Origin of the sequence: Mesorhizobium sp. M0243, assembly GCF_040321775.1 — a bacterium.
Lineage (GTDB): Bacteria > Pseudomonadota > Alphaproteobacteria > Rhizobiales > Rhizobiaceae > Mesorhizobium.
In genome coordinates this window covers 402,184-443,248 of record NZ_JAMYSF010000001.1, presented here as the reverse complement: position 1 = coordinate 443,248, position 41,065 = coordinate 402,184, and the positions used below count along the sequence as shown (strand labels likewise).

At 57.8% G+C, this 41,065-nt stretch carries 34 protein-coding genes and 9 pseudogenes (1 of these 43 cut by a window edge); 15 read left to right on the top strand and 28 right to left on the bottom strand.

What is annotated here, in order from left to right; all coding sequences use genetic code 11:
• Positions 1-219 (top strand): annotated as a pseudogene (locus NKJ11_RS02040) (hypothetical protein); the annotation flags it as partial.
• 58 nt (positions 220-277) lie between these two features.
• On the opposite strand, the pseudogene NKJ11_RS02035 reads toward NKJ11_RS02040, so the two are convergent.
• Positions 278-551, bottom strand: a pseudogene (locus NKJ11_RS02035) (transposase); the annotation flags it as partial.
• A gap of 849 nt (positions 552-1,400) precedes the next feature.
• On the opposite strand from NKJ11_RS02035, the gene NKJ11_RS33810 reads away from it, so the two are divergent.
• The 10 genes and pseudogenes from NKJ11_RS33810 to NKJ11_RS33805 form a co-directional block, all read left to right on the top strand.
• Positions 1,401-1,796, top strand: a complete 396-nt coding sequence (locus NKJ11_RS33810) for a hypothetical protein (protein ID WP_502895864.1) — start codon at positions 1,401-1,403, stop codon at positions 1,794-1,796.
• A 173-nt stretch (positions 1,797-1,969) separates the two neighbouring features.
• Positions 1,970-3,100, top strand: a complete 1,131-nt coding sequence (locus NKJ11_RS02025) for a quaternary amine ABC transporter ATP-binding protein (RefSeq protein WP_352792606.1) — start codon at positions 1,970-1,972, stop codon at positions 3,098-3,100.
• Position 3,101: 1 nt separating this feature from the next.
• On the top strand, positions 3,102-4,613 hold the full coding sequence (locus NKJ11_RS02020; RefSeq protein WP_352792605.1) for an ABC transporter permease: 1,512 nt from the start codon (positions 3,102-3,104) through the stop codon (positions 4,611-4,613).
• The gene (locus NKJ11_RS02015; RefSeq protein WP_352792604.1) at positions 4,610-5,575 is read left to right on the top strand and encodes a glycine betaine ABC transporter substrate-binding protein; all 966 of its coding nucleotides are present in this window, start codon (positions 4,610-4,612) and stop codon (positions 5,573-5,575) included. The genes NKJ11_RS02020 and NKJ11_RS02015 overlap by 4 nt, the downstream gene beginning before the upstream one ends.
• 29 nt (positions 5,576-5,604) lie before the next feature.
• On the top strand, positions 5,605-6,786 hold the full coding sequence (locus NKJ11_RS02010; RefSeq protein WP_352792603.1) for a M24 family metallopeptidase: 1,182 nt from the start codon (positions 5,605-5,607) through the stop codon (positions 6,784-6,786).
• A 63-nt stretch (positions 6,787-6,849) separates the two neighbouring features.
• On the top strand, positions 6,850-8,061 hold the full coding sequence (locus NKJ11_RS02005; RefSeq protein ID WP_352792602.1) for a M20 family metallopeptidase: 1,212 nt from the start codon (positions 6,850-6,852) through the stop codon (positions 8,059-8,061).
• Positions 8,062-8,101: 40 nt separating this feature from the next.
• A complete protein-coding gene (locus tag NKJ11_RS02000; RefSeq protein ID WP_352792600.1) occupies positions 8,102-8,572 on the top strand; it encodes an Lrp/AsnC family transcriptional regulator in 471 nt (156 codons plus the stop codon).
• 142 nt (positions 8,573-8,714) lie between these two features.
• Positions 8,715-9,473 (top strand): maleate cis-trans isomerase family protein, encoded by a 759-nt coding sequence (locus NKJ11_RS01995; RefSeq protein ID WP_352792599.1) that lies wholly within the window; start codon positions 8,715-8,717, stop codon positions 9,471-9,473.
• A gap of 267 nt (positions 9,474-9,740) precedes the next feature.
• Positions 9,741-10,484, top strand: a complete 744-nt coding sequence (locus NKJ11_RS01990; RefSeq protein WP_352792598.1) for a carbamoyltransferase C-terminal domain-containing protein — start codon at positions 9,741-9,743, stop codon at positions 10,482-10,484.
• Positions 10,485-10,490: 6 nt separating this feature from the next.
• A pseudogene (locus NKJ11_RS33805) lies at positions 10,491-10,811 on the top strand (hypothetical protein); the annotation flags it as partial.
• A 123-nt stretch (positions 10,812-10,934) separates the two neighbouring features.
• Here NKJ11_RS33805 and NKJ11_RS01985 read toward each other — a convergent pair.
• A pseudogene (locus tag NKJ11_RS01985) lies at positions 10,935-11,029 on the bottom strand (IS5/IS1182 family transposase); the annotation flags it as partial.
• A 220-nt stretch (positions 11,030-11,249) separates the two neighbouring features.
• Between NKJ11_RS01985 and NKJ11_RS01980 the strand changes: the two are divergent.
• Positions 11,250-13,724, top strand: a complete 2,475-nt coding sequence (locus NKJ11_RS01980; RefSeq protein WP_352792597.1) for a GcvT family protein — start codon at positions 11,250-11,252, stop codon at positions 13,722-13,724.
• 283 nt (positions 13,725-14,007) lie between these two features.
• On the opposite strand, the gene NKJ11_RS01975 is transcribed toward NKJ11_RS01980, so the two are convergent.
• The 3 genes from NKJ11_RS01975 to ectB are packed head-to-tail and all read right to left on the bottom strand — an operon-like array spanning position 14,008 to position 16,506.
• The gene (locus tag NKJ11_RS01975) at positions 14,008-14,706 is read right to left on the bottom strand and encodes a hypothetical protein (protein ID WP_352792596.1); all 699 of its coding nucleotides are present in this window, start codon (positions 14,704-14,706) and stop codon (positions 14,008-14,010) included.
• A gap of 40 nt (positions 14,707-14,746) precedes the next feature.
• Positions 14,747-15,169: an SET domain-containing protein-lysine N-methyltransferase gene (locus tag NKJ11_RS01970; protein ID WP_352792595.1), complete on the bottom strand. Its 423-nt coding sequence runs from the start codon at positions 15,167-15,169 to the stop codon at positions 14,747-14,749.
• Entirely contained in the window at positions 15,169-16,506 is a 1,338-nt protein-coding gene (gene ectB, locus NKJ11_RS01965; RefSeq protein WP_352792593.1) for a diaminobutyrate--2-oxoglutarate transaminase, read from the bottom strand. Before ectB ends, NKJ11_RS01970 begins: the two co-directional genes overlap by 1 nt.
• 457 nt (positions 16,507-16,963) lie before the next feature.
• Between ectB and NKJ11_RS01960 the strand changes: the two are divergent.
• Both NKJ11_RS01960 and NKJ11_RS01955 read left to right on the top strand, forming a co-directional pair.
• Positions 16,964-17,455 (top strand): annotated as a pseudogene (locus NKJ11_RS01960) (Lrp/AsnC family transcriptional regulator).
• Between the two features lie 134 nt (positions 17,456-17,589).
• Positions 17,590-18,029: pseudogene (locus NKJ11_RS01955) on the top strand (aldehyde dehydrogenase family protein); the annotation flags it as partial.
• 387 nt (positions 18,030-18,416) lie between these two features.
• Here NKJ11_RS01955 and NKJ11_RS01950 read toward each other — a convergent pair.
• The 4 genes from NKJ11_RS01950 to tnpA all read right to left on the bottom strand — a co-directional run bounded on the left by NKJ11_RS01950 (position 18,417) and on the right by tnpA (position 21,623).
• Positions 18,417-18,869, bottom strand: coding sequence for an Lrp/AsnC family transcriptional regulator (locus tag NKJ11_RS01950; RefSeq protein ID WP_352792592.1), 453 nt, complete (start codon positions 18,867-18,869; stop codon positions 18,417-18,419).
• Positions 18,870-19,233: 364 nt separating this feature from the next.
• Entirely contained in the window at positions 19,234-20,799 is a 1,566-nt protein-coding gene (tnpC, locus tag NKJ11_RS01945) for an IS66 family transposase (protein ID WP_352792619.1), read from the bottom strand.
• Positions 20,800-20,862: 63 nt separating this feature from the next.
• Positions 20,863-21,216 carry an IS66 family insertion sequence element accessory protein TnpB gene (gene tnpB / locus NKJ11_RS01940; RefSeq protein WP_352792591.1) on the bottom strand — a complete coding sequence of 118 codons (354 nt, stop codon included), beginning with the start codon at positions 21,214-21,216 and terminating at the stop codon, positions 20,863-20,865.
• Entirely contained in the window at positions 21,213-21,623 is a 411-nt protein-coding gene (tnpA, locus tag NKJ11_RS01935; RefSeq protein ID WP_352792590.1) for an IS66-like element accessory protein TnpA, read from the bottom strand. The genes tnpB and tnpA overlap by 4 nt, the downstream gene beginning before the upstream one ends.
• A 254-nt stretch (positions 21,624-21,877) precedes the next feature.
• Between tnpA and NKJ11_RS01930 the strand changes: the two are divergent.
• A pseudogene (locus tag NKJ11_RS01930) lies at positions 21,878-22,021 on the top strand (IS6 family transposase); the annotation flags it as partial.
• A gap of 18 nt (positions 22,022-22,039) precedes the next feature.
• On the opposite strand, the gene NKJ11_RS01925 reads toward NKJ11_RS01930, so the two are convergent.
• From NKJ11_RS01925 to NKJ11_RS01835, 19 genes and pseudogenes are all read right to left on the bottom strand, one after another.
• Entirely contained in the window at positions 22,040-23,140 is a 1,101-nt protein-coding gene (locus NKJ11_RS01925; RefSeq protein ID WP_352792588.1) for a D-alanine--D-alanine ligase family protein, read from the bottom strand.
• Between the two features lie 112 nt (positions 23,141-23,252).
• Entirely contained in the window at positions 23,253-23,990 is a 738-nt protein-coding gene (locus tag NKJ11_RS01920) for a class I SAM-dependent DNA methyltransferase (protein ID WP_352792587.1), read from the bottom strand.
• Between the two features lie 779 nt (positions 23,991-24,769).
• A complete protein-coding gene (locus tag NKJ11_RS01915; protein WP_352792585.1) occupies positions 24,770-25,783 on the bottom strand; it encodes a proline racemase family protein in 1,014 nt (337 codons plus the stop codon).
• 58 nt (positions 25,784-25,841) lie between these two features.
• Positions 25,842-26,813, bottom strand: a complete 972-nt coding sequence (locus NKJ11_RS01910; protein ID WP_352792584.1) for a D-2-hydroxyacid dehydrogenase — start codon at positions 26,811-26,813, stop codon at positions 25,842-25,844.
• A gap of 81 nt (positions 26,814-26,894) precedes the next feature.
• Positions 26,895-27,737 (bottom strand): class II aldolase/adducin family protein, encoded by an 843-nt coding sequence (locus NKJ11_RS01905; RefSeq protein ID WP_352792583.1) that lies wholly within the window; start codon positions 27,735-27,737, stop codon positions 26,895-26,897.
• 27 nt (positions 27,738-27,764) lie between these two features.
• Positions 27,765-28,550: an ABC transporter ATP-binding protein gene (locus NKJ11_RS01900; RefSeq protein WP_352792618.1), complete on the bottom strand. Its 786-nt coding sequence runs from the start codon at positions 28,548-28,550 to the stop codon at positions 27,765-27,767.
• A gap of 91 nt (positions 28,551-28,641) precedes the next feature.
• Positions 28,642-29,643: a CobW family GTP-binding protein gene (locus NKJ11_RS01895; RefSeq protein ID WP_352792582.1), complete on the bottom strand. Its 1,002-nt coding sequence runs from the start codon at positions 29,641-29,643 to the stop codon at positions 28,642-28,644.
• Position 29,644: 1 nt separating this feature from the next.
• On the bottom strand, positions 29,645-31,267 hold the full coding sequence (locus tag NKJ11_RS01890; protein WP_352792581.1) for an amidohydrolase: 1,623 nt from the start codon (positions 31,265-31,267) through the stop codon (positions 29,645-29,647).
• Positions 31,268-31,531: 264 nt separating this feature from the next.
• Positions 31,532-32,359, bottom strand: coding sequence for an ABC transporter ATP-binding protein (locus tag NKJ11_RS01885; RefSeq protein ID WP_352792580.1), 828 nt, complete (start codon positions 32,357-32,359; stop codon positions 31,532-31,534).
• Between the two features lie 2 nt (positions 32,360-32,361).
• Entirely contained in the window at positions 32,362-33,285 is a 924-nt protein-coding gene (locus NKJ11_RS01880) for an ABC transporter permease (protein ID WP_352792579.1), read from the bottom strand.
• Positions 33,282-34,307, bottom strand: a complete 1,026-nt coding sequence (locus NKJ11_RS01875; protein ID WP_352792617.1) for an ABC transporter permease — start codon at positions 34,305-34,307, stop codon at positions 33,282-33,284. The genes NKJ11_RS01880 and NKJ11_RS01875 overlap by 4 nt, the downstream gene beginning before the upstream one ends.
• 50 nt (positions 34,308-34,357) lie before the next feature.
• On the bottom strand, positions 34,358-35,932 hold the full coding sequence (locus tag NKJ11_RS01870; RefSeq protein WP_352792578.1) for an ABC transporter substrate-binding protein: 1,575 nt from the start codon (positions 35,930-35,932) through the stop codon (positions 34,358-34,360).
• 400 nt (positions 35,933-36,332) lie between these two features.
• Positions 36,333-37,241: a LysR family transcriptional regulator gene (locus NKJ11_RS01865; RefSeq protein ID WP_352792576.1), complete on the bottom strand. Its 909-nt coding sequence runs from the start codon at positions 37,239-37,241 to the stop codon at positions 36,333-36,335.
• A gap of 132 nt (positions 37,242-37,373) precedes the next feature.
• Positions 37,374-39,341 (bottom strand): annotated as a pseudogene (locus NKJ11_RS01860) (GcvT family protein); the annotation flags it as partial.
• Between the two features lie 11 nt (positions 39,342-39,352).
• On the bottom strand, positions 39,353-39,676 hold the full coding sequence (locus NKJ11_RS01855; RefSeq protein WP_352792575.1) for an exopolysaccharide production repressor protein: 324 nt from the start codon (positions 39,674-39,676) through the stop codon (positions 39,353-39,355).
• 28 nt (positions 39,677-39,704) lie between these two features.
• Positions 39,705-40,022 (bottom strand): ferredoxin III, nif-specific, encoded by a 318-nt coding sequence (fdxB, locus tag NKJ11_RS01850; RefSeq protein ID WP_352792574.1) that lies wholly within the window; start codon positions 40,020-40,022, stop codon positions 39,705-39,707.
• Entirely contained in the window at positions 40,019-40,207 is a 189-nt protein-coding gene (locus NKJ11_RS01845; protein ID WP_352792573.1) for a CCE_0567 family metalloprotein, read from the bottom strand. Before NKJ11_RS01845 ends, fdxB begins: the two co-directional genes overlap by 4 nt.
• A gap of 38 nt (positions 40,208-40,245) precedes the next feature.
• Positions 40,246-40,711, bottom strand: a pseudogene (locus NKJ11_RS01840) (NifX-associated nitrogen fixation protein).
• A gap of 336 nt (positions 40,712-41,047) precedes the next feature.
• Positions 41,048-41,065: the 3' portion of a TlpA disulfide reductase family protein gene (locus NKJ11_RS01835; protein ID WP_352792572.1), read on the bottom strand. It continues 1,152 nt past the right edge of the window; 18 of the gene's 1,170 nt are visible here — the last part of the coding sequence; its start codon lies off the right edge, out of view; its stop codon occupies positions 41,048-41,050.

Here is a 41,065-nt window from a genome sequence, read left to right as displayed (position 1 = left end):
GGACGACAACATCCCAACTATGGCGCAATGCGACGCCGGGAGCAGGAGCCATCCACACCATCAATCGAGAATGCCTTCTCCAAGCTGAAGTCGATTCTCAGGAAAGCCGCCGCACGCAACATCCCCGAGCTTTGGGACGCAATCCGCGACGCCTTGCCACGCTTCACCGCCGAGGAGTGCTCAAACTACTTCTGCGCCGCAGGATACGAGCCTGAGTGATCAGATTCTGCTCTAGTCGTAAGCGGGCAGCAGCATTCTTACGTTAAGTGCCAACCACAAGCGCCTTCTCGGCCATGCGATCGCGGTTCGAGGAAACCCGAGGAAGCAGCGTCCCTTCCTGAGCTTCGGAATGCACAGTTCGACTATGCCGCCGCGGTAGCCGTTGCGCTGGGCGAGCCGCAGCGGATTCTTCTCGCCATAGGCGGCGCCGGTGGCCGCGCCCACCTCCATTCCATCAGCCGCTCGGCGGCAAAGCTGATCATCTCCCGCAGCAGATCGGCATCCGGGGTCTTCTTCACGAGCGAGCGCAGATTCATCATGTCGTCGGTCATCAGTGGTCCTCCGAAATGGGTAGGCGTCAACAACCAAATCCTTGTCGGAAAGCGCCGAGGGCCTTTTATTCGCCCCTGAAATCCGACTTGGGGTGAAGGTACCATTGTCACGATTTGCATTCGCAAAGGTTCTGTAAATTTATCTGAAGGATCGATCGTAACGTGTTGCTTGTCGGCGGTTTGGCAGGGAGCGTCTCGATGTATTTCTGGGGTTGCGATTTTCAAGGGACGTTCGCCCAGCGTGCCATGAAGATCACCTTGGGCAAGGGAAAAAAGTTCGTTGTCGCGATCGAGCGACAGCGCCAACATAGTGCCCCGCCCCGGCGGTTGGTTCAGTTCGGGGAGTGTTCAAACACAATTTTATAAAACATTAATTCCCGTCGTTTCGGCGAACGATATCCTCCAGTGCGCTGAAGTATCGGATTTCGGGTACGTGGCTACGCGTGGTCAAGGCCGTCCCTGAACGCCAAGAAGCTGCGCGACGTCGAGCTCAAGGCAGGTCATCGGCCGGCGCGCGGACAAAAAGGACCGGCGCTTGCCTACAATATCAAGAGCCACCGGGAAGAAGAGCGCCGCTGGGTGGAGCAGGCCGAAACCGCCTTGCCCGCTTTGTCTCCGGCTGGAACCCACGAGATCCGAAGAGGGTGCGCAGGGGCGCCGCAAATGAGGAGCGACTGTAGAGGCTGCGCGGCAGGGCTCTCACCTCGGATCCTGCTCTGCACCATTGCGCTGCGCGTCTTCTCGTCGGGCTTGATTTGGCTACGAGATACATGGACGAACTCCCAGCCCGGTCCGCCCCGCTTGGAACTGCCCCAGGTGCTTTGGCCTGTGCGATCGCCGGTGGATGCGATGACCAACCCGCTCGAACCGGCCGAGCTTTTTGATCTCGATGTGGCTGAGTTCGCCTGGATGGGCATGCTCATAGCGGCATATCGGCGGCAGTGGATCCGAGGCCTTGAGCTTGATCAGGCCGAGGCGCTTGAGAACACGACCGACCGTTGCGGGAGAGACGCCAACCTCCTTGGCAATATACTTGCCGGGATCCCGGCGCAGGGATTCGATGCGAGCGATGACCTGCGGCGGCGTCGGACGGCGCAGGTGCCGTGGTCGCGAGCTGCGATCCTGAAACGGCCACGCCCTCAGCTCGATGCCGTGCAACCCGCTTGCGCACCGTATGCGGACAAACGCCTCCCACTCGTGAGGCGGCCTGCGCGTCTGTCGCACAGCGCCACGCCCCTGAACTGACCTTCAGGGCCCAATGGGCGACAAAGACGTTCCGCGAAAGCGGCTTGTGGCGACATAATCCGCCAGGTAGCCCGGAAATTGCGCGGCTTCGCCGCGTAACTTCCATGAAATACGCGGAGGAACGCACATAGCGCTCAATATACTGATACCCAATAAGGGGAACAAAGTCGACTATGAACAAATTCGCTGATGCTACGCTCAGCAGATCAGCCTCCTCGACATTCGATCAAGGGGTGCGACCGGCCGGTAACAACCCGATCGTCGATGAGCGCGACGAGGTTGTATCCTGCTCCCATGTCTGGAAGATTTTCGGGACCCGCACTCGGGAAGCAATGGCGGCCATCGTTAATGAAGATTTGGGCAAGGACGAGGTTCTTGCCCGCTTCGGATGTGTGGTGGCGGTCAAAGACGTAAGCTTTTCGATCAGGAAGGGCGAAATCCTCGCAATCATGGGTCTTTCGGGCAGTGGCAAGTCGACCCTTGTCCGCCACGTGAACCGACTCATCGATGCGACTAGCGGGGTCATCCGCCTTAATGGCGTTGACATTTCCAAGGTTACGAACGCCCAGCTTCGGTCGATCCGGTCGAAACAGGTTGGTATGGTTTTCCAGGACTTTGCCCTTCTTCCACACTGGACAGTGAGGGACAACGTCGCCTTCGGCCTCGAGCTGCAGGGCGTCCCTAAACTTGAGCGCTGGGCCAAGGCACAGGCCGCCATCGAGATGATGGATCTCAAAGGTTGGGAAGATCGGGTTCCGTCGGAGCTTTCCGGTGGCATGCGGCAGCGCGTGGGCATCGCGCGGGCGCTAGCTGCCGACCCGTCCGTCTTGCTGATGGATGAGCCCTTTGGGGCACTTGACCCCCTGATCCGACGGGATCTGCAGGACCAGTTCCTCGCGCTCTCTCGGGACCTTGGCAAAACAACTCTATTCATCACACATGACCTCGAAGAGGCCTTTCATCTGGGCGATCGAATCGCAATTATGAAGGACGGTGCGATCGTCCAAATTGGTTCTGCGGCAGACATCATCAGCTCGCCAGCTGGTGCGTATGTCGCAGAATTTGTTCGCGGCATCTCCCGCGTTCCTATCCTAACCGCGCGCCACGTGATGACGCCGGCAGGCCCTGACGACCTGCCCTTAGAAGCAAATACCCCGGTCGCCACTCCTGATACCCCTCTTGCGGAGCTGATCGCCACAGGCGCTCGGACCCGGTCAGACATCATGATTTTGGATCAATCAGGGCGTGCGGTCGGCAAAGTGACAATTGAAACGATGCTGACGTCGATGAAGGAGGTCCGCTGACATGACAAGGTCATACACGGACCAGGACTGGTCAAGTTCAATAGATGAGTTCACGGGACCTAACAGTATCTATTACCAGGGAAAATTCAGCAATATATTCAAAGGCGGCCGGGCCGGCCTCCGTCCCAATCTTGCCGCTGGCTTAGTTGGCCCATTGTGGGCTGCCTCGCGCGGTCTGTTTGGAGCGTTTCTCCTTAGCGGGCTAGTCGAGATCGCCCTGGTAATCGGCATCGTGTTTCTAAGCACCGGCGGTCTCACGGACGAAAACGTCGCGCGCGCCGTTTCGCTCGAAAAACTGGCCGAAGCGCGCCTCGCCCAGGCGAACGAAGAACGTCAAAAGGGCAACGAAGCCTCGGCCGACCAGATGCTGGAGTTGTCAAAATCGCTTGGTCAGTCGGCGGCAAAGGAAAGAGCCGCTGCGATTGAGAGCGCCCGGGCCGCAACGAAGCTGATCGCGCTGACTGCGGCTGCCCTGCTTGGTTTGAGGGCGATCCTTGCGGTTGCAGGCGATTGGCTCTATTCGCGCCAGTACATGCGCTGGCGGCGCCACCGGGTGACGCCGTCAGGGCGGAGTTACCAGCGTGTCATTGCCTGCGCGTTGCTACTCGCCATCATCTATGTCGTCGCCCTTTTCGGCGCCAGCGCTCCACAACTCGCCAGCATGCTGGCCATCCAGTCGAAAACCTCCGATATCGCCGGCACCACGGCGACTGTGCTTGATCAGTTCTTTTCCTCGCTAACGCAATCGGGGCGGACGGTCTTCGACGCGATCACGGGCAGCATCTCGACATTGGTCGCGTTTGCGGAGAGCCTGCTCCAAGGCCTTCCGTGGATTTGTACGGTCCTGGTTGCGGTCTTTGCCGCATGGTTGCTTGCGGGCTCTGGGACCGCAGCGTTCACCGCAGCAGGGTTGATCTACCTGGCAGTCTTCGGGTTTTGGCAGAAAGGCATGGTCACGATCGCGCTTTTGGGAACGGCCGCGTTGTTGGCGCTCAGCATTGGCATTCCCTTGGGGATCCTTTGCGGGAAAAGCCCCAGGGCCTACCGCATATTCCGGCCCATCCTCGATCTGATGCAGACGATGCCTGCGTTCATCTATCTGGTGCCGATCATCGCGTTCTTCGGCATCGGCAAAACGCCAGGTGTGTTGGCCACGATAATATTCGGCATGCCGCCCGTAGCGCGCCTCACGGCGCTGGGTCTCCAGCAGATACCGCTAAGCACCCGGGAGGCGGCGATCGCGTTCGGTGCGACCCCCTGGCAGAGTCTTTTGAAGGTCGAGCTGCCCCTCGCCATGCCCTCCATCATGGCAGGCGTCAACCAGACGATCCTGATGTGCCTGTCGATGGTGGTGATTGCTTCGCTCATCGGGGCCGGCGGCCTGGGTGAGGATGTTCTGCAGGCACTGCAGTACGCGTCCGTCGGACAAGGTTTCTTGGTGGGGGCGGCAGTGCTGATCTGCGCCATCATCCTGGATCGGCTCATACAGGGAAAAAGGAGTACAAACCAATGAAGATCAAGCTTCCAATACTCGCAATCGCCGTCGCAATGGGGTTTGCCGCACCAGCTTCGGCACAGGAGAAAATCAAGATCGGATCCTCCAACTGGCCGTCCCTTCAGGCGATGTCGAGTGTACTGGAGGAAATCTCGGCGAAATACTTCGGCGCATCCGCCGAAGTGGTCAACAGTACACTGCCTATCATCTTGGCCTCGATGGACAAAGGTGAGATCGACATCTTGCCAGAAGTCTGGTCGCCAAACCATGACAGCCTGATTAATGCGTACGTCAAGGAAAAGCAGACTGTCAAACTGGGCAGTTTGACTTTCCAGACGCTTTCCGGGATGTGCACCACCCGGCACACGCAGGAAAAATTCGGCGTCAAGTCGATCTATGATCTGTCACGTCCCGAGATCGCCGACGTTTTCAAAACGGCCGCAGGCGGCAAACCGAAACTTTGGGTCGGCCCTGCGGGCTGGAGCTCTTCAAAGACCGAGCTCATCCGTGCCCGAGACTACGGATATGCCGACCTGTTTGAACTGACAACCGTCGAGGAAAGCCTTGCGGTTGTAGACCTGGACCAGGCGATACGAGCTGACACGCCTTGGGTAGGCATCTGCTACACCCCCCACCCGACCTTCTCCCGTAAGGAAGTGGTGATGCTCGACGAACCGCCGCATGACCCGGCGAAGTGGAAGGTTGTACAGCCCGACCAGAACCCGAACTGGCTTGCGATGTCATCGGTCACGACCGCCTGGGCTCCGATCTCAATCAACATCGCCTACGCCAAGGAACTGGAAGCAAAGGATCCGAAACTGGTCGCACTTCTCAACAACATCACGGTTGATCCGGCTGAAATCGCCCAATGGATTGATGCGGTTGGCACCAAGAAAATTGATCCCGACACCTTCGCGAAGGACTGGGTTGCAAAGAACGACGCGAAAATTCTCGGCTGGATGGCCGGCAAGTCCAAATAAGTATCAGATTCAAAAAGTAGAGAAACCACATGTCATATGTAATCCCGTTTGAAGCGGAAGAGTATGAGGCGCGCCTTCGCAAGGTCAAGAAGCGGATGGAAGGCGCGGGAATAGACCTTTTGCTCTGTACAGACCCGGCGAACATTAATTACCTGACGGGTCTTGATGCGCTTTCATTCTACGTGCCGCAGGTCCTCCTGGTGCACAAGGACGAAGATGCGCCGTTTTGGCTGGGGCGCCTGATGGACACGTCGGCGCTCAAGATCACCACCCGCCTCCCCGCGGAAAACCTGCTGCCTTACCCAGAAACGATGCTACACCAGCAGCACGTCCATCCGTTCCAGGCACTTTGTGAGCATATCCAGTCGCGGGGATGGGACAACCAGACGATCGGCGTTGAAATGGACGTCGACTACTACACCGCTCGTTGTCACCAGACCATTTTGGCGGGCTTGCCCAACGCCAAGATCGTCGACAACCGTCGTCTTGTGAATTGGGTTCGCTTGGCCAAGTCACCTGCGGAGCTCGGTTACATGCGAGAGGCGGGCAAACTCACCACCGTTGCCATGCAGGAGGCTATCGACAACCTGCTTGCTGGAAAAAAGAGCTATGAGGTGGCAGCCGACATCCTGCGCACGTCAGTCATGGGCACTGACGGGCTCTACGGTGACTCGCCCGCGGCGTTTCCCTTTGTGATGGTGGGTGAGAATGCCCATGCCTGCCATCTCTATTGGACCGACCGGGAGATGCCAGAGAACGAAATGGTGGTTCTCGAATTGGCGGGTGTCCGGAAACGTTACCACAGCCCACTTGCCCGCACGGTCCTGCTGGGTAAACCGTGTGAGGAACAGCGTCGACTTGCCGATGTCATCATCGAAGGTGTGGATCGTGCGCTTGAGGCTGCCAAGCCAGGTGCTACATGCGGAGAGGTCGAGAATATCTGGCAGAATGTCCTGCAAAAAAACAATCTGTCAAAAGAAAGCCGCGTTGGCTATCCGGTCGGCATCGCCTATCCGCCGGATTGGGGCGAGAAGACGGCCAACCTCCAAGATGGCGACAAGACTGTCCTGGAAGCAGGAATGTGCTTCCACTTCCAGTCGGGCCTTTGGCTTGAAAAGCAGGGCATCGCGCTTTCGGAGACCTTTGCGGTCACAGAAAGCGGCGGTGAACGCCTAGCCCGCGTTCCACATCGCCTTTACTCCCGAAATTAAAGGCGATGGCCGCACCGTCGTTACTCACCGCGGTGCGGCACCTTTTCCAAACATGAGATTTGCATGGTTTCTCAACCGACAGCAGAACGTCTCGGCTCGGGGCTCCACAGCGCCGAGCGGGACGCCATCATCGAACTTCGCCAAGCGATGCATCGAGAGCCGGAACTCTCCAACTGTGAGTGGAAAACGCAAGCTCGAATTCGAGAGATCCTTGAGCGCCACGGACTGGACGGGGCCATACCTTTCCACGAAACCGGCCTTTATGTGGATATTCTTGGCCAGGCGAACGGTGTGTCCCGCTCAATTGCCGTTCGGGGCGACATAGACGGCTTGCCTATCCAGGAAACGCGCGACGACGTCCCTTTCCGGTCACAGATTCCAGGGGTCATGCACGCATGCGGCCATGACATCCACGCCTCGGTGGCGCTTGGAACAGCATTGGCTTTGCACCGCCAGCGGAACCGTTTTTCCGGCAGGGTCCGAGTGTTCTTCCACCCGGCCGAGGAAGCGGAGCCGGTCGGGGGACGCTCGATCTTGAGCCAAAATCTGCTCGACGGTTTCGACCACGCGATTGGGATCCATATAAACCCTAACCTCCCCATCGGCGTCTTCAACGCCCTCCCCGGCGCAGTGAGCAAGTCAGCGGATCAGTTTGCGATCACATTCATCGGCGAGATGGCGCACGGGGCCATGCCGCATAAGGGCGTCGATGCCATTGCCATCGCCGCGGCGTTTATCTGTGAAGTTCAGAAGGTTGTGTCACGCGAGTTCCCAGCCCGGGATGCGACAGTCATCACGATCGGCAAGATAAGGGGCGGCGAAGCGGCGAACATCATCTGCCCAGAGGTAACTATTGAAGGCACGATCCGGACGCGGACGCGCGAGCGAAGGCAAATGATCAACACACGGGTGGCAGAGCTCGCACACGGTCTGGCTGCACTTCACCACGGCCGAGCCCGCGTCGACCAGATCATTGGAGAGCCTGCCGTGGTCAACGATCCCGGACTCGTCGTGCGTTTTCAAAAAATCGTTGTCAAGGCGGAGGGCGAGGCAGCGCTGTCGACTGACCAGCAGGAAGAGGGCAGCGATGATTTTGGCTATTATTCGGAGAAAGTGCCTTCGATTTACTTCTGGTTCGGAAGCCGGGAGCCTGGCAACGAGTCGTTTCTGCACACACCGACCTTTGGCGCATCGGACGACCTTCTGGCTCCAACCACAGACGCGGTGGTGCGTCTTTGTTTGGACGTACTAGCGGACGATCCCGCCACCGGTTAAAAGTCGCGAGGAGCACTTTCCGCTCCGTCAGGGGCATCTTTTGAGTACTGAAGACATCGACGATTACGACAGAAAAATCCTCGCGATCATCCAGCTGGACGCGGAGCTTCCAGCGTCGACGATCGCCGAAGAGGTGAACCTGTCCGCCTCCGCGGTTCAGCGTCGCATCAAGCGCTTGAAGGACTTGGGGGTAATAGTCGCCACGGTTGCCGTGGTCGACGGCAAGAAAGTCGGTCGGCCGCTAGTATTCCTGGCCGCGATCGAGGTTGAACGAGAACGCAAGGATTTGCTCGGCCAGCTTAAGAAATGGCTGCTGGGGGAGACCTATGTGCAGCAGGCATTCTACACCACAGGAGCATCTGACCTGACCGTGGTTATCACGGCGAAAGATGTCGAGGAGTACGACCACATCAGCCAGATGATGGTCGAGATGAACCCGAATATCAAACGCATCAACACAAGTGTCTGTCTGCAGCTCTACAAACGCGGAAACGTAATCCCTACAGACTAACCGGAAGGCCGCCCACGCTTGTGCGCTGCGACAATGCAGTTTGACCGCGAATCGATCCCCTGAAACGCCGTCTGCCTGCACGGTGCTAGCCGTAGAATGGTTCCGGGACGCCCGCCGCGGATTGCTCGGACAGAGGTTTGAAATGGACGCTCAGACATCTACGATCGTGTTTTCGCCGAAAACTGCCCCGGCGGCGGTAAGCGCCCGGATCGGCTTCATCCTTTTGAATTCCGACGAAGTCGGGGAAGGCGCCTTCCAGCTGCTGATGCCTGAAGATGTCGCTGTCTACACAACCAGAACAGCCTACAGCCATGCGGGTGGCGGGTTCACAACGCCAACGTCGTTTACAGAAATCGCTAATACGCTTCCTCCCAGCGACCGTTTCGACGTGTTGGCTTTCAGCTGCACCAGCGGGACGGTCGCGCTCGGCATACCGACGCTGCTGCGTGAGCTCGAGCAGGCCTGTCCAGGTGTAAAATATACGTCTCCTGGAATCGCGATGATTGAAGCACTGAAGCACGTCAACGCAAAACGTATAGCTTTGCTCACCCCATACGGATTTGACTTCCACCAGAAGTTCTTACCCTTCCTGGCTGGAGCCGGCATCCACCTCGCGGCAGATGGCGTCTTCGACTGCAAGACCGATGTCGAGATTTGCGAGCTGGACGTCGAGGAGATCCTCAGTGCCGCCAAGGTTCTTGTTAAACAATCAGCTGCTGGTGCACTATTCTTGTCATGCACGGCGATGCCAGTCGTTCCTCACCTTGCACGCTTTGAGCAGGAACTTGGTATTCCGGTAATGTCCAGCACCCAGGCTATGGCTTGGCACGCCCTCGGACTCGCCGGTTATGCGGCCCCAATTGGCGGCTTCGGCCAGCTACTTGACGCGAGGCGGGGCTGAAACGAGCGAGTGCCTGCCGAATAGATTCGACTGGCGACGAGGTGCACGGGCGCAGGTCAACCGCGTGCTTCCAAGCGAGCAGTACCCGTTGTGTAAGGGGGAATCTGCGGAATTCGCCGTACCACAATATTGGCGTAACCCATCAGAAGTTCACCAACCTCGCCAGGCGATTTTCGGACGCCATATTCGATGAGTTCCACACTTTCGCGAAGAGGAACCTGACAAAGGGCTTCCCGCTGCTGATTTCCGGCGGGTGCGGACTAAATTGTGAGTGGAACCGCCGATCGCTCGAAACAAACCTTTTCCGATGTTTTCATTCCGCCATGTACAAATGATACAGGCTCGGCGATTGGAACCGCAGTCGACGCTATGCGGCATTTCACAGGCAATGCTAAGATCAAATGGAACGTGTATTCAGGCCAGCCTTTCACGCTTGACGAAATTGACGGCACCGGGATCGAGGTCCATCCACTCGACTACAACCAAGTGGCTTCAGCGTTGCTCGGTGACAAGGTGATCGGTTGGGTACAGGGGAATTGTGAAATCGGACCACGGGCGCTCGGCAATCGGTCAATTCTCGCGGCGCCTTTTTCAAAGGCAACCCATGAGCGCTTAAACCGCATCAAGAATCGGAAGAGTTTCCGCCCGATCGCGCCGGTTTGCCTGGAAGAGGACGTCGCGCTCCACTTCGACTTGGCACGCCCGTCGCCCTACATCCTTCTTTTCCAGAAGGTTCTCGATAGCCGGTTGGAGGCCGTCACGCATGTCGACGGCACAGCGCGGGCCCAAACAGTTTCGCGGGAGCAGAACCCGCCCCTCTTCCAACTGCTTACCTCGTTCAAGGCGAAAAGCGGAGTCGGCGTTCTCTGCAACACATCGCTGAACTTTAATGGCACCGGCTTCATCAACCGTGCAAGCGACTTGCTGACTTATGCCCGTGCCGCAGGTCTTGACGGATTTGTTATCAACGATGCTTTTTATCTCCTCAAGACGGCACCCCTTGCGGCGTAGATCCGGCAGACCCGCATCGGCATCAGGGCCGAGCAACTCGACGCCTGGCGGACTATACCAATGCGCTGCAGGCAAGGCTGACGCCGCTGCGGCCCGATAGTGGCTCATGTAGTCCCGGCGCGGCCAGCCAAGACCGCAACGCCAACCACTCACCCCGCGACACCTTCGCCTTCCAGGAAAAGCTAGACTAGTCTAAGTCTAGCTGACGACATGACCAGACGCGCGGCGTCGGCCGGGAAGCTGAAGGAAGCCATCGCTGCGCTGCGCGCCAGACTGACGCCCGAACAGCTCGAAATCCGCGCTTCGGCGGATCGGCCTCATGGCCCCCACACCTTGGGGCAAAACGCCGTAATGCACCCGGTCAGCCAAAATCCGACACCATCTGTTGGGTCTGTCCAAGTCGGCGACCCGGAGCGGTTCGGCTTGGCTCGTCCTGCAGAATACATGCCAGTTCAGCCCACCTTTTGTTCGCCCGATGCGACGGGGAACATCCCCTTTTTGAGCAGGCTCGCCGCGGTGCGGTGGGCCTTCAGATGCGTCGCGTCAGGCTCCGCCGGTTGTTCGACGAGTATCGCCGCCACGCATGGCGTCAGCTTAAGGTTCCAGAGCGACTGACGGCCGCAAACAATTCCACTTCGTCGCGGCCAAAACCTTAACTCAGCGAGAAATACGCGGAATGTACGCGTGGCGACCCGGCTATTTTTGCCGCGGTACATGCAGAAGGCGCGCGAATTGTAGCGGCTCTTCATTCAATCGTAGGGTTCCATGACACATTTCCCATTCTTGCGCCCCCGCGCTTCGGCAGCCCGTCACCATGAGATAGTTATTTTGGGAGGCGGCATAGCGGGCACCAGCGTTGCGTATCATCTCGCAAAGCTGGGCAAGAAAGATGTCGCGATCTTGGAGCGGAACACGCTGACTTCAGGCACAACTTGGCATGCGGCCGGGCTAATCATGCAAACACGCGGCACGCATTCGCTGACCGAAATTGCAAAATACAATGCTGAGCTGTATGATGCCCTTGAGGCCGAAACAGGCCAGGCTACGGGGCTCAAACGCAACGGCACGCTCGGCGTGGCCCGGACCAAGGAGCGCCTTCACGAAACGGCCCGCAACGCGTCGGTCGCTAAGAGCTTTGGCCTTGAAGCTCACATGATCTCCCCGGCGGAGGCGAAAGCGCTTTATCCTGCAATCGACGCTTCGATCATCAAGGGCGCAGTGTTCATCCCCCGGGATGGGCAGACAAACCCGATCGACACCTGCATGGCGCTCGCGGCGGGCGCCAAGCAGAATGGGGTCCGGATTTTCGAGAACCAAGGGGTAAAGGACCTTTGGCGGACGCCGGAAGGTCTCTACCAGCTCCAGACCGACCATGGGGTCATCGAAGCGGAAACCTTGGTGCTGGCCTGTGGTCTCTGGACTCGGGACCTGGCGGCGCGGTTGGGCGCACGCGTGCCACTTTACGCGGCCGAGCACTTCTACGTGGTCACCGAACCTATGGACTTCATCCGGCCGACGCTTCCAGTCCTGCGTGATACCGATGGTCACGTGTACCTAAAGGAAGATGCAGGCAAGCTCCTGATCGGCGCCTTCGAGCCTTGGGGCAAGCCTGTCGAGATGGAACGCCTGCCCAAGGACACCGCCTTCATCGAACTTTGGGAGGATTGGGATCATTTCGAGCTGCCTATGACCAAGGCCATCGAAATCGTTCCTGAGCTCGCCAATGCCGGAATCGCGAAGTTTTTCAATGGACCGGAGAGCTTTACGCCTGACCTGTTGTTCATGATCGGCGAGGTGCCCGGACTGAAAAACCTCTACGTTTCGGCCGGCTACAACTCTGAAGGTATCGAGTATGGTGCCGGGGCTGGCAGGGCTCTGGCAGAATGGATCGTTGCCAAATCACCGCAGATGGACATCAGCTTCGTTGATGTGGCCAGGTTCCATCCGTTCCAGATCAACAAACGCTACCTGCACGATCGCACAGCCGAGGTGCTCGGCCTTCACTATAAGATGCATTGGCCCAGTCATCAGCCTACAACTTCTCGCGGCGTGCGAAAGAGCCCGCTCCATGATCGGTTGGCGAAGCTTGGCGCAAGTTTCGGCGAGGGCATGGGGTGGGAGCGTCCAATGTGGTTTGCTGGAGAAGGCCAGCCCACGGAGAATGTCTATTCGTATGAGGAACCCAATTGGTTCAAGCACACCGCTGAAGAATGCCGTGCGGCGCGTACGGATGCGGTGCTATTGGACCAGAGTTCTTTCGGCAAGCACCTTGTCCAGGGCCAAGACGCCTGCCGCTTTCTCCAATGGCTCTGCGCCGGCAATGTCGACGTACCAGTCGGCAAGCTCGTCTATACGCATATGCTCAACAAGAAGGGTGGCATCGAAACCGATGTCACCGTCAATCGACTTTCGGAAACCGAATACCTCATCATATCGTCGGCCACCGTCCACCCACGCGACACCGCCTGGATTCGTAAGCATATCACCAGCGACTGGAACGTGACGCTGACGGACGTTACCTCGGCCTACGCGGTGCTGTCGCTGCAGGGACCAAAATCCCGCGAGATCCTCTCCAAAGTCACCGAGACTGACCTTTCAAATGAAGCGTTTCCATTTGCCACCAGTCAGGAGATCGACGTCGGCTACGCGCGAGTTATCGCCAACCGGCTGACTTATGTCGGAGAACTGGGCTGGGAGCTCCATATCCCCACAGAGATGGCACAGCACGTTTTTGACATCTTGTGGGAGGCTGGTGCTGAGTGCGGGCTACGTCCGGCTGGCTACCACGCCCTGGAGCATCTCCGCTCCGAACGAGCATACCGAGAGTATGAGCTTGACCTAACCCCGGTTGACACACTGCTTGAGGCCGGACTTGGCTTTACGATTGACTGGTCCAAGCCCTGCGGTTTTCAGGGCAGGGATGCCATGGAGGCCCAGAAGGCGGCCGGCACGCCGCGAAAGCGGCTGCTGTCGTTCAAGCTGCGGGAACCAAAGCCCCTGCTCTTTCGCGAAGAGCTGATCCGCTACAATGGTAGCATTGTCGGCTACATCTCCTCTGGGGTACGGAGCTTTACCTTGGGGACATCGATAGGACTTGGCTACGTCAACCACGCTGATGGCGTCAGTCGGGAGTGGATCGACTCGGGAAGCTGGCAGATCGAAATTGCCGGCGAGCTGTTCGACGCCGACGCATCCCTGCAGGCTTTCTTCGATCCCAAAGGCCTCAGGACGAAGATCTAAACCAGCAGGCTGCAAGGCTCGAACTTACTCGGCCGTATCCCAGCCCCGTTCCTCCGCACTCATCGCGCTTCGCCCGAATTAACGCGCCGGGTGAACCACATCCGATAATCCGATTTTCAAAGCCAAGTATTTCGAAGTAATGTCCAGCTTTTTTCGTGGATGCTCATTATTGCGCCCAAGGCCGGCCGAAATCGCTCGCTCTTTGATGCCCGCGATTATCACGAACGACAGATTAGCGTGACCGCGGCCAGCACTCGCGTTTTTGAAGAATCAGAGAAGGTTCTCAGCGCGTGCGCAATGAGAAAGTACCGGAAAATGTCTTCAACAGTTCGTCTCGAGTTAGCCAAATTAGCCAGTCATCATGGCTTATCCCTAGGGCAGGCAAGCGCAGGATGGACCCGTATTCTCGATGCTGATATCCGTAGCGATCCGCGACACCTTTTTCGATGATCCAGCCGCCAACTAGCGCGTAAATCACATCTGGGGACCATTTGGCCCATGCTAGCCCCAATGCAAGGCGACCAACAAAGCTCGTGAGGTCGCGGCCTCGAAAGTCCTCCCGCAACCACATGTCGCCATGATATGCCACCAGCCCCTTTATGGTGTCAGCCGTCGGCGCGGAGCAACTGCATGAGGAACTGGGCCCGGCTTTGAGGTCAGGGTTGTCAAAGCAGCCTTTGAGCGATCTAAGGTGCTCAGCAAGGCTGGTGTGGGATATATCGTCCAGACGCATTGCTTGCACATGCGCTATACTTCCTTTCCGATCCCGACCGACGATCCAAAATGCCTTTCCAGGTGAGAGAGCAGAACAGTCGGGACGGAAGTGTGGAGTGGTCGGCGACTTTCCGGGAAGTCTGCTGGTGATTCGGACATACTCGTCAAAATTGTCGCCGGTCGCAATCCGAAGGCCGGACTTGCACGCCAGGTCGTCTAGTGCCCAGATGCATTTTGATAGTTCCAGTATCGTAAAGTTATCGTTCATATCTTGTCCGCCAGCTCAGCAGCGTTAAAAGACAATACGGTTATTCTATGAAGGTGATGGTACTTGGATAATCCTCGATATTAGCATATCTGTGTGTTATCTCTTCGCCAACTTGTATATCCTTTAGCGCTACGATGCTTGCCCACGCACCCGTGTCGTCGTCGAACCATAATATTTGTGAATTTGGGCTTGACGAATGATTTACTATCGAAATTAGCCCGAAAACAACATACCCGGAGCGTTGATTTTCAACAGGGTTATTATCTATCGGCCGAACAAAGTAGTACTCGAAGAGTCCAGTGCGCTCTAAGAGTTTTTCATCTGAGCCGAGAAATCCCCACGTAGGAGCTATTTCAATTAAATCGCCGACTTTGAATGGAATATTGGCAAATACGCCGCGCCCCTTTTGATGAACATTCCTTACGTATACGTGGTTTCTCCGGTCACTGGTTGCTCCTGTCATCACGCTTTTCCTTCTCTGTACTGCTCATCCTGAGGTGCCGTGTTCACCGGGTTGCCGATCACGCTTTCAACAGCGTCTTCGAGGATGTCGAGGCCTTGGCTAAGCTGATCCTCGCCAATGACAAGAGGTGGCAGACACTTCACGACCTCGTCTTTGGGGCCGGCAGTCTCGACGATTAGGCCCCTCTGGAAGGCGGTTCTGACGACCTGCTTGGCGACCTCGCCAGACTTGAGATCGATGCCCCGCATCATGCCACGACCCTTGGCTGACACTCGGCTTGGGTCGTATTTGTGCGCGATCTGCTCAAGGCGGCTTTCCAGAAGATTGCCTTTCTCCTCGACGGACGCTGCAAAGCTGTCTGTCCGCCAGAAGTGCTCCAGGGCTGCCCGGGCGGTGACGAAAGCGTGGCAATTGCCGCGGAATGTTCCGTTGTGCTCTCCCGGTTCCCACTTGTCGAGTTGTCGATCAATTAGAACGAGGGCCATCGGCAGGCCATAGCCAGATATCGATTTGGCCATTGTGACGATGTCCGGGCGGAGACCGGCTGCTTCGAAGCTGAAGAACGCATCAGTCCGGCCAATACCCGCCTGAATGTCGTCTACGATCAGCAGAGCTCCGTGTTTGCGCGCAATGGCCGCCACCTTCCGCAGCCAGTTCGTACCGGCGACATTCAGGCCGCCTTCGCCCTGAACTGTCTCGACAATCACCGCCGCCGGCGCGTCCACGCCGCTGGAGGGATCCGAGAGCAGGCGATCAAGGTAGTCTGCGGTGTCTACAGCGGGTCCAAGATAGCCGTCATAGGGTAGCCGCGTGACGCCGCCGAGCAGCTGACCGGCGGCCGCGCGGTGGTATCGATTGCCGGTGCAGGAAAGAGCGCCAAGGCTCACACCATGAAAGCCGTTGGTGAAGGCTATGATGTTGGGCCGCCCGGTGATCTTGCGCGCCAGCTTGAGCGCAGCCTCAACCGCGTTGGCGCCGGTTGGACCAGGAAACTGAACGACGTGGTCTAATTGCCGCGGCTTGAGGATCGTCTCGTGGAATTCTCGCAGAAAAGATTCCTTGGCTTCGTTATACAGATCGAGGCCATGGGTGATACCGTCACTCGCAATGTAGTCTGCGAGCGCGGACTTCAGCTCCGGGGGATTGTGTCCATAGTTTAAACTTGAGCAACCCATAAGAAAGTCGAGATAGGCTGTCCCATCTCGCGCAAACAGCTGAGCCCCTCGCGCCCTCGCGAAAACTACGGGAAAGCTGCGTGCGTAGCTGCGAACTTCAGACTCGAGATGGTTGAGGATCGCGAATTCCTCCTCGCAATCCGGTTTAATTTGGTCAGTCATCGTTGCCTCCCTATTTGGGTATTTAGGTAGGCAGACCGGCGGGAATGCCTGCAAATGGGGTTCGTGGTCGAACCAGGGAGCTTGCCGGATTGGCGCACCAAGTCCTGAGCCACAGCTGCGAAGAACACCTTGACGAACACCAGTGCCGCCGCGCGTCGCGTTTCACAAAGAGGACGTCTCAAGAGTCATGCCAATTGCCGCCTAGGGGGCGTTAGAAATATTTTCTGAGTTCTGTTCAATGATTTGACCGGGAGTGCAGCAGGCAACCAGGCCGAAAACAATGTGTCGCAGATCCGACAACCACGACAGTAGGTGTGGTGGCTAGCCATTTTCTCAGGAACGGCGACGGGGTCTAACACGGGACCGGGAGCGGATCATATTAAGATCGGCGCTGACGGCGGAGCATGCTACAGGCCGGAAATTGAACTGACATAAGTGCGTCAAATGGATGCGTAGCATGGCGTTCCTAAGACTCGATCCGATCGACCTTAAAATCCTCGACGGCATCCAGCGTGACGGACGTATCACCAAGCTGGCGCTGGCCGAGCAGGTCGGCCTGTCGCCGACGCCTTGTTGGATGCGGCTGCGCAGGTTGGAGAAGGCCGCCATCGTCTCGGGCTATCACGCCAGGATCGCCATGCGTGTCGCGGCACCCGTCGCCACCGTGCTGATGGAGGTGACGTCTGGCCAGCCAACGCCAGGCTGATTTCGACCGCTTCGAACGCGTCATCCGCGACATCCCCGAGATCATCGCCTGCTGGTCGGTCGGCGGCGGCGTCGACTATGTGCTGAAGGTGATGGCGTGTGACATCTATGCCTATCAGCGGCTTGTCGATAGCTTGCTCGAGCGCGAGATCGGCATCGATCGTTACTTCACCTACATGTTACCAAGACGGTCAAGGATGAGACCGTCTTGCCCTTGGCCGACTTGCTGCCCGCGCAATCGTAACGAGCCGTAGAGATATCCTCCTGCCGCGCCGAACAATAAGAGACTCTCTCTAAGGGCAGGCCTCCAAAACAGCCTCTCTGTCTGCCGATGGCGAATAGTCTTACCGCATCAGTCCGACCCGGGGGGCTACAACTATGCCCGCGCACTTTGCCCGCACGATCCGCCATGACGCGCTCGACCGCCTCTCCGACCGTCGGCTGCTGCGCGAGCTCGCCTATGTCGACGGCCAGTGGACGGCAAGCGAGGCCGCCGAAAGTTTTGAAGTCACCGATCCGGCCAGCGGCGCTGCTGTCGCCTTCGTCGCGGCGCTTGATGCGGGACAGACAACAAAGGCGATCGATGCCGCCGCGCGCGCCTTTCCGGCCTGGCGGGCTGCCTTGCCACAGGAGCGCGCAAAAATCCTGCGAAAATGGTTCGAGCTGATCATCGCCGCGAAAGACGACCTCGCTCTGCTGATGACTTTGGAGCAAGGCAAGCCGCTGAAGGAGTCGCTGGGCGAGATCGACTACGCCGCCTCCTTCATCGGGTGCGGCGCGAGCCGCTGGGTGTCGTCGGTGTCGTGACACCCTGGAATGTTCATTGCGCCTTCGAAGCGTCTGGCAACCCTGACGATCCGGAATACCGATTCTGGGTCAATCTGTTTCTGAAACTTTCAAAAAAGGATCATGTCGGGTGGGCTTAGTCTACGGACGACCCTGTCGGACCGAGGCGTGTGACATTCAGACTCTTTCTCAGACAGCTACGGGTGATTTGATGATGATCCCGCCATCGGGGGTCGGCGCAAGTGGCGGCACGAAAAACGCTCAACAGTCGCAGCGCGGGCGTGCGGATCGTCCGTTCTCCGGATTCGGCATCGCGAGCCTTCAAAACCTCATCGCCATCCATCGTGACGAAAACGAAGAGGTCCATCCGCGTCGGGGTGCTTCAAAAGGCGGCCCAGTTCAGCGCAACCAGCCGACAACTACACAGCAATCCGAGGCTCCATTTTGACACAATCAAGCGTTATCATGCTCTTAAATTTTCGCACGTTGGGGTCGGCAAAGAGCTTTGTCCTGGCGAAGACGTCAAAGACCTCAAGGTTCTCGACCGTTAATATTAAGACGAAATCGGCATCACCCGTCACCATATAGCACTGGTTAACCTCCCTGGCCGCCCGCATCGAGCGCTTGAAGTGATCAGCAAAGTTGGGACGTTTGCGGTCAAGCTCTACTGTCACGACAACGGTAAGCGATCTGCGAAGAGCCTTAGAATCAACGAGCGAGATATCCGCAACGATAACGCCGGTCGACCGCAGCTTGTTCACTCGCCGCATGCATGAGACGGCCGAGGAATCGACAAGTTTCGCGAGTTCGGCAACGGAGAGCCGTCTATTCTTCTGTAGCATCGTAAGGATTCTCCGATCTAGATCGTCCATCGCCGTAGCCGTTTGAGCGCTCAGTTCAAACTCTGCTGTTGTGGTCACACAATGAGCACTTGAACCACGCAAATCAGGAATGGAAGCAAACCCCACACCTGACGCGATGTGCTCCTTCCCATCCGGCTCGCTTGTTTATAAGGCCGGTAGACAGCTTCGCATTGAACGGTTCAAATCTGGTGCCAATTAGGATTGATCGAGCCGGAGAAGTGTGTAGTCGTGTCATTTCCCCTCTTTACCGAGGCGAGAAAGGGCGTTTGGCAAGTAAAACCGTGTGGTGGAGTCGACAAACTCGACAGGAATGTTCGTATTCGTAGCTTGCCATCGGACATCTCAGGATAACTGTAAGCGCCTGGCCGATCACCTATGGGTTTGGGCTTGATGTTTTCCGGAATCGCCAGGGCATGAGTTCCTCGATCTGGCTCTGTGGATGGCCATTGATGATGGCCTCGAGGGTTTCGGCGAGGTAGGCAACGGGATTGACGTCGTTGAGCCTGCAGGTGGCCACGACGGATGAGAGCAGTGCCCAGTTTTCGGCCCCGACCTCATGGCCAGCAAAGAGAGCATTTTTTCTGGTCAAGCATACGGGCCGGATGGCGTTTTCGACCGGGTTGGTGTCGAGCTCGAGCCGGCCGTCGCCGAGGAAACGGGTGAGCCCTTCCCAATGGGCAAGACCATAGCGGATGTCTTCGGCCAGCTTTGAGCCCGAGGAGATCATCGACAATTGCTTTTCAAACCACGGCTTCAAGGCGGCGATGATCGGGGTGGAGTACTGCTGTCGGGCGGCGAGCCGAGCTTGTGGCGTCATGCCGCGCACCGTCGCCTCGACGGCGTAGAGCGTAGCGATCTGGCGCACGGCGGCTTCGGCGATCGGGGACTTGGTGTTGCGCGCCAGCTTCACAAAACGTCGGCGCAGGTGGCTCCAGCAATGGACGAGCAGCCATGGTCCTTGTGGCCGCTCCAGGCGTGTCAGCCGGTCATAGCCCTCATAGGCGTCAACCTGCAGGAATTGTCCGCCGAAGCCTTGAAGGAAGCGTTCGGCATGCTCGCCGCCGCGTCCCGGCGCATAGTGGAACAGCACGATGGGCGGGCCTTGGCCACCATGGCCGCGGTCATCGGAAGCGATTGCCCAGAAGAAGCCCTTCTTGACCTTGCCGCGTCCGGGATCGAGTACCGGCGCGGTGGTCTCGTCCATGAACAGGCGCTCGGCCGCAGCCAGATGCCCGCGCATGTGGTCGGCTATGGGCTTGAGATGGAAGCAGGCCCGGCCTGCCCAGTTGCCCAGTGTCGCCCGATCCAGCTGGATGCCCTGGCGGGCGTAGATCTCGGCCTGCCGGTAGAACGGCAAATGATCACCGAACTTGGCGACGATGACCTGGGCGATCAGCGCCTCGGTCGGCAGGCCACCAGGCACGATATGCTCGGGCGCATGCGCCTGCACGACGGCGCCCGAGCAGCGCCGGCAAGCGTATTTCGGGCGGCGCGTGACCAGCACGCGCAGTTGCGCCGGGATTGCGTCGAGCCGCTCGCTGACATCCTCGCCGATCCTGGCCATCTCGCCGCAGCCGCACGGACACAGCGTGCTCCTGGGCTCGATGATCCGCTCCCCCCGCGGCAGATGGGCAGGCAAGTGGCCACGATTGCGCTGGCGCGAACCGGACGAGCCGTCCGAACGCCCCCGGATGACCCGCTGCGCCTTTTCCTGCGCGGCATCGAGCACGCCCTGCGCGATCTCCACGTCTTCGAGCGGCAGGTGGTATTGATCGGGATGCAGCTTCTCGGACTTGGCGCCGAACTTCTCGTGGTTGAGCTGGCTGACGACGCTCTCCAGGCGGCGGCGCGCCTCCTCGGACTCTGCCAAAGCTGCCTGCGCCTCGGCGAGGAGCGCCTTCAAACGCTCGTTCTCTTCCTGGAGAACCGTCAGATTCATGCTCAACCACATGATCTCCGATAACGCCATTGGAGACAAGGCACCTGAGTCACTGTGCCACACTCATCCGGCCAGCTGCGGACGCCGTTCCCGCTCGGGGCGAACCAGTCTCCAATCCAGCCCTTCGAACAAGGCCGCGAACATCGCCGGCGGCATGCGCATCACGCCGTCGCGAACCTGCGGCCAGACGAACTTCGAGCCCTCGAGCCGCTTGTGAACGAGCACAAGGCCGGTGCGATCCCACACCAAAATCTTGATCCTGTCAGCCCTTTTGGCCCGGAACACGAAGGCTGCCCCACAGAACGGGTCGAGGCCTAGCATCTCCTGCACAGCCAATGCCAATCCGTCCATGCCGCGCCGGAAGTCAACCGGCCGGGTCGCCACGTAGATCTTCAGATCGTTGCCCGGTGCAATCATCGCGAGGCCCGAACCGCTCGGATCACCTGCGACAGCTGTTCGAGGTCAACCGCCGTTCGGATCACCATGTCGTCGATCACGATCTCCACCTTCGCCGGCGTCGATTTCGATGGCCTCATCCTCCGCTGAGGCACCGATGAGTCGTCCACCATCAACTGCGCGAACATCGGCGCCATGCTTTCGGGCAGTGCCAGTTGTCCCTGACGAAGGCGACGCCGCCAATCGTAGACCTGCCAGCGGGTCGCACCATGCTTGCGTGCGACCGCCGCCACCTGCACCCCCGGCATCAGGCTCTCGGCCGCAATCCGGGCTCTCTCAGCCTCCGAGCGAACCCGCCGTCCCGTCGGACCGTCCACCTCGAGCCGGCCTGCGTAGCCAGCTGTTGGGACGTCCAAATCGACGTCCATTTTGCCGTCTGCTCCCACGTAGGCCCTCCGTCTCTCGCGATCGGGAGGATTCTTCGCACATTCACCTCATGCCCCGCACGAGGGGAGCGGCGTGGCGCTTACGGATAACTACGTGCGTATTCCGGTGATGTCGAACGGCTATTCCAATCTGAAGCCGGAAAGAACGACTGAAGCTGCTTGCTTAGGCGACCGTTTTGAGCCTCCTGTGCAGCCTCTCAAGCCCGCACGCGATTGCGCACGGCTTCGCGTCCGCGCGGGGCAGTGCCGTCGACCACACGACCATTCACTGCTGGACCGTCCGCTACGCACCGCCACTGCTGGAACGTTTCAACCGACGCAAACGGAGCAAAAACGGGAGATGGCATATCGACGAGATTCCATCAAAGGTCCGTGGCAAGCGGTAGAGAGTAGATAGGTCAGAGGGACTCATAGTTGACGTAGTGGTCCCTCTTCACCAAGGGCGCAGAGTTGGCCGCGATCCATGGTATCAGCTCGATGACCGTCATGCCATAGTGATCCAGCATTTTTACGAAAGAACTACCTTCGCCAAGCGATGGTATATAGTTGCACTCTAGGAACCAGATCTGTGAGTCATGCGCAACCCTGAAATCAAATCTGAGCATATTATAGGAAGCAATAGACGCGGCAATTAATTGTGCTGCAGACTGCAAGCACTTTGAGACATCCTCGTCTAAGTCAATCACAGATTTCTTTGAAAGGTTGCCGGCATATTTCTGGTCACGACTACAAAAATTTCTCGCTGCGTCAATTCTCACGACAGGAAGCGGTATCACTTCGGACGACCGAATGATACACCCACAGGTGTACTCGTCGCCAGGAATGAACTCCTGTATCAATGCAGAATTGTCGTGAGTAAATATCGCACGCAGAAGAGCATCAATCTCGGCCTCATATCTTGCAGGCTCATGAAAAAGTTCAGCGAACAGCGATGAGCCAAGTGAATTTGGCTTTACAACAAGTGGACCCTGTATTGACGACGCTAAGTTAGGCCAATCGCCGACGTTGCGGGCCGTGATCAGCGCAGTATTGGGTATTTTCACATCACCATTCGGAAATAATGAAGAAACGAATGATGACATAGCGTACTTATTCATCGTCAGCGATGCCACGTGCGGGTCGCCAAATGTGCCACTTAACCCTAAAAGCGCCGCAAGCGTCTGCGCTCCGCCGTCTTCGCCAAACTGCCCGTGCAACAAATTCACAACATATTCACCGCGAGATATAACGCTACCAAAAGTCTCGAGCAAAGTGCGTCCAGAAAGGGTGCTACTATCGGACATACAGGCTTGGAGATCTCCAAGCGTGAAGCCACTATGGAAAGGAATTCCACGAACCAGGCCGTCCTTTCGGCTCACATGATACAAGTTTCTGACGGAGAACGGCCGTTCGGTGTGGTGCAGAGCTAGGTAGCAGGAGATGATGTTAGTTAACGATATAACCGACCCATCATACTCCGTCGAAATCCCCCCGAAAAGAAATGAAACTTCAAGCGGCATCTTCGTGTTCCCTTCCAGTTAATAAAGCTTGGCGATACAGTAAGGCTGCAGCTTCTTCGGACATCGGAGTTTCGGAGATCACTCATAAGATCGGGCGACGAAAGGTCCCGGACTATAGGCTGGTTCGGCGGTAAACCGAGACATGACGTTTGGACCCTTCGGTGAACGCACCTCTCTCCCAATCTCCCCAACGTTCCGCGAGCTCCAGCCCTACGCACTCGGCCATGGTGTCGAGTTCGTGAGGGTAAACGTAACGAGCGCGATATGGTAAACGGGTGATCGATGTGCCAGAAAACCAGAGGAGGCTTGAAACCAAGGTCTGGTTCAGTGGATCGTGGATGTGCGCATTGAGAATCGTGTTCTCACGATCCACGAACACCGTAGTAGTTTTCTGGCCATTCACGAAACCTTCCAAGGCCGGCACATCGAATTCTATCACCAGAATTCCCTGGTCCTCTAGTGCCTCTGCGGCAGATCGGAGGCAAGCCAATTGAGCTTCGCGCGTGAAGAGAAGCTGGAACGTATTATAGACACAATACACCAGATTGTAGCGTTGTTCTGATCTGAACCCGGCGATGTTCCCCTTCCAAGCCTTAATCATCTCATTGCGCTTGGCGAGAAGTTCCAACATGTTGTCCGAGTTGTCGATGCCTTCGACTTTGACGCCGCGCTGACTCAACGGCACGGCCACGCGTCCTTCGCCAATACCAAGCTCAAGCGCGCTCCCGCCGTTAGAATAGTCGTGAAGAAAGGTCACGGTCTGGTCTACCTCTGCGATTCTACCATGTATGAGGGCAAATTTCTCATAGTTGGACGCCCAATGCTCGTCATAGATAAAGTCGCTATCCATGTTCGATCCCCTTTCTCTATTGCTAGTTAATTTCATATTTTTACTTCGGTGCGTAGACTTGGGTTCGAGTGGCGTGTCAATCGACTGGCTCCCAGCGAATCGGCCGAAGCTTTGGCGGCAGCGCGCGCCATACAGATTTGCATCAGACCGGCAACGGTGCCGGATTGCCGCCGCAGGCCGGAGGCCATCGGCCGACTCGAAAGTGCCAGTTTGCAAACTGGGGGCCGGATTAAAGCTGGCCCAGCGGACATGTAGTTCAAATCCTCGGAACTGCGGCTTCCTTCGTTTCATCAATCACGATATCGGTAACTCTCGTTACGAGGTAATCGCGAAAGTCGTACCAACTGCGCAGGAAAACGCTTCAGGAAAATACCTTACATGTTTTTCAACGACTTAAATCGTGATATGGGGAAACCAAGTCGAGCGGCCCCGGGTCGCTCACGGGACAAACCCGACAGGAGTGTCGGGTGCCCGACGTCTTAGCTAAGAGCTAAGAGGTCTAGTCGAATAGCTCAGCCATTCAGCATTCGCCCTCACAGATCGTGCGGGCGACTTTCCCGCCCGTCCGGTCTGTGAGGGGTGGGGATGGCAACGTGCCCGACTACATGGCAGTCGCGGACGGCTGCCCAGAACCCGGCTAAGGCGGTCACCTCGGCGAGGCTGGCAGATCGCCGAAGAAGTCAGCTCGCCGGCGTTGTGGCATCGTCGGGTTCAATATTAGATGTGCGGCCACGATGAACGTGACCGCTCCTTGGAAATCCTAAGAGCACGTTGCCGCGTTACGCAAGCATAAAGCCGGCTCCCAATGGATCGTCTGGATCGACGACGAACTCGCTGAACCCGGTTAGAAATGGTCGACAACTGATTTCCGGTACGACCGCGGGTAGTGCGCCTACTTTCGTTGTTGCGAGGATACGGGCATCGAAGAAAGTCCGGATAGAGCTTTCGTGTCTGAAGCGCTCTTGAATTCCGAGTCTCCCCTTCGCGTGCTCCACTGCCATGCGCGCACAGGTGCCGGTGCCGCAAGGCGATCTGTCAGCTTGTGCCTGGCCCAGGATGACGATGTTACGGGCATCCGTTTCAGGGCCTGATGCCGGGGCCGTCAACATCGCGAGGTCAATCCCGTTAATATGGGGCTGCTCAGGGTGCTGGAATTGGAACTGCTGCCGCGCCGCCGCGCGCAGTGCCACACCGGCCTTAATCAGGTCCGTGGTGTGTTCCGGGTCTATTGACTGGAAGCCCAGGTCACCCGCCTCAGCGATTACAAAAATATTGCCGCCATAGCCGAAGTCGGCACGGACTCGACCGTACTCCGGAACCTCTACGTACTGATCCACCGCAAACACGAAAGAGGCAACGTCGATGAGGGAAACCGCCTCCAAATCCCCGATATCGTTGGTTGTGACCGAACCAACAACGAGCCCGGCCGGCGTGTCGATCCTGACCTCCGTCTTGCGTCCTGTTCGAGGAACCTGCCCGGTCTCCACCAGCATCCCGCAAAGCCCCAGCGATGCGTGTCCGCACATATTGTAGAATTGGCCGCCGTCCATGTAGACCACGCCCGCATGCGATGTCGGATTCACGGGGGGTAAGACAACGCCGCCGAACATGTCTCGGTGGCCCCGGGGTTCGTTCATAGTCACCCGCCGGATCCAGTCAAAGTCATTGATTATGCTGCGCATGCGCTCAGCCATGGTTTCTCCTGGGATCCTTGGAAATCCCGAAACAACGAATCGGCTTGGCTCGCCCGCGGTATGGGAGTCGACGATCGACAATCTGTGGGTGAATTTCATGATTTTCTGCTCCGTTGGGCGTCCGATGGTTAAGGCAACGCGTAGTCTGGCAGGCGTATCAGCCGCTACGGGCCGCCTTGTCGACCACGTTCTCTAGTGGCCTTCCTTTGACCCACCTCTCCAGGTTCTCCACGAAACTGGCGACCGTTAGATCTTCACATCCGTAGAGATCGGCCGAGATGTGCGGTGATACAAACACCTGATCCATGCACCAAAATGGGTGATCCTTCGGGAGCGGCTCCGTGGTGAACACGTCCAGCGCCGCGTTGCCAACGTGGCCGGTTTCCAGCGCCTTGACCAAGGCAGGTTCCTCCACCAGGCCGCCACGGCCGACGTTGATCAAACATGCCCCCCGTTTCATCTGGCTAAAACGGGTCTCATTCATAATGCGGCTGGTCTCGGTCGTAAGTGGCAAAGACAGCACAACCGTATCCGCGACAGGGAGAAGGTCTTTCAACTCTTCGACCGCGTGAACCCTGCCAAACACTGGGTCATCTTCGACTGCCCGCCGCCCCACCGGAACGACCTTCACCCCATTGAGTCGAAGCAAGGTGAACACCTCGCGGCCGATCCCGCCAGGGCCAATTAGCACCGCCGTGTGGCCCCGGAGACTTGCCGTCTGTCGCCGGTTCCACTCCTTAACCCGCTGAAATTCTATCGTCTTTCGAAAATCCTTGGCGATCATGAGCATGATGCCGAGGACGTACTCAGCGACTGGATACTCGAATATCCCGCGCGTATTTGTGACAATGATCTCCGACTTCACGACATCCGGCGTAACCACGCTGTCGACGCCAAGGCCGCCGACATGGATCCACTTCAGGCACGGTGGGAGAGGCGAAAAGCGATCGATCGGGATCGAGTTATCCCAAAGGAAGATCGCGCCGGCGTCTCGCAGCTCGTTCTTGGCGTACTCTGTATCGCTTGTGATACAGACCGTTGCCACCTTGCCGCTCTCTCGCAGAGATGGCGGCGGCGCGCCGGTGTCGTCTGCGTAGACGACAACGACCTTTTTCTTGGGCACTTGCATCCCTTGAAGTCCTGCTGCGGCAAAGAGGAAAACCCGTCTGAGGCACGAAGACGATTGATAAGGCTATAAAGCGGGCACTTCTCAGCCAGCGTAATCCGACCGCTGCGCGCTCAAGACCCGCTTGACCGCTTCGAAATACAGGTCCGCATCGGCCCGAAATTCGGCCTTAGCCGATTGCAGAATGCTCCGCGTTTTCTCCAAGACGGCTTGGGAGATCAATCGGCGCTTTCCTGCAGCCATTGCGATCAGTTGGGTCGTCGCCGCGCGTTCCAGAAAATAAAGGCGATGATAAGCCTCGCTGACAGACTCGCCGGTGGAAACGACGCCATGATTGGCAAGGAAAAGGATATGCTTGTCTCCAAGCACATCGGCCATCCGCTCGCCTTCGTCCTGCTTGTCCGCGAAGCCTTGATAATCATAATCGTAGGCGATCATGTCATGCAGGATCATAGCATTCTGGCTTGACGGTTCGAGGCGCATGTCTTCCAGCTGGGTCAGCGCCGTCGCATAGGGCATGTGGGTATGGAGCACACATGCTCTGCCACGCCGATGCATGGGAGCATGGATGCAGACGGCCGAGAGGTTGGCGACCCCGTCGCCCCTGAGGACTTGACCTTTAAGGGAAACCTCAATCAAGTTTGAAGCCTTCACTTCTGACCAATGCAGCCCATATCCATTGAGATAAAACCGATCCGGGTGGCCCGGCACCGAAAGCGTGAAGTGATTGTCGATGCTCTCGACAAACCCGTCGTTGACCGCCTCTCGGTGCGCTGCCGCAAGGTCAACACGGGCGTTCATCTGTTGGTCGTTTTGGAAGTTAGAAGGTCTTTCGATTGTCTGTGACATTTTTGGCTTGCCTTTGTTGTGGTAGACCGGAGACCAGATCACCAAATCTGTACCGAGTTCAAAAAGTGGTTGCCGCAAGCCCCCTGCCCTGCGTTGCTGGCGCGCTTAGCGCATTTTTAGGACCTTCGCCCCGGGGCCGTTGTCCGCGATGGGCTCGGCCTCTTCAAGTTCGACGTTGAGCCTTCGAAGCTCCGCCGTATGGGGATGGAAGACGTTGCCGGCTCGCAGGGCTTGAGTGGTGACGGTCTCAACAATCTCGCCGTTTTGCATAACGCCGATCGATTGACACAGGTGCGCGACCACAGCGAGGTTATGGCCAACCGTGATGTACGTTAGACTTCGTGCCTGGCGTAAGTCGCTGATCAAGTTCAGCACCTCGGCCTGTACTGACACATCCAGAGCCGAAGTAGGCTCATCCAGCAGCAAGACTTCCGGTTCCGAAATCAGAGCACGCGCGATCGCCACCCGTTGCCTTTGCCCCCCGGAAAGCTGGTGTGGATAGCGGAAGCGTACCGCTGAGGGCAGCAGAACCTCATCGAGCGCCCGACGCATGCGAGTCTCGACATTGTCGAGGCCATGTACGAGAAGGGGTTCGCTCAGAATCCGGTCGATAGTCTGTCGAGGATGGAGCGACCCATAGGGGTCCTGGAACACCATCTGGACCCGGCGGAAAAAGTCCTTGCTGCGTTTGGGCATCTGGTTTTCGCCCGCAATGCGGAGACGGCCGGTCCAGTTCGGGTTGAGGCCTGCCACGGCGCGTAGCACCGTCGACTTACCCGAGCCGCTCTCGCCGACCAGCCCAAAGCTGGATCCCTCCTCCACTTTGAACGAAGCGGATTTGACCGCTTCGACTCGGCCGAAGCGCACCGCCAGTCCATCGGCCTCGATCATCAGGCGCGCCATCTCATTCCCTTTCGATCTCCGTCGCGAGTCTCTCCGTGGTCGATCGCCGTTGAGCGCCTATGCACGGAGACGTTACCCATCAAGCTGTCACCGCCCTGTGGCCCTCACGAGCGTATTCCACGACCGGTTCCGTCACGCCTGCAAACAGGAGGTCCAATTCGGTCGGTTCCAACATTCCTGCGCGTCCAATCATCACAACCGCGCTCTCGCGACGATCACCCGAATACGGCTGCACGTCTAAGCTTGCGCGCCTACCAACCAGCTGAAGGATTGCACGTTCTTCAGGGCACCCGGCAAAGTACACAATTCCCTTAGCCCGCATTATGCCCGCGGACAGGGATTCGATCGCCGCCCGGAATGCTGCCTCGGACACCGGCTGGTTGGAGGACCAGGACCAGAAAGAAAACTGACTTACATCATGCCGATGCGGCTTCTTCAAAGCCGCTACCACGGCCGCATCCTGCGGGAGATCATGCTCGAAGGCGGGCTCAAGAAGAATGGACCAGGGAATTTCGGCGTTGAGGGTGCGGACGATCCTCATCGCCGGTAGAGCCCGCCACAGCATTTGCTCGATGCCGTCCAGGACCGTGACACTGACCAGGTCGCATTTGTTCAAGAAGAGAATGTCGGAAGCCGCCGCCTGATCGATGGCGATTTCCGTCGATTCGTAGTCCAGGTCTAGAAACTCGGCTGCATCAACCAGGCAAAAGATTCTGTCGATAACAAAGCGATCCTTGACGGGAGACATCTGGAACGCTGATGCGACAGAAGATGGCAGCGAAATGCCGCTGGTTTCGACGATAATCCTGTCGAGGAATGGCGAATTCTCAATAAGTTTCAGTGCAGAGGCGATCAGGTCGTCCTGGATCGTACAGCATACACACCCATTGGTGAGTGCTATTCGATCGGGTTGGGTGTTCTCGATCAGCGCCGCGTCGATATTGATCGACGCAAAATCATTGACCAAAACGCCAATCTTCTGATCGCTGTCGGTCAGTACACGATTCAGTAGTGTGGTTTTCCCCGCGCCAAGAAAGCCGGAGATGATAGTCACGGGAACTGGCAAGACCTGCGTAGACATTCTACAACTCACTCCATACGGAGCGGCCTCCAAGGTACGTTCCAAGGATTTTGGCATTTAAAAGATCGTCGGGGTCTCGGGTGAGGATGTTGCCGTCTAGGATCACGAAGTCAGCATATTTGCCGGCCGCCAAACTGCCGATCTTGTCTTCCATCCTCAATTGATAGGCAGCATCAAGCGTGATGGCACAGATTGCCTCGTCAATAGTCATCCTCTGGTCGGGCCCCAGGACGCGCCCCGAGCTACTCTTCCGCGTGGTGGCCAGATAAAGGCAAAGGAGGGCGTTCGGCCAAGTCATGGGCGAATCGCAGTGATGCGACACTCGCATACCCTTTTGAAGGGCTTCCCCTGACGGGGCAAAGCGGGCGGCCCGATCAGGCCCCAGCAGGTTATCGTGCAGCGCATCGCCCCAATAGTAGATATAGGGAAGGAAGAAGCTGCAGGACACGCCAAGTTTAACCGCTCGCTCGATTTGATCGGAACGCATGATCCCGCAATGCTCCAAGCGGAACGGCTTCGCTGCCTGCGGGAAAGTCGCTAAGACTTCTTCGAAGACATTGAGCACAGCGTCGATAGTCAGATCGCCATGGGCGTGCACAGCGATCTGCCAACCGTCGAGAGCGTAGCTGGACATCATGCGCAAAAGCTCATCATGGGTATAATTCATATGCCCGACGTTATCTTCGGGAAGGCCCATATTCGTGCGTGTCATTTTGGTGTTGAGGTAAGGTCTGCTGACCCAGACGTTCCCCACCAGGACAGAGCCGTCAGCCTGAATTTTCAGGCCTCTGATGTTCCAAAGGTCGTCTCCATTGTCCGGTCTGACGGACATCTTTAGATCCGGAGCTTCGTGTTCGTAGCCGAACACTCGAATAGGCTGCTCCTGCCCGCGCAAAACCCGTTCGAAATAGGGGGTCTGATGAGGGGCCACGAAGATTTCAGAGCTGGTCGTATATCCGGCGCGAGCGAACATATTCAGCCACTCGGTCATAACCTTCTTGTTTCGAGTATCATCACACGTGTCGAAAAACTGAAGGCTGATTGCCCATATGGCTAGTTCTTCAAACTTCCATAACGCTCCCGTTTCGTCACGATGAACCTGTCCTCCCATTGGAGGGACGTAATTGCCGTCTATGCCAAAGGCGGCAAGAGCGGCAGTATTCAAATACCCTGCGTGAGTGTTGGATGTCTGGACCACGATCGGGTTCGTGGTCGAGATGTCATCAAGCTCTTGGACGGATGGCTCGCGCATGCCGACGTGCAGCTGAGGATCGAGTCCGAGGAACCATAGGATTTCTCCCGGCTTCGCCTTGGCAGCCCTACGCTTCATCTTGGCAATTGCCGCCTCATAGGTGGGTGTATGAACGGCTCGAATGTCGATTACAGGGTCTCCCCATGCAATTCCGCTCATGAGCGGGTGAGCATGGGCTTCGACAAACCCTGGAAGCAGGGTGTTGCCCTTCAGGTCTATGATTTCAGTCGAACTTCCTTGTAGCGGCGACACCGAATCCCAACTTCCAACGGCCAGGATATGGCCCTCCCGAACTGCAATGGCCTCCGCCCGCGGTTGGTGTGGATCGACCGTTACGATCACTCCGTTACGGAAAATCTTGTCTGCGAGCATTTAAGAAAGCCTCTTGGGAAGTGCGCTATTGGGTGACGGGACAAGACGCGCTTCCCCACACCGCTGCAGCCACTCCCTCAAACCATGAGGCTGGTCGCGTCTTTGCGGTCTGAACTATGCGCGCCGTCCTTCAGCGGAAGATCGGGCAGGCTAGTGCTGTGGGGTTGGCCGAACCCCAGTACCGGGTAGAGGCTGCTGGCTGTGTATTTGGCAACCGATCCAGTACTTTATCTATGTCGGACAACGAGTCGGCCTGTCGGGCCTTCAGACATGCCAAGCTTCATCCCTTTCCATCACTTTCAATCGTGCAGTTGGGTGGATCAGCGATGGCAGGCAACCAAGCAGGCCGCGGGTGTAGGGGTGCCTTGCACGGTTAAGGTCGGCGGCCCGCAATTCTTCGACAACACGGCCCGCATACATGACCAGCACACGGTCGCAGAAGTGAGATACCAGCGGCAGGTCGTGGCTGATGAGAACCAGGCCCATGCCACGACGCGAGACGAGATCCTCGATCAGCCGCAATATCTCGGCCTGGACTGTGGCGTCGAGCGCTGAGGTCGGCTCGTCGGCGATCAACAGCTCCGGATCGGGCGCCAGCATCATGGCGATCATCACCCGTTGGCCCATTCCACCGGAGAGCTCGTGCGGGTAAGATTCGGCAACCCGCCTCGGGTCGCGAATCTGCACCTGGCCCAGAAGATCGACGGCTGCTTCCTGGGCCAGGCGGTGGCTGCCGCCACGATGGGCCCTCCAGGCCTCTGCGATCTGCGAGCCAGCCGTCATCACCGGGTTCAGCGAGAACTTGGGGTCTTGCATGATCAGCCCAGCCCGTTTGCCGCGGAGGCGCCGCATCGTGCTCTCGCTGGCGTGGAGCACATCGATACCGTCGAACGTGAGACGATCGGCAGAAAGCTTGGCTTGCCTGGGAAGCAGCTTGAGACACGAGCGCGCCGTCAGGGACTTGCCGGAGCCGCTCTCGCCAACGATGCCGAGCTTTTCCTGGCCCATGGTCAAAGAGACCCCCCTTACCGCCTCAACCGGGCCCTGCGGCGACGCAAACGACACTCGAAGATTTTGCATGTCGATCTGCATGACTATTCCTGCTTCGGGTCGAGCACGTCGCGCAATCCGTCTCCAAGGAGGTTGAAGGCAAGCGAAGCCACAAGGATGGCGACGCCGGGTATGGTCGGGACCCACCACTGGTCGAGGATGAAGCCGCGAGTCGTCGCGATCATTGTGCCCCACTCCGGCATGGGAGGTTGAGCTCCCATGCCGAGGAACCCGAGGCCGGCCGCCGTCATGATGATCCCGCTCATGTCGAGCGCGACGCGCACAATCAGGGAGGAAACACACAAGGGAGCAATGTGCCTTATAATAATCCGGCTGGGAGACGCACCCATGAGCCTCACCACCGCGATATAGTCGGCACGGCGAATTGCCAGTGTCTCCGAACGTGAGAGCAACGCAAACGGCGGCCACGCGGTCAGAGCAACCGCGATGACGGCACTGGTCACCCCAGGTCCCAATGCCGCAACGAATGCGAGCGCCAGAACCAGACGGGGAAATGCCAAGAAGATGTCGGTGATGCGCATCAAGATGCGATCGGTGATGCCGCCGGCGTAACCCGCGATCGTCCCGACGGCCAGACCAAGCGGTGCGACCAAAAGCACCACCGCTACAACCATCCCTAGCGTCACTCTGCCGCCGTAGAGCACACGAGAATAGAGATCGCGTCCCAGTTCATCAGTGCCGAGCCAATGCTGAGCCGACGGCGGCTGCAGCCTTTGGGTGAGATCCTGAGCGCCAGGGGCATGTGTGGCCAGCAGCGGAGCAGCAAGCGCGGCAGCGACGAGTACAATGACCGTGACGAGGCCGGTCATCGCCAACTTGTTCCGGCGCAGTTGCAGCCAACGCCGACAGGCGCCGCCCCAGGCCGCTTGGCGGCGTGAACTGGGGGCTTCACTCAGCAGGTAGGAGCGGATCGAGCTTGATAGGCCCAATACAGCTGAATTGCTCATCCGATCTCCTCCGTCACCCGGGGGTCGAGCAGGCGCTGGATGATATCGGCCAAAAGGTTCAGAGCGACATAGATGGTTCCGATGACCAGTGTGGCCCCGAGCACCGCGTTCATATCGGCATTTAGCAGCGAGCGTGTGAGATAGAGGCCAATGCCGGGCCAAGAGTATACCGTCTCCGTCAGCACGGCTCCCTCGAGCAGGCCAGCAAAGGTCAGCGCGATTACCGGCACGAGCCTCGCCATGATGTTGCCGAAGCCATGGCGCCAAAGAATTCGCGAACCTGATAGACCTTTGGCACGCGCCGCAATAATGTACTCCCCGCCGAGCGCATCGAGCATGAACGTCCGGGTCATGCGGGTAATGATCGACATCGTATAGTAGGCCAGGAGCAACGCCGGCATTGCCAGATGTGCCAAAGCATCCCAAAACGCGTCCCATTGACCGTCCAGGGCGGCGTCAACCACCACCATACCGGTCCGGTCTGGGACCATGCCTTGAAAGACCACATCCTGCTGGCCCGTCCCGGGTGCCAGGCCAAGTTTGACGTAAAACACCAGCAGGACAATCAGCGCCAGCACGAAGATCGGCACGGATTGACCGACGAGGCTGATGATCCTCACCGCACTGTCGAAATGAGAGCCCTGGCGGGCAGCGGCCAGCACGCCTAGAGGAACTCCGACGACGAGTGCGACCAGCATTGCGCAGGTCGCCAGTTCCAACGTCGCCGGAAAGAAATGCAGAATGTCAGCCGTCACGGGCTGGCCGGTCATCACGGACCGGCCGAGGTCCCCTTGAAACAGGTGTTGCAGGTAGATCCAGAACTGCTCGACAAGTGGCTTGTCGAGGCCTAATTCCAGCCTTACCCGCGCCACAACGTCAGGCGGTGCCTTGTCGCCAACGATCGCTATGACCGGATCGATTGGCATCGTACGGCCAATCAGGAACGTCACGACCACCAATCCGAACAGCGTGACTATGACATCGCCCAGGTTGGAGACTGACTTCCGCAGCCGGCCCGCAATTCGATTGAACCTTACCGGCGCCCCCGACACTGTAGGAGAACTGGACTGGCTCATGTCTTGGCCAATTCCGTGTAGCGCGTGAAATTCGCCGCCAGACCGAGGGTAAGGCCGGTCACATTGCTTTGTACGACCGCAACCCCGACCTGTTGGAGCAGGAATGCGAACGGCGAGCGCTCGTTCCATTTCTTCTGGACGTCTGTGTACATGGTCAGGCGCTTGCCTTCGTCAAGTTCCTGGGCAGCCGCCGCGACTGACGCAGTCAGTTCCGAATCGGCAAAATGGCTACGCCATGCAGCGGTCTTCGAGGTGGTGCTGTCGGAATCGTCAGCATCGGAGCAGAACGGCACCGCATTGCCGTTCGGGTCGACATAGTCGCCTGCCCAATAGCCGATACCCATCTCATGCTTCCGAGCACGCATCTTGCCAAACACCTGGCTTGCCTCGCCGGCGAGCAGCGAAGCCTTGACGCCGATCGCAGCGAGATCCGCCTGGATCGCCTGTGCGACGTCCGCGTAAGGCCAGCTGTTAGGGTGGTCAATGGTGACTGAGAACCCGTCAGGGTAGCCGCCTTTTGCGAGCAACTCTTTGGCCTTTGCAACATCTTTCTTAAACGGCAGGTCAGTTATGGCGCCCGGGGTACCTTTGGGCAGGAACGACTGCCACGCATTCCACAGCTTTGGGGTAATATTCTGGGCGATCGCCTCGTAGTCGACGGCCCATTTGATGGCCTGCCGGACCTCTTGTTTCTGAAATTGCGGCAATGCCATATTCATCACCATGTAGATCAGGGTCAGGCTATCGGCCTGGTCTACGGTGAGCCCAACCTCGCCGCTGATCGACTTGAGCTGATCCGAGCCCAGGTTTCGCGCGATATCGATGTCGCCCTTCTTAAGCAGCAGAAGCTGAGACGCCGGATCGGCAACGTGGCGGATGACCAAGCGTGGGATCTTCGGTGCAACGGCCGTATGCGGGTTCGCCTCGAGCACGACGCGGTCGCTAGCCAGCCACTCCACCAATCGGTAGGGGCCGGAGCCGGCGGAATGCGTCTTCAGCCAGGCGTTGCCGAGATCGCCGTCCACTTCATGGGCCAGCGTTCCGGTCTTGTCCACGATGCTACCCGGCAGCCCAGCCAGGCAGGAGAGGACGATGCCGCTTGCCTGCAAAACAGGCAGCGTCAACACGACCGTGTATTTATCGGTCGCCTTGATCAGCTGGTCCATGTTGCTTGTGGTCCACCCGAACTGGGTCAGGAGGTAACCGACAGCCTTGTTCAGCTTTATCACGCGATGCAGGCTGAAGATGACATCTTCCGATGTAAGCGGGTTGCCGGTCGAGAACACTACATCCTTGCGGAGATGGAATGTCATGGCGAGACCATCCTTCGATATCTCCCACTTCTCGGCCAGATCCCCGACCAGCTTCGTGGAATCGGCCGGATCGACCGTCACCAACGACCGGTAAATATTGCCGCAAATCTCGAAGTTTGAAAGTTCATAGGCTTCAGCTGGGTCAAAGCCACCGATGATGTCGTCAATGGCCATTGCCATCACGACGATGCTTTTCGGCGTGGCGGCCCGTGCAGACCAGAGCAACGTCGGGCCCGCGGCAATCGAAGCGGCACCCATAATTAGGACTGATCGGCGAGTTAGCATCTGCAAGTTCCCCTTGTTGAACGCTGTCGTTGAGCCACTACGTGACCACGCCGCCTTTTTGCCTGGCGAGCTTGAAAAAACGATATGCCCGATGTTGTTGCTCTACAAATATCAGTTTCGCATAGATTTATGCTCCCACGCATTAATCGGCGGGTAAGGCGTGAATCCCAGGCTCTTGGGGACCGTGAGGGGGGGTCGAGGTTTATTGCCACGCTTTGTGCAGCCAATGGAGTTACTGGTGTGGACCGCCCCAGACGACGTGGGCGCGATGCTTGATTCATCGCGTTGTGCGGCCTGGACATGAACATCCACCGCCATGCAGAGGTTTCGGAGCCAGTTGACGACGTCCCCAGCAGAGATAGATTCGTCGATGCTATGTCGCGGGAACACTCGCGCAATACTCCTGAACGAAGCTGACAAAGTGAGAGGCGGCGCGCGTGAGTGTCTTCGGATACCACACGGCTGTGGTCTCGACTTGCCTATCTACATCAACCAGAGGCCTTACGACCAGGTTTTGGTACTGGATAGGGGCACGACAGTCTGGGTAAATCGAGACACCCAACCCAGATGCAACTAGCCCAAAAATGCCAATACTTCCATAGACCTCCTGGGTGATCCTTGGAACAAATTGTATATCAGAAAACAGCACGTCCATGAAGCTTCTATACGTATTCCACCCAGGCCTGCTGCCGAATATGAATGGTTCGTCGGCCAAGTCTCTAATGGTTAGCGTTTTTTTCTTTGTAAGCCGATGATTGTTTTTAATTAGCACCGTCAGAGGATATTTCGCTGTAGTTAGCGTATTTCTGAAGTTGTTCAATTGATCGACGGGCCCCATTATGAAGGCGATGTCTAGTTTTCCAGTTGCAAGATCGTCGAGTTGCTGTGAGCGTTCTCCCTCGTGTAGCCGTATAGTGATATCAGGGAAACGTCGGCGAAACAGTGGAACGATAACCGGCAACTCAGCCATGAATGAGAAATCATTGCAGCCGAGGTCTATTTCGCCAGCAAAGCCGGTTGCAATCGATCGCGTGCGTTTGATTGACCGTTCAAACTGAGCAACTATTTGGCGACATTCGTCCAACAAAAGCGCCCCTTCGGATGTCAAAGCAACGTTTCGCGTACTCCTATTCAGCAGCGTTACCTTTAGATCCTGCTCCATCCATCGAACTGTCCTGCTGACCGCTGATTGAGCAAGATGCAGCTTTTGGGCGGCTCTACTGAAGTGAAGTTCCTCTGCGACTGCTATGAAAATTCGCGCATGGCGGAGATCCCAACTCACTCTTTCGCTCCATCGACGTTCCCTGCAGATCTGCCTATCAGTAGCGTCTCAATCTCCCATGTTAAACCCGTCACAACGACCCGCGAGGAGCCAAGCTGCAAGTGCTCGGATAGCGGCCACCGCCAGGCGCCACTACATTTTCGTCCGCTCGGCTGTCGGATCATACATCGGACGAAGCGACGCGTCGGCCGGATAGCGCTTTTCGGCGATCTCTATTTCATAACTAGCACCCAACACATCGGCCTCGATTTCCCCCGCACAGGGCACATATCCCATGCCTATAGCCCCGCCGAGATAATGACCGTAGTTGCCCGACGTGATGATCGAGACGATCTTTCCGTCGCGAACAAGCGCTTCATTGTGGAAGATCAGGGGTTCGGGATCCCGCAGACGAAACTGGAGCAAGCGGCGCTTTAGCCCCGCCTCACGCTTCCGCAAAACGGCCTCACGGCCGATGAAAGCGCCTTTGTTGGCCTTAACAGCGAAACCGAGTCCCGCCTCGATGACGTGATCTTCGTCGGTGATATCATCGCCAAAATGGCGAAACCCTTTCTCAATCCGGCAGCTGTCGAGTGCATGTAAGCCTCACATCTTGAGGCCGCATTCCCGGCCAGCCTCCTCGATGGCTTCGAACACGTGGGCCGCTTGGTCGCTAGAGACGTAGAGTTCCCAGCCCAGTTCCCCGACATAGGTGACGCGATGAGCCCGAGCGAGGCCCATCCCTGCCTCGATCTCCTGAGCTGTGCCAAACGGAAAGCTTTCATTGGAGAAATCATTGGGGCTGAAGCGGGTCAGGACCTCGCGCGCCTTCGGCCCCATAACGACAAGCACGGACTCTGCTGCGGTCAAATCGGTCATAACGACGAACTCTCCCTCTTGCAGGTGTTTGCGCATCCAGGAAAGGTCGCGTTGCAGGGTGGCTCCGGGAACGACGGCGAGGAAGACCGTTTCCGACAGTCGGGTGACTGTCAGATCCCTTTCAACGCCACCTCGTTCATTCAGCATTTGCGTATAGGCGATCCGGCCTGGGGCGACGTCCATCTGATTGGCACACGCGCGCTGCAGGAAGGTCAGCGCATCCCTCCCCTCGATGCGGATCTTGCCAAAGGATGTCATGTCGAAGAGGCCAACGCCGTTGCGGACGGCGAGGTGTTCTTCCCGCTGGTTCTCAAACCAGTTCTGCCGCCTCCAGCTGTAACGATATTCTCTTTCCTGGCCTTCGTTGGCGAACCAGTTGGCACCTTCGCAGCCCGCGACTTCGCCAAAGACGGCCCCACGGGCCTTCAGATGTTCATGCAAAGGCGACCGGCGCACTCCCCTGGAGGTTGCCATCTGCCGATAAGGGAAGTGATCCGCATAAAGAAGGCCAAGCGTCTCAGACACGCGGTCCTTGAGGTAAAGCCGGTTTTTTTGGAACGGCTGTGCTCGCCGGATGTCGACGTCCCAAAGGTCAAACGGTGGCTCGCCGTCGTTCATCCATTGCGCAAGGGCCATGCCGGCGCCGCCTGACGACACTATCCCGATAGAGTTGTAGCCGGCAGCAACTCAATAGCCCTTTGATTCAGGTGCTTCACCGAGATAGTAGCGGTCGTCAGGCGTGAAGCTTTCGGGCCCGTTGAAGAACGTATGGATTCCTGCCGTCTCCAGCATTGGCAAGCGGTTCACAGTCTTTTCGAGAATCGGCTCGAAGTGCTCAAAATCCTCCGGTAATTGGTCGAAACAGAAATCCTCGCTGATGCCCCCCATACCCCACGGCTTGGCCTTTGGTTCGAACGCGCCGAGCAACATCTTGCCGGCGTCTTCCTTGTAATAGGCGCACTCGTCGGGAACTCGCAGCACTGGAAGACGTGCGAGGCCGTCAAGCGCTTCAGTGACAATGTAGAAATGCTCACAGGCGTGCAGGGGCAGGGTGACGCCGGAGCGTGCTGCAAGATCGCGACCCCACATGCCACCGCAATTGACAACATGTTCGGCCGCGATGGTTCCCTGCTCACTGTCTTGCGCCCAGGAAACACCTGTCACTCGGCCGTCACGGTCATGGACGGCTGTAACCTCAACTTTATTTGGTCCAAAGTCTGCGCCGGCTTGAGCGCTGACCTTGTCATGGCGCCTCAAGGCAGCAGCAGCGATATGGCCAGCATTTGATCGCGCTGGAGCAAATCTGCGGATTCATTCGCTATCTCATCGAGGTCTGGCGGCTCGGATCCAACTTCCTTGCAACTGCCGAAATGCTCAGTCATTTGGCCAGCTCCGCTCGCGCAGCCAGACCGCCAGATCAGAAAGAGCACGCTTGCGAAATACGCCAACTGAAGGAGCAACGAACAAGCCAGCGTCGTGACGACTACTGTGCGGATGGAATGAGAAGCGAAGTAGACAATCAGAGCGTTGCTGCAGAGGACCAGCCCCAGGATGCGACAAAAGATTTTTAAGGGCAACGCCGTTCTCCTGGTTTGTCTCCTCAGATCATGCTGCGACCTGGTCGGCCGCAACATGGGTCTGGCAGTTCTTCGGGCAGACGCGGCCGCAGGCTCCGCAGCCAATGCAGCGGCCGGCATGGTCGACGACCATGATCATGCGATTGAGCTCGCCGTCGAAATCGTCGTCTTCGCCGCCGCAGGCGCCGAGGATTTCACCCGCGTCATCGACGCCGTAAAGATGCATGACCTCGCGAGAGCAGACTTTGAAACAGCGGCCGCAGCCGATGCAGGTCGTGCCGTCTATGGCGGTGAGATATTCCGGCATCCATCCGGAGCCGTCGCGGGTGGTGAATGTGCTCCTCATCGTAACTTCTTCATTGCAGCGAGCTCTCTCTTGGCACCATCCAACTCGGCAAAAACGGCCGACGTTTCCTCGGCAACTTCCTCTATCGCCGTCCATTTTCCCGGGAGATCTTCTGCAAGGTCGCGCAATTTCATCTTGGCAATTGCCGCGCGCAGCTGAAGCTTTCGGACTTTCTTCCCATTCATCTAGCTTTGACATAAACCCTTCCTCGAAATCGGTTTCATCACGCCGGCGCCACACCGGGACCGGCTTCAGTGGCTACGGTCGCATCGTCGATCAGTTTCGCACCGGCGTCAGCCAGTTTCCGGAGCATCTCGAAGCCGAACCGATGAACGTCTTGCCAGAACGACCAACTGCCCGGCCGTGGAAAGCATGCGGCCCCTAATCCTCGTGAATTTCATCTCCATCATTGCCGATGTCATCAGGCCGGAGCGCTCCTCGATCGCGAGCCCGATGGCGGTTTAGAACATGTCGAGCCTCCACAGCACGTCAGGATCGGGATCGTCGATGACGGGCATCCCAGGGCGCTGTTTTCTGGTGACGATGAAGTCGGCCAGCAGCGTGGCGTCCGATTTGCCTTCCTACGAGCCGTAGGAGTCTTGAGCACGGATCAGCCGCACGAGGCATCTGACAAAAGGCGTGGCAAGCGCCCCCTCGTCCTCGGCAGGGCTGATCGCGGTGTCAGACATTTCGCCTTCTCCTCAATTTCAGTCCTCTTCCTCGAAGCACGCTGCCTGTTTTCGGGGACGCCTACTTCGGGCACCCTTGCGCAGCCGACGCCCGGCTCGGGGCGGCCGATTCCACGCAATTGATGTCCCCGTGGCCGACCTTGAACACCTCCTCGACTGCGAGGTTTTCCAGGCGAACTCGCATCGAACATTATTTCCGCCGCAATGCGGCCACAGGTCATGAAGATTCGAGCTTCGATCCTGCTGCAAACAATCGACCAAGTGCTGCATGGACCCTCCTTGCTGCGGCCACACCAGAGAAATGGACGAATTGGCCAGTAATCCCATTTCGACCAATCAACCCTTTTTGTTTTT

Excerpts from the sequence above, each read along its gene's own strand:
- NKJ11_RS33810 (WP_502895864.1), top strand. The coding sequence starts at position 1,401 with ATGACCAACCCGCTCGAACCGGCCGAGCTTTTTGATCTCGATGTGGCT.
- NKJ11_RS02025 (WP_352792606.1), top strand. The coding sequence starts at position 1,970 with ATGAACAAATTCGCTGATGCTACGCTCAGCAGATCAGCCTCCTCGACA.
- NKJ11_RS02020 (WP_352792605.1), top strand. The coding sequence starts at position 3,102 with ATGACAAGGTCATACACGGACCAGGACTGGTCAAGTTCAATAGATGAG.
- NKJ11_RS02015 (WP_352792604.1), top strand. The coding sequence starts at position 4,610 with ATGAAGATCAAGCTTCCAATACTCGCAATCGCCGTCGCAATGGGGTTT.
- NKJ11_RS02010 (WP_352792603.1), top strand. The coding sequence starts at position 5,605 with ATGTCATATGTAATCCCGTTTGAAGCGGAAGAGTATGAGGCGCGCCTT.
- NKJ11_RS02005 (WP_352792602.1), top strand. The coding sequence starts at position 6,850 with ATGGTTTCTCAACCGACAGCAGAACGTCTCGGCTCGGGGCTCCACAGC.
- NKJ11_RS01995 (WP_352792599.1), top strand. The coding sequence starts at position 8,715 with ATGGACGCTCAGACATCTACGATCGTGTTTTCGCCGAAAACTGCCCCG.
- NKJ11_RS01980 (WP_352792597.1), top strand. The coding sequence starts at position 11,250 with ATGACACATTTCCCATTCTTGCGCCCCCGCGCTTCGGCAGCCCGTCAC.
- NKJ11_RS01975 (WP_352792596.1), bottom strand. The coding sequence starts at position 14,706 with ATGAACGATAACTTTACGATACTGGAACTATCAAAATGCATCTGGGCA.
- NKJ11_RS01970 (WP_352792595.1), bottom strand. The coding sequence starts at position 15,169 with ATGACAGGAGCAACCAGTGACCGGAGAAACCACGTATACGTAAGGAAT.
- ectB (WP_352792593.1), bottom strand. The coding sequence starts at position 16,506 with ATGACTGACCAAATTAAACCGGATTGCGAGGAGGAATTCGCGATCCTC.
- NKJ11_RS01950 (WP_352792592.1), bottom strand. The coding sequence starts at position 18,869 with ATGGACGATCTAGATCGGAGAATCCTTACGATGCTACAGAAGAATAGA.
- tnpC (WP_352792619.1), bottom strand. The coding sequence starts at position 20,799 with ATGAATCTGACGGTTCTCCAGGAAGAGAACGAGCGTTTGAAGGCGCTC.
- tnpB (WP_352792591.1), bottom strand. The coding sequence starts at position 21,216 with ATGATTGCACCGGGCAACGATCTGAAGATCTACGTGGCGACCCGGCCG.
- tnpA (WP_352792590.1), bottom strand. The coding sequence starts at position 21,623 with ATGGACGTCGATTTGGACGTCCCAACAGCTGGCTACGCAGGCCGGCTC.
- NKJ11_RS01925 (WP_352792588.1), bottom strand. The coding sequence starts at position 23,140 with ATGCCGCTTGAAGTTTCATTTCTTTTCGGGGGGATTTCGACGGAGTAT.
- NKJ11_RS01920 (WP_352792587.1), bottom strand. The coding sequence starts at position 23,990 with ATGGATAGCGACTTTATCTATGACGAGCATTGGGCGTCCAACTATGAG.
- NKJ11_RS01915 (WP_352792585.1), bottom strand. The coding sequence starts at position 25,783 with ATGAAATTCACCCACAGATTGTCGATCGTCGACTCCCATACCGCGGGC.
- NKJ11_RS01910 (WP_352792584.1), bottom strand. The coding sequence starts at position 26,813 with ATGCAAGTGCCCAAGAAAAAGGTCGTTGTCGTCTACGCAGACGACACC.
- NKJ11_RS01900 (WP_352792618.1), bottom strand. The coding sequence starts at position 28,550 with ATGATCGAGGCCGATGGACTGGCGGTGCGCTTCGGCCGAGTCGAAGCG.
- NKJ11_RS01895 (WP_352792582.1), bottom strand. The coding sequence starts at position 29,643 with ATGTCTACGCAGGTCTTGCCAGTTCCCGTGACTATCATCTCCGGCTTT.
- NKJ11_RS01890 (WP_352792581.1), bottom strand. The coding sequence starts at position 31,267 with ATGCTCGCAGACAAGATTTTCCGTAACGGAGTGATCGTAACGGTCGAT.
- NKJ11_RS01885 (WP_352792580.1), bottom strand. The coding sequence starts at position 32,359 with ATGCAGATCGACATGCAAAATCTTCGAGTGTCGTTTGCGTCGCCGCAG.
- NKJ11_RS01880 (WP_352792579.1), bottom strand. The coding sequence starts at position 33,285 with ATGAGCAATTCAGCTGTATTGGGCCTATCAAGCTCGATCCGCTCCTAC.
- NKJ11_RS01870 (WP_352792578.1), bottom strand. The coding sequence starts at position 35,932 with ATGGGTGCCGCTTCGATTGCCGCGGGCCCGACGTTGCTCTGGTCTGCA.
- fdxB (WP_352792574.1), bottom strand. The coding sequence starts at position 40,022 with ATGAGGAGCACATTCACCACCCGCGACGGCTCCGGATGGATGCCGGAA.
- NKJ11_RS01845 (WP_352792573.1), bottom strand. The coding sequence starts at position 40,207 with ATGAATGGGAAGAAAGTCCGAAAGCTTCAGCTGCGCGCGGCAATTGCC.